This window comes from Maritimibacter alexandrii (assembly GCF_005871115.1).
GTDB lineage: Bacteria > Pseudomonadota > Alphaproteobacteria > Rhodobacterales > Rhodobacteraceae > Maritimibacter > Maritimibacter alkaliphilus.
In genome coordinates, this window is record NZ_SWKQ01000011.1 from 57,414 (window position 1) to 111,676 (window position 54,263).

At 64.8% G+C, this 54,263-nt stretch carries 57 protein-coding genes and 1 pseudogene (2 of these 58 cut by a window edge); 20 read left to right on the forward strand and 38 right to left on the reverse strand.

All coding sequences use genetic code 11. The features are described 5' to 3' along the window. The 4 genes in view from FCT00_RS08340 to FCT00_RS08355 are tightly spaced (at most 18 nt apart) and all read right to left on the reverse strand, a layout consistent with a single transcriptional unit that may run on beyond the window. On the reverse strand, positions 1-539 hold the 5' portion of the coding sequence (locus tag FCT00_RS08340; RefSeq protein WP_171042938.1) for an adenine phosphoribosyltransferase. It extends 1 nt beyond the left edge of the window; 539 of the gene's 540 nt are visible here — the first part of the coding sequence; the start codon lies at positions 537-539; only part of the stop codon is in view: it crosses the left edge, with 2 bases visible at positions 1-2. Continuing rightward, positions 536-865: a 5'-methylthioadenosine phosphorylase gene (locus tag FCT00_RS08345; RefSeq protein ID WP_138422637.1), complete on the reverse strand. Its 330-nt coding sequence runs from the start codon at positions 863-865 to the stop codon at positions 536-538. Before FCT00_RS08345 ends, FCT00_RS08340 begins: the two co-directional genes overlap by 4 nt. Positions 866-883: 18 nt before the next feature. Next, complete coding sequence (locus FCT00_RS08350; RefSeq protein WP_138422638.1) at positions 884-1,552, reverse strand: DUF2927 domain-containing protein; 669 nt, start codon at positions 1,550-1,552, stop codon at positions 884-886. After that, positions 1,549-2,418, reverse strand: a complete 870-nt coding sequence (locus FCT00_RS08355) for an S-methyl-5'-thioadenosine phosphorylase (RefSeq protein ID WP_138422639.1) — start codon at positions 2,416-2,418, stop codon at positions 1,549-1,551. The genes FCT00_RS08350 and FCT00_RS08355 overlap by 4 nt, the downstream gene beginning before the upstream one ends. 102 nt (positions 2,419-2,520) lie before the next feature. Here FCT00_RS08355 and FCT00_RS08360 point away from each other — a divergent pair, with 102 nt between their 5' ends. Continuing rightward, the gene (locus FCT00_RS08360) at positions 2,521-3,123 is read left to right on the forward strand and encodes a hypothetical protein (RefSeq protein ID WP_138422640.1); all 603 of its coding nucleotides are present in this window, start codon (positions 2,521-2,523) and stop codon (positions 3,121-3,123) included. A 92-nt stretch (positions 3,124-3,215) separates the two neighbouring features. Next, positions 3,216-4,844 carry a SulP family inorganic anion transporter gene (locus FCT00_RS08365; RefSeq protein ID WP_138422641.1) on the forward strand — a complete coding sequence of 543 codons (1,629 nt, stop codon included), beginning with the start codon at positions 3,216-3,218 and terminating at the stop codon, positions 4,842-4,844. A gap of 154 nt (positions 4,845-4,998) precedes the next feature. On the opposite strand, the gene FCT00_RS08370 is transcribed toward FCT00_RS08365, so the two are convergent. Together FCT00_RS08370 and FCT00_RS08375 are read right to left on the reverse strand one after the other, a co-directional pair. Continuing rightward, complete coding sequence (locus FCT00_RS08370) at positions 4,999-5,370, reverse strand: DUF4260 domain-containing protein (protein WP_138422642.1); 372 nt, start codon at positions 5,368-5,370, stop codon at positions 4,999-5,001. A gap of 91 nt (positions 5,371-5,461) precedes the next feature. Continuing rightward, positions 5,462-6,067: a flavin reductase family protein gene (locus FCT00_RS08375; RefSeq protein WP_138422643.1), complete on the reverse strand. Its 606-nt coding sequence runs from the start codon at positions 6,065-6,067 to the stop codon at positions 5,462-5,464. Between the two features lie 158 nt (positions 6,068-6,225). Here FCT00_RS08375 and FCT00_RS08380 point away from each other — a divergent pair, with 158 nt between their 5' ends. Continuing rightward, positions 6,226-6,717, forward strand: coding sequence for a GNAT family N-acetyltransferase (locus tag FCT00_RS08380; RefSeq protein WP_138423284.1), 492 nt, complete (start codon positions 6,226-6,228; stop codon positions 6,715-6,717). Positions 6,718-6,790: 73 nt separating this feature from the next. Here the strand turns inward: FCT00_RS08380 and ptsP are convergent, their stop codons facing one another. The 11 genes from ptsP to FCT00_RS08435 all read right to left on the reverse strand — a co-directional run bounded on the left by ptsP (position 6,791) and on the right by FCT00_RS08435 (position 20,518). Further along, positions 6,791-9,052, reverse strand: a complete 2,262-nt coding sequence (ptsP, locus tag FCT00_RS08385; protein WP_138422644.1) for a phosphoenolpyruvate--protein phosphotransferase — start codon at positions 9,050-9,052, stop codon at positions 6,791-6,793. 315 nt (positions 9,053-9,367) lie between these two features. Further along, entirely contained in the window at positions 9,368-10,603 is a 1,236-nt protein-coding gene (locus tag FCT00_RS08390; protein WP_008335015.1) for an aspartate kinase, read from the reverse strand. 69 nt (positions 10,604-10,672) lie between these two features. Then, positions 10,673-13,648, reverse strand: coding sequence for a calcium-binding protein (locus FCT00_RS08395; RefSeq protein WP_138422645.1), 2,976 nt, complete (start codon positions 13,646-13,648; stop codon positions 10,673-10,675). Between the two features lie 221 nt (positions 13,649-13,869). Further along, positions 13,870-14,691, reverse strand: a complete 822-nt coding sequence (locus FCT00_RS08400; RefSeq protein ID WP_138422646.1) for a glycosyltransferase — start codon at positions 14,689-14,691, stop codon at positions 13,870-13,872. A gap of 39 nt (positions 14,692-14,730) precedes the next feature. Then, positions 14,731-15,150, reverse strand: a complete 420-nt coding sequence (locus FCT00_RS08405) for a DUF1178 family protein (RefSeq protein WP_138422647.1) — start codon at positions 15,148-15,150, stop codon at positions 14,731-14,733. Between the two features lie 64 nt (positions 15,151-15,214). After that, positions 15,215-15,682: an NUDIX hydrolase gene (locus FCT00_RS08410; RefSeq protein WP_008335021.1), complete on the reverse strand. Its 468-nt coding sequence runs from the start codon at positions 15,680-15,682 to the stop codon at positions 15,215-15,217. Positions 15,683-15,751: 69 nt separating this feature from the next. Next, the gene (gene metG, locus FCT00_RS08415) at positions 15,752-17,470 is read right to left on the reverse strand and encodes a methionine--tRNA ligase (RefSeq protein WP_138422648.1); all 1,719 of its coding nucleotides are present in this window, start codon (positions 17,468-17,470) and stop codon (positions 15,752-15,754) included. Positions 17,471-17,530: 60 nt separating this feature from the next. Then, positions 17,531-18,427, reverse strand: coding sequence for a DMT family transporter (locus FCT00_RS08420; protein ID WP_138422649.1), 897 nt, complete (start codon positions 18,425-18,427; stop codon positions 17,531-17,533). Next, complete coding sequence (locus FCT00_RS08425) at positions 18,424-18,870, reverse strand: lipocalin/fatty-acid binding family protein (RefSeq protein ID WP_138422650.1); 447 nt, start codon at positions 18,868-18,870, stop codon at positions 18,424-18,426. The genes FCT00_RS08420 and FCT00_RS08425 overlap by 4 nt, the downstream gene beginning before the upstream one ends. A 21-nt stretch (positions 18,871-18,891) precedes the next feature. Continuing rightward, positions 18,892-19,428 (reverse strand): lipocalin family protein, encoded by a 537-nt coding sequence (locus FCT00_RS08430; protein WP_138422651.1) that lies wholly within the window; start codon positions 19,426-19,428, stop codon positions 18,892-18,894. 55 nt (positions 19,429-19,483) lie between these two features. Next, on the reverse strand, positions 19,484-20,518 hold the full coding sequence (locus FCT00_RS08435; protein WP_171042940.1) for an aldo/keto reductase: 1,035 nt from the start codon (positions 20,516-20,518) through the stop codon (positions 19,484-19,486). A 115-nt stretch (positions 20,519-20,633) separates the two neighbouring features. Between FCT00_RS08435 and FCT00_RS08440 the strand changes: the two genes are divergently transcribed. The 3 genes and pseudogenes from FCT00_RS08440 (at position 20,634) to FCT00_RS21820 (ending at position 23,706) form a co-directional block, all read left to right on the forward strand. Then, a complete protein-coding gene (locus tag FCT00_RS08440) occupies positions 20,634-21,248 on the forward strand; it encodes an ImuA family protein (protein ID WP_138422653.1) in 615 nt (204 codons plus the stop codon). Between the two features lie 1,095 nt (positions 21,249-22,343). Next, positions 22,344-22,556: pseudogene (locus FCT00_RS21815) on the forward strand (HAMP domain-containing protein); the annotation flags it as partial. A gap of 616 nt (positions 22,557-23,172) precedes the next feature. Further along, complete coding sequence (locus FCT00_RS21820) at positions 23,173-23,706, forward strand: methyl-accepting chemotaxis protein (protein ID WP_407943657.1); 534 nt, start codon at positions 23,173-23,175, stop codon at positions 23,704-23,706. Between the two features lie 61 nt (positions 23,707-23,767). On the opposite strand, the gene FCT00_RS08450 is transcribed toward FCT00_RS21820, so the two are convergent. From FCT00_RS08450 to FCT00_RS08485, 8 genes are all read right to left on the reverse strand, one after another. Further along, positions 23,768-25,954, reverse strand: a complete 2,187-nt coding sequence (locus FCT00_RS08450) for a 3-hydroxyacyl-CoA dehydrogenase NAD-binding domain-containing protein (protein ID WP_138422655.1) — start codon at positions 25,952-25,954, stop codon at positions 23,768-23,770. Between the two features lie 13 nt (positions 25,955-25,967). Beyond that, a complete protein-coding gene (locus FCT00_RS08455) occupies positions 25,968-27,179 on the reverse strand; it encodes an acetyl-CoA C-acetyltransferase (RefSeq protein WP_138422656.1) in 1,212 nt (403 codons plus the stop codon). Positions 27,180-27,204: 25 nt separating this feature from the next. After that, positions 27,205-27,840, reverse strand: a complete 636-nt coding sequence (locus FCT00_RS08460) for a glutathione S-transferase family protein (protein WP_138422657.1) — start codon at positions 27,838-27,840, stop codon at positions 27,205-27,207. 115 nt (positions 27,841-27,955) lie between these two features. Then, positions 27,956-28,462, reverse strand: a complete 507-nt coding sequence (locus FCT00_RS08465) for a hypothetical protein (protein WP_138422658.1) — start codon at positions 28,460-28,462, stop codon at positions 27,956-27,958. A 9-nt stretch (positions 28,463-28,471) separates the two neighbouring features. Then, positions 28,472-28,684 carry a hypothetical protein gene (locus tag FCT00_RS08470; protein ID WP_008335039.1) on the reverse strand — a complete coding sequence of 71 codons (213 nt, stop codon included), beginning with the start codon at positions 28,682-28,684 and terminating at the stop codon, positions 28,472-28,474. A 25-nt stretch (positions 28,685-28,709) separates the two neighbouring features. Continuing rightward, the gene (locus tag FCT00_RS08475) at positions 28,710-30,488 is read right to left on the reverse strand and encodes an acyl-CoA dehydrogenase C-terminal domain-containing protein (RefSeq protein WP_138422659.1); all 1,779 of its coding nucleotides are present in this window, start codon (positions 30,486-30,488) and stop codon (positions 28,710-28,712) included. 52 nt (positions 30,489-30,540) lie between these two features. Continuing rightward, positions 30,541-30,939 (reverse strand): MerR family transcriptional regulator, encoded by a 399-nt coding sequence (locus tag FCT00_RS08480; RefSeq protein WP_040885885.1) that lies wholly within the window; start codon positions 30,937-30,939, stop codon positions 30,541-30,543. A gap of 121 nt (positions 30,940-31,060) precedes the next feature. After that, the gene (locus FCT00_RS08485) at positions 31,061-31,453 is read right to left on the reverse strand and encodes a MerR family transcriptional regulator (protein ID WP_138422660.1); all 393 of its coding nucleotides are present in this window, start codon (positions 31,451-31,453) and stop codon (positions 31,061-31,063) included. Between the two features lie 186 nt (positions 31,454-31,639). Here FCT00_RS08485 and FCT00_RS08490 point away from each other — a divergent pair, with 186 nt between their 5' ends. The 3 genes from FCT00_RS08490 to FCT00_RS08500 are packed head-to-tail and all read left to right on the forward strand — an operon-like array spanning position 31,640 to position 33,907. Continuing rightward, on the forward strand, positions 31,640-32,098 hold the full coding sequence (locus FCT00_RS08490; protein WP_008335046.1) for a PaaI family thioesterase: 459 nt from the start codon (positions 31,640-31,642) through the stop codon (positions 32,096-32,098). Beyond that, positions 32,095-32,598: a PaaI family thioesterase gene (locus tag FCT00_RS08495; protein ID WP_008335048.1), complete on the forward strand. Its 504-nt coding sequence runs from the start codon at positions 32,095-32,097 to the stop codon at positions 32,596-32,598. Before FCT00_RS08490 ends, FCT00_RS08495 begins: the two co-directional genes overlap by 4 nt. Then, the gene (locus tag FCT00_RS08500; protein ID WP_138422661.1) at positions 32,591-33,907 is read left to right on the forward strand and encodes an MATE family efflux transporter; all 1,317 of its coding nucleotides are present in this window, start codon (positions 32,591-32,593) and stop codon (positions 33,905-33,907) included. Before FCT00_RS08495 ends, FCT00_RS08500 begins: the two co-directional genes overlap by 8 nt. A 92-nt stretch (positions 33,908-33,999) precedes the next feature. Here the strand turns inward: FCT00_RS08500 and arsC are convergent, their stop codons facing one another. Genes arsC through FCT00_RS08515 form a run of 3 tightly spaced genes read right to left on the reverse strand, consistent with a single transcriptional unit; the run spans position 34,000 to position 35,743 of the window. Continuing rightward, positions 34,000-34,347, reverse strand: a complete 348-nt coding sequence (gene arsC / locus FCT00_RS08505; RefSeq protein WP_138422662.1) for an arsenate reductase (glutaredoxin) — start codon at positions 34,345-34,347, stop codon at positions 34,000-34,002. After that, positions 34,344-35,408 (reverse strand): quinone-dependent dihydroorotate dehydrogenase, encoded by a 1,065-nt coding sequence (locus FCT00_RS08510; protein WP_138422663.1) that lies wholly within the window; start codon positions 35,406-35,408, stop codon positions 34,344-34,346. Before FCT00_RS08510 ends, arsC begins: the two co-directional genes overlap by 4 nt. After that, the gene (locus FCT00_RS08515) at positions 35,405-35,743 is read right to left on the reverse strand and encodes a DUF952 domain-containing protein (RefSeq protein ID WP_138422664.1); all 339 of its coding nucleotides are present in this window, start codon (positions 35,741-35,743) and stop codon (positions 35,405-35,407) included. Before FCT00_RS08515 ends, FCT00_RS08510 begins: the two co-directional genes overlap by 4 nt. 206 nt (positions 35,744-35,949) lie before the next feature. Here FCT00_RS08515 and FCT00_RS08520 point away from each other — a divergent pair, with 206 nt between their 5' ends. The 3 genes from FCT00_RS08520 (at position 35,950) to FCT00_RS08530 (ending at position 38,579) form a co-directional block, all read left to right on the forward strand. Continuing rightward, positions 35,950-37,518: a bifunctional metallophosphatase/5'-nucleotidase gene (locus tag FCT00_RS08520; protein ID WP_138422665.1), complete on the forward strand. Its 1,569-nt coding sequence runs from the start codon at positions 35,950-35,952 to the stop codon at positions 37,516-37,518. Positions 37,519-37,613: 95 nt separating this feature from the next. Next, a complete protein-coding gene (locus FCT00_RS08525) occupies positions 37,614-37,922 on the forward strand; it encodes a DnaJ family domain-containing protein (protein WP_008335063.1) in 309 nt (102 codons plus the stop codon). A gap of 15 nt (positions 37,923-37,937) precedes the next feature. Next, entirely contained in the window at positions 37,938-38,579 is a 642-nt protein-coding gene (locus tag FCT00_RS08530) for an SOS response-associated peptidase (protein WP_138422666.1), read from the forward strand. Positions 38,580-38,731: 152 nt separating this feature from the next. Here the strand turns inward: FCT00_RS08530 and FCT00_RS08535 are convergent, their stop codons facing one another. The 6 genes from FCT00_RS08535 to FCT00_RS08560 form a co-directional block, all read right to left on the reverse strand. After that, the gene (locus FCT00_RS08535) at positions 38,732-40,042 is read right to left on the reverse strand and encodes an NAD(P)/FAD-dependent oxidoreductase (protein WP_171042942.1); all 1,311 of its coding nucleotides are present in this window, start codon (positions 40,040-40,042) and stop codon (positions 38,732-38,734) included. Continuing rightward, positions 40,039-41,394, reverse strand: a complete 1,356-nt coding sequence (locus tag FCT00_RS08540) for a glutamine synthetase family protein (protein WP_138422668.1) — start codon at positions 41,392-41,394, stop codon at positions 40,039-40,041. The genes FCT00_RS08535 and FCT00_RS08540 overlap by 4 nt, the downstream gene beginning before the upstream one ends. After that, positions 41,394-42,203: an ABC transporter permease gene (locus FCT00_RS08545; RefSeq protein WP_008335070.1), complete on the reverse strand. Its 810-nt coding sequence runs from the start codon at positions 42,201-42,203 to the stop codon at positions 41,394-41,396. The genes FCT00_RS08540 and FCT00_RS08545 overlap by 1 nt, the downstream gene beginning before the upstream one ends. Continuing rightward, positions 42,200-43,090 carry an ABC transporter permease subunit gene (locus tag FCT00_RS08550; RefSeq protein WP_008335072.1) on the reverse strand — a complete coding sequence of 297 codons (891 nt, stop codon included), beginning with the start codon at positions 43,088-43,090 and terminating at the stop codon, positions 42,200-42,202. The genes FCT00_RS08545 and FCT00_RS08550 overlap by 4 nt, the downstream gene beginning before the upstream one ends. After that, positions 43,087-44,238, reverse strand: a complete 1,152-nt coding sequence (locus tag FCT00_RS08555; protein ID WP_138422669.1) for an ABC transporter ATP-binding protein — start codon at positions 44,236-44,238, stop codon at positions 43,087-43,089. The genes FCT00_RS08550 and FCT00_RS08555 overlap by 4 nt, the downstream gene beginning before the upstream one ends. Positions 44,239-44,301: 63 nt before the next feature. After that, the gene (locus FCT00_RS08560) at positions 44,302-45,387 is read right to left on the reverse strand and encodes a polyamine ABC transporter substrate-binding protein (RefSeq protein ID WP_138422670.1); all 1,086 of its coding nucleotides are present in this window, start codon (positions 45,385-45,387) and stop codon (positions 44,302-44,304) included. 141 nt (positions 45,388-45,528) lie between these two features. Here FCT00_RS08560 and FCT00_RS08565 point away from each other — a divergent pair, with 141 nt between their 5' ends. The 3 genes from FCT00_RS08565 (at position 45,529) to FCT00_RS08575 (ending at position 49,111) form a co-directional block, all read left to right on the forward strand. Continuing rightward, entirely contained in the window at positions 45,529-46,209 is a 681-nt protein-coding gene (locus FCT00_RS08565; RefSeq protein ID WP_171042943.1) for a GntR family transcriptional regulator, read from the forward strand. Positions 46,210-46,296: 87 nt separating this feature from the next. Next, on the forward strand, positions 46,297-47,694 hold the full coding sequence (locus FCT00_RS08570) for an aspartate aminotransferase family protein (protein ID WP_138422671.1): 1,398 nt from the start codon (positions 46,297-46,299) through the stop codon (positions 47,692-47,694). A 109-nt stretch (positions 47,695-47,803) separates the two neighbouring features. Next, positions 47,804-49,111, forward strand: a complete 1,308-nt coding sequence (locus tag FCT00_RS08575) for an NAD(P)/FAD-dependent oxidoreductase (RefSeq protein WP_138422672.1) — start codon at positions 47,804-47,806, stop codon at positions 49,109-49,111. A 15-nt stretch (positions 49,112-49,126) separates the two neighbouring features. On the opposite strand, the gene FCT00_RS08580 is transcribed toward FCT00_RS08575, so the two are convergent. Continuing rightward, on the reverse strand, positions 49,127-49,975 hold the full coding sequence (locus FCT00_RS08580) for a helix-turn-helix domain-containing protein (RefSeq protein ID WP_138422673.1): 849 nt from the start codon (positions 49,973-49,975) through the stop codon (positions 49,127-49,129). A gap of 89 nt (positions 49,976-50,064) precedes the next feature. Between FCT00_RS08580 and pobA the strand changes: the two genes are divergently transcribed. The 4 genes from pobA (at position 50,065) to FCT00_RS08600 (ending at position 52,622) form a co-directional block, all read left to right on the forward strand. Further along, positions 50,065-51,246 (forward strand): 4-hydroxybenzoate 3-monooxygenase, encoded by a 1,182-nt coding sequence (gene pobA, locus FCT00_RS08585; RefSeq protein ID WP_138422674.1) that lies wholly within the window; start codon positions 50,065-50,067, stop codon positions 51,244-51,246. 161 nt (positions 51,247-51,407) lie between these two features. Further along, the gene (locus FCT00_RS08590; RefSeq protein ID WP_008335089.1) at positions 51,408-51,815 is read left to right on the forward strand and encodes a universal stress protein; all 408 of its coding nucleotides are present in this window, start codon (positions 51,408-51,410) and stop codon (positions 51,813-51,815) included. A 92-nt stretch (positions 51,816-51,907) separates the two neighbouring features. Then, positions 51,908-52,252 (forward strand): TFIIB-type zinc ribbon-containing protein, encoded by a 345-nt coding sequence (locus tag FCT00_RS08595; protein ID WP_008335090.1) that lies wholly within the window; start codon positions 51,908-51,910, stop codon positions 52,250-52,252. Between the two features lie 52 nt (positions 52,253-52,304). Next, the gene (locus FCT00_RS08600; protein ID WP_008335093.1) at positions 52,305-52,622 is read left to right on the forward strand and encodes an antibiotic biosynthesis monooxygenase family protein; all 318 of its coding nucleotides are present in this window, start codon (positions 52,305-52,307) and stop codon (positions 52,620-52,622) included. 16 nt (positions 52,623-52,638) lie between these two features. On the opposite strand, the gene FCT00_RS08605 is transcribed toward FCT00_RS08600, so the two are convergent. Then, positions 52,639-53,409, reverse strand: coding sequence for a hypothetical protein (locus tag FCT00_RS08605; RefSeq protein ID WP_138422675.1), 771 nt, complete (start codon positions 53,407-53,409; stop codon positions 52,639-52,641). On the opposite strand from FCT00_RS08605, the gene FCT00_RS08610 reads away from it, so the two are divergent. Further along, positions 53,380-53,619, forward strand: coding sequence for a hypothetical protein (locus FCT00_RS08610; protein ID WP_138422676.1), 240 nt, complete (start codon positions 53,380-53,382; stop codon positions 53,617-53,619). The two genes, FCT00_RS08605 and FCT00_RS08610, sit on opposite strands and share 30 nt — an antisense overlap. 102 nt (positions 53,620-53,721) lie before the next feature. On the opposite strand, the gene FCT00_RS08615 is transcribed toward FCT00_RS08610, so the two are convergent. Both FCT00_RS08615 and FCT00_RS08620 read right to left on the reverse strand, forming a co-directional pair. After that, positions 53,722-54,201 carry a YdcF family protein gene (locus FCT00_RS08615; RefSeq protein WP_235888970.1) on the reverse strand — a complete coding sequence of 160 codons (480 nt, stop codon included), beginning with the start codon at positions 54,199-54,201 and terminating at the stop codon, positions 53,722-53,724. Then, a protein-coding gene (locus FCT00_RS08620) for a hypothetical protein (RefSeq protein ID WP_138422677.1) crosses the window boundary here: on the reverse strand, positions 54,198-54,263 show its 3' end. The gene runs 309 nt beyond the window's last position; only the last 66 of its 375 coding nucleotides appear in the window; its start codon lies off the right edge, out of view; the stop codon is at positions 54,198-54,200. The genes FCT00_RS08615 and FCT00_RS08620 overlap by 4 nt, the downstream gene beginning before the upstream one ends.

Here is a 54,263-nt window from a genome sequence, read left to right on the forward strand (position 1 = left end):
TACAAGCCCTCGAATTCGCACAGGATGTGCACGTCCATGCCCATCGCTTCGAGTTTCGCACGCCCGCCCAGTTCCGGCAGGTCGACGATAAAGGCGCAGCCGACGATCTCGCCCCCCAGTTTCTCGATCAGCTGGATGCCCGCCTGCGCGGTTCCGCCGGTCGCCAGCAGGTCGTCGACCAGCAGAACCTTTTCGCCGGGTTGGATCGCGTCGTCATGGATTTCCATGACCGCCTCTCCGTATTCGAGCTGATAGGCCTGCGACAGCGTCGCCCCCGGCAGCTTGCCCTTCTTGCGGATGGGCGTGAACCCCACCGACAACTGGTGCGCGATGGCGCCCCCGATGATAAACCCGCGTGCTTCCAGCCCCGCGACCTTGTCGATGCGCGTGCCGGCATAGGGGTTCAGCATCTGGTCGATGCACATCCGAAACCCGCGCGGGTCGGAAAAAAGCGTGGTCACATCGCGGAACATGATCCCCTCGTGCGGGAAATCGACGATGGTGCGGATGTAGTCCTTGACGGTCTTCATATGTCTCACTTCGTGTTTTCGATCATCGAACGGCTCACGATATAAAGCTGTGTGTCGCCGGGTGCACGCTGACATTCGCCCATCGTCGCGTCGAAAATGCCGCGCCCGCCGACATCTTCGACGATGTCGATGAATCGGGTCTCGCGCTCGAACGTGGCGTGCGACCAGAACCCCATGAGCCAGCCCGCGAGTTGTTCGAACTCGCTCCCCTCGGCCTGCGCGGCGATGGTCAGCACCTGTTCACAGGTCCATCGGCCCGCGCCCATGACGAACCCGTCGGCGGTGGCGGTGCCGGTGGTCAGCGTGGCGGCGAGGGCGAAGATCAGGCGTTTCATGGCGGTCCTCCCGAAGTGTCAGGGGCGCGCGTAATGGCGCTTCAGGGCCATGATGTCCTGTTCTCCCAGTTCCGTCGAGGCATTCGTATCCTGCGAAAACACCGAGGTTTCGTCGTAGTAGGGGTTTCGGATGTCCGTCATCAGCCCCATGGCCTGCGTCAGTTCTTCCAGCATCACGCTTTCATAGGCGCGGATCTGGAGCGTCGTGGAAAAGATGATCGCGACCTGACGGATGCGCCCCGTCTCGCGCTCGAACAGCACACGGGTCGACGCACCGCCAAGCGGCGAGCCGTCGACCCCTTCGATGCCGGTGCCTGCGATGGGGTCGCCGCGTTCGAGGTCGAAGAAGAAGACCTCGATTTCGGCATCCGCTCCGGCATCGACCTCGACCACCCGGAACCCCGCATCGGCCCCGTTGAGCGCCTGAATGGCCCGTTCCAGCGCGGCGGCGGCGCGCAGTTTCTTGCCGCCGAGATAGGCATCGTCGATCTGGCGAACGGCGATGCGGATCGGCCCGAGCCGGTCCCATTTCACCAGCGGCTTGCGGCATTCGCCGCCCGGATCGGCACCGCAGGAGACGGCGTTGTAGAAGTCGTCGTCGCTCATCGGCCCGTTCGCTTCCACGAATTCCTGTGCGAGCGCGAGACCCGGAAGGCAGGCCGCGAGCAGGGCGGCGGCAATCCTCACAACACGCGGCCGGCGACGGTCGAGAGTTTGGCGACCAGATCGGGGTCGCGTTTTTCGGGGGCCGTCATGATCGCGAAGTCCAGCGCCGTGTCGCACCCGTGCGGGCAGGTCTCCCGCGTCGCGCCCAGGAGCTTGGGCAGCTTTGCGATCAGGTTGCGGGCGTTCTCGGAATTCGCGCCGAGGGTGGCGATGATTTCGGAGATGTCGACCTCGCCGTGGTGCGGGTGCCAGCTGTCGTAATCGGTAATCATCGCGACCGAGGCATAGTCGATCTCGGCCTCGCGGGCGAGTTTGGCTTCGGGCATGTTGGTCATGCCGATGACGTCGCAGCCCCAGACCTCGCGGTAGAGTTTCGATTCGGCGAGTGTCGAGAATTGCGGCCCTTCCATGCACAGATAGGTGCCGCCCTTGTGGACGGTCACCCCCGCCTCCTGTGCCGCGGTCAGGCAGGCCCCGGCCAGCCGTTCGCAGATCGGATGGGCGAGGCTCACATGGGCCACGCATCCGGTGCCGAAGAAGCTTTTCTCGCGCGCCACGGTCCGGTCGATGAACTGGTCGAGGATCACGAAGTCGCCCGGTGCCATGTCCTCGCGGAACGACCCGCAGGCCGAGACCGAGACGATGTCGGTGACGCCCAGCGACTTCAGGGCGTGGATGTTGGCGCGATAGGGCACCGTGGTGGGGGAGTGGACGTGGCCGCGCCCATGCCGGGGCAGGAAGGCCATTTTCACACCGTCCAGAACGCCCGTCATGATCTGGTCCGACGGATCGCCCCAAGGCGTTTCGATCGTGACCCAATCCGCGCCTTCCAGCCCGTCGATTTCGTAAAGGCCCGATCCGCCGATCACGCCGATCATCGTGTCCATGACTGCCTCCTCATGTCACCGGCGAGTGAACCAGCCCGCCGGATCATAGACAAGCCGCAATCGGGGCAAGTTGCTGACCGAATCCGGGAATAGGCGCATCTCATGTTTAACTTCAGCACTTTACAATCCATCAATCCACCGCCCCCTCGTGACCTCGCACCCGCGCTCGTCACGCTCGGCACGTGGTCTTTCTTTGCAAATCTCGATCCCGCGCTGCTTGGGCGCGGGGTCCTTCCGATCTGGATCGCCATGGCGGCCGGATCGACCGTCTGGATCGCCGGGCGCGTGCCCGATTACTACAAACGCGCCCACGACCGGGCGCATCGGGTGACAATCCTCGGCCTCACGTCTCTGATCCTCGCGATAATCGTCGTCGCCGGGCTGTCGGCCGAGGCCTGGATCGTCCAGTCGGTCTGGATCGCAGGGTCGATCCTGTACGGCGTCATGTTTTCCTGCGCCGTCCTCATGGGGGAGCCGGACGACCACGCCATGCTCTGCCCGCGTTGGGCGGCGGCGCCCGAATTCATCGTGTCCGCCCTGTGGGTCATCGCCCTGCGCAACGCGATCTTCGCGCTGGCGGCCACCGTGCTGATGTCGCGGCTCACATTGACCGAATGGGTGGTGTTCGTGACCTTGGGCAAGATCGGTGCCTACTACGTCGGGGAATGGGTCACGGTGCGGCTTTTCTTCACCACGAAGGCCTGACCTGAACCGTTCGGAACAGTCGGGGGTGGCTTTTTCTGCGTCGCGGCGATAAAGCGACCCCCGCGAACACGATCCCCCGAACGAGGTGACCCTTGGCCCGAGCTCTTCTGGCACGCTTTGCCAATCGTATCGAGACGCCCGATCTGCGCCTCGCCCCGACAGAACCCCTGAGCATCTCGCGGCTGAGGATCGAGCTTCTGTCCGGTCTGACCGTCGCGCTGGCGCTGGTGCCCGAGGCGGTGGCCTTCGCCTTCGTCGCCGGGGTTCACCCGCTGGTGGGTCTGTACGCCGCCTTCCTCGTCGGTCTCATCACCGCGATCCTCGGCGGGCGGCCCGGCATGATTTCGGGCGCGACCGGCGCTTTGGCCGTGGTCATGGTTGCCTTGGTGGCCGATCACGGGGTCGAATACCTGTTCGCCGCCGTCGTGCTGATGGGGATCATTCAGGTTTTCGTCGGGCTGATGCGCTGGGGCAAGTTCATCCGACTTGTGCCGCATCCGGTGATGCTGGGCTTCGTCAACGGGCTCGCCATCGTTATTTTCCTCGCGCAACTGACGCAATTCAAGGTACCCGGCACGGTCGAGGCGGCGGGGCATGGCGCTGCGGGCGGGGAATGGCTGACCGGTCTGCCGCTTGTCGTGATGCTCGCACTCGTCGGTCTGACCATGGCGGTGATCTGGCTCATGCCGAAGATCACCAAGGTGGTGCCCGCCCCGCTGGCCGGGATCGCGGTGGTGGCCGCGGTCGTCATCCTTTTCGGCATCGACGTGCCGCGCGTGGGCGATATGGCCAACATCAAGGGCGGCTTCCCGCCGTTCCACATTCCGGCCGTGCCGCTCACCTGGGAGACGTTCCAGATCGTCGCGCCCTATGCGGTGATCCTTGCGGCCATCGGTCTGATCGAAAGCCTGCTGACCCTGAACCTCGTCGGTGAAATGACCGGCCAGCGCGGCGGTGCGAGCCAGGAATGCGTGGCGCAGGGCGCAGCCAACGTGGTCACCGGGTTCTTCGGCGGCATGGGCGGCTGCGCCATGATCGGCCAGTCAATGATTAACGTGAAGTCGGGCGGGCGCACGCGGATCGCGGGCATCGCCGCGGCGCTGTTTTTGTTGTCCTTCATCCTTTTCGCCTCGCCCCTGATCGAGCAAATCCCGCTCGCGGCCTTGGTGGGCGTCATGTTCATGGTCGTGATCGGCACCTTCGCGTGGAATTCGGTCCGCATCCTGACCCGCGTGCCGCGCATCGACGCCTTCGTCATCCTGCTCGTGACCGCCGTGACGGTCTGGCAGGACCTCGCGGTCGCCGTGGTCGTGGGCGTGATCGTCTCGGCGCTGGCCTATGCCTGGGGCAACGCGACGCGCATCCGGGCCAAGACCTATGTGACCCCCGAGGGGGCCAAGGTCTATCAGGTCAACGGCCCGCTGTTCTTCGGCTCGTCGGACGGGTTCGTGGAGCTTTTCGACATCGACAAAGACCCGTCGAAGGTCGTCGTGGACTTTGCCGACAGCCGGGTCGCCGACCAGTCGGCGTTGCAGGCGATCGAGGCGGTGGCGGCGAAATACGAGGCGGCGGGCAAGCAGATCCAGCTTCGCCACCTGTCGCGCGACTGTCACCGGCTGCTCACCCGCGCCGGGCACCTTATGGTCGATAGCGACGACGACCCGGATTACGAGGTGGCGGTCGATTACTCGGTGCGCACGGGGATTCTGGGCGGTCACTGAGGGTGCGCGCCTGGTGAAAAGTCCCGCTTGCGTGTTGGGTTGAGCGTGGATTTGTTTCGCGTTGTCAATTGGTTGCGCTGATTTGGTGCCTACCAGAATACTAGGATTCTAGTATTCCCGAACACGCCCTGCCCACGTCGCCCCAAGCGACCCCTCAGAACGACAGATGCGTGCTTCTGAACGCTGTCCGGTGCTTCAACCCGTAGCCGACCACGCGGTCCAGTCCGATGTGGCACAGCCAGATCGAACCGAAGGCGAGGGCCGGGGGCGTGCCGGTGGCCCAGCCGACCCCGATCAGGGCGGCAGGCAGCGTATAGGTGTGGGCGAGGTTGTAGCACCATGCACCGATCCGTGGTCCCGCGAGATACCCGAGGGCCGAAAGATCGGGGGCAAGAAGGAGGATGGTGAAGAGCCACCAACTCACCCCGGTCGAAGCGAACAGGGTGACGCCGAAGGCGAACAACGCCACACCTTCGAGGCGCAGCAGGGCGATTTGCGGGGTTTCGAGGGCAAGGCGGCGGGTCATTCTGGTCTCCTATCACTGGAGACACTCTGACCTATTCACTCGTGGGGCTGAATCCGCGAAAACCGGCGATACGATATTCAGAAATGAATACTTAATCGTCCGGGCGGGTCAGCTCGAACGCCTCGCGAATGACCGCGTAGTCGCGATACCCAAGCCGGGTGACCATGCCGAACCGCGTGATGTCGAACTTGCCGTCGACAAGGCAGTCGTCGCGGATATGCACCCCCACGACGCGCCCGATCACCATGTAATTGTCTTCGCCCTCCAGCGGCACAAGCTGGCTCAACTGACATTCGAGCGAGGCCGGGGCGAGCGCCACACGCGAACAGTCGATTTCGTTGCAGGCCGCCTTGGTGACCCTAGCATGGGGGAACTCGTCCTCGCCCGCCGCAAGACTCGCGGAGGACGCGTTCATTTCGTTGATCGCCTCGTATTCCACCACGTTCACGCAGAACACGCCGGTCTGGTCGATATTGCCGAGCGTGTCCTTGCCTCGCGCGCGGTCGGCCTTGCCGCTGGTCGAGGCGAACATGACCTGCGGCGGGGTATAGGCGACCGCATTGAAGAAGGAATAGGGGGCGAGGTTGTCGTAGCTGCGCGTCGAGCGCGTCGATATCCATCCGATCGGGCGGGGCGCGACAATCGCGTTGAAGGGATTGTGCGGCAGGCCGTGGCCGTCTTCGGGGCGGTAGAACATTGGAAAACCTCGCGAACGCTTGGCCCATTGCTATCGCGTGCCCGGATGGAATGGAATGCGCCGATCCGGTTTTCGCGCATGATTTCCGGCACCCGAGGGCTTCCAACCCCGCCCCGGATTGGGCTAAGGCGGGTGGAAGCCGGAGAAAGGAAAGCGCGCTGTTCACGCTGGCCCGAGAAACGCCCGCCGACTGGTGGGATGTCGAAGCCCTATACGACCTGTGTTTCGCACCGGGGCGCGAGGCGCTGTCGTCCTACCGCCTGCGCGACGACGTGGCCCCCGTCGATGGCCTGTCGTTGACCGCCCGCGACCCGGAGGGCATTCTGGGCGGCGCGATCCGGTTCTGGCCGGTCCATGTGGGGCGGCACGATGCGCTGCTTCTCGGCCCGGTCGCGGTCCACCCGACGCGACAAGGCGAAGGGCTGGGCGGGCTGCTTATCCAGCACAGCCTCGAACTCGCGCGCGATCAGGGCTGGTCGCGGGTCATGCTGGTGGGCGACGCGCCATATTACAGCCGGTTCGGTTTCGAGAAGCTCGAAGGGGTCGAAATGCCGCCGCCGACGAACCCGGAACGCGTGCTCGGGTATGACCTCGTCCCCAACGCGTGGGAGGGGATCGCGGGCCAGGTCACGCGCTGGTCCAAAGGCTGATTGTTCGAAAAAGCCGATTTTTCCGGCTTCATGCGACCCGCAACCGGCCCGAATGTCGGAAAAATCCTAGCGTTCAGTCTTCGCGACGAAACAGGTACTGCATCACCGGCTCGCGCACGGACTGCAATCCGGACCGCCGCGCGGTGTCCATGACCTCGCGCAATTCGCCCAGATCGGTGCGCCGGATCAGGTGCTTCACCGGGCCCACGGAGGCGGGCCGCATCGACAGGGTGCGCATCCCCAGTGCCGCGAAACAGACCGCTTCGACCGGCCGCCCGGCATCCTCGCCGCAGAAGGACAGGGGCGTTTCGGCCTCTTCACACCGCTGCACGATCATATCGACAAGGTTCAGGAACGACGTGTTGAGCGTGTCGTAACGCCGGCGCACACGTTCGTTTTCGCGGTCGGCGGCGAAGAAGAACTGCTTCAGGTCGTTGCCGCCGATCGAGATGAAATCGGCCTCCTCGAAGAATTGCCGGGGTGCGAAGGCAAGCGACGGAGTTTCAAGCATCGCGCCGACCTCGACGGTTTTCGGCATGACGTGGCCCAGCTTTTCCTCGCGTTCCAGCTGCGAATAGAACAAAGCGCGGGCTTCCGAGAACTCGTCGAACTGCGCGATGAACGGGAACATGACGGACAGGTTGCGCCCCGCCGCCGCCCGGATCAGCGCTTGCAACTGCATCCGCATCACGCCCGGGCGGTCCAGCCCCACGCGGATCGCGCGCCAGCCCAGGGCCGGGTTCGGCTCGTCCTGGGGCTTCATGTAGGGCAGCACCTTGTCCGACCCGATGTCGAGCGTGCGGAACACCACCCGTTTGCCACCCGCCGCATCCATCACGCGGGAATAAAGCGCCGCCAGTTCCTCGCGCTTCGGGACGTTCGTGCGGATCAGGAACTGCAACTCGGTGCGAAATAGCCCCACGCCCTCGGCCCCGGAACTTTCGAGCGAGGGCAGATCGGCCATGAGGCCCGCGTTCATCACCAGCGACACCGTCTTGCCGTCGTCACTGGTCGCGGGCATGTCGCGCAGACCGACATAGCGTTTCTGCTGTTCCGCCTGCATCGCGACTTTGTCGCGGAACGCGGCCCTCACGCTGTCTTCGGGGCGCAGATGGACGACGCCCTGATCGCCGTCGACGATGATCGCGTCCCCGTTCAGCGCCTCGGTCGTGATCCGTTCGGCGTTGACGATCAGCGGAATGGCAAGCGCGCGCGCGACGACGGCGGCGTGGCTCGCCACCGACCCGCCCTCGAGCACGATGCCCTTCAGGCTCCGCCCGTATTCCAGAAGCTCGCCGGGGCCGATGTTCTGGGCCACGAGGATCGGGTCTTCGGGCATCTCGGCTCCGGTGTCGCCGCCTTGCCCGGTCAGGATGCGCAGCAGGCGGTTCGACAGGTCGTCCAGATCGTGCAGACGTTCGCGCAGATAGGCGTCGGGCACCTGTGCCATCCGGGCGCGGGCCGAGCTTTGCTCTTTCTCCACAGCGGCTTCGGCGGACAGGCCGCGGTAGATGTCTTCCTCCATTCGCCGCATCCAGCCCTTGGAATTGGCGAACATGCGATAGGCTTCCAGCACCTGAATCTGGTCCTTGTCGGCGGTCTGGGCCGTCGCAAGCAATTCGTCGACGGAGACCCGCAGGTCGTCCACGGCGGCACGCAGACGCCGCGCTTCTTCATGCGGGTCGTCCGCGATCGGGTTGGTCACCACGACGCGCGGCTCGTGCAGCCAGACATGGCCTTCGGCGATGCCTTCTTGCCCCGAACCGCCCCGGAACATGGCAGGCCGCTGGTGCAGGGCCGCCAGCGCCGCGCCTTCCCCGACGAAGGCGCCAAGCTCGGTCATCTCGGCCAGCACCATGGCTACGACTTCCATGCCGTAGACCTCGTCCTCGGTGAACTTGCGCGCTTCCTTGGACTGGACGACGAGCACGCCGAGGGTTTCGCCAAGACGTTGCACCGGGACGCCGAGGAAGGACGAGAAGATCTCTTCCCCCGTCTCCGGCATGTAGCGAAAGCCCCGTTCCGAAGGCGCATCGGGGCTGTTGATGATCCGCTTGGTGCGCGCGACCCGGCCGACAAGGCCTTCGCCCATCCGCATCCGGGTCTTGTGCACCGACTCCGGTTTCAGACCTTCGGTCGCGCAAAGTTCGAGCGTGTCGGCATCGCGAAACAGGTAGATCGAGCAGACCTCGACTCCCATCGAGGTCGCGATGATCTCGGTGACATGGTCAAGCCTCTCCTGTCCCGCGCCGTCGGCCGCGAGCGCCTCCCGGAGCCTGCCGAGCAGCTTTCGCGACTCGGTCGGCTCTTCGGTCGCAGAGGTTTCCTTGTTCAACCGTATCCCCTGAAGCAATCGAGTGAGTTAAACCACACCGCCGCCCCTTCCGAAAAGCGTTTTCCTGACGTCATTGGTATGTGGTCGGGTTTGCCGTAAGGGCAGGCGCGTCTTGGCGCCGCTGCCGAAAGGCGCGGCATCGCCGTCATGGAAACGCGGATTTTCGCTTCTCTGTTTCCCGAAAACCTCGGGGGTGGGTCTCATTTGCCATGCAAATGAGACCAAGGGGGCTGGCCCCCTGATCGCCGTGCGCCGGACAACGTCCGGGGCGCGGCTTAGGAAAGCGCGGGCGCGCGGCGCGCCCGCTCCGTTCGGTCAGACCTTGTCGAGTTCGAAGGCGTCGTGGAGCGACTGGACCGCCAACTCCATGTATTTGCGGTCGATCAGGACCGAAATCTTGATTTCGGAGGTCGTGATAACCTTGATATTGATCGAATCCCGCGCCAACACCGAAAACATCTTGGCGGCGATGCCCGCGTGGCTGCGCATCCCGATCCCCACGACCGAAACCTTGGCGACGTCCGTGTCGGCCACCAGTTCGCGGAAGTTGATCGCGCCTGCGTCCTTCGCCTTGGCCAACGCGTCCTCGGCCCGCTTCACCTGATTGGTGGGGCAGGAAAAGGTCATGTCCGTGCGGCCCTCTTCCGAGATGTTCTGAACGATCATGTCCACGTTCACGCCCGCCTCGGACAGCGGCGTGAAGATCGCGCTTGCGATGCCGGGGCGGTCGGCCACCGAGATCAGGGTCATTTTCGCTTCATCGCGGCTATAGGCCACACCAGAGACGGCATTCTGTTCCACGATTTCCTCCTCGTCGCAGACCAGCGTGCCTGCATTGGGGTCATATTCTTCGAAAGACGACAAGACGCGCAGCTTGACCTTGTAGCGCATGGCAAGCTCGACCGAGCGGGTCTGGAGCACCTTGGCGCCAAGCGAGGCCAGTTCGAGCATTTCCTCGAAGGCGATCTTGTCGAGTTTGCGGGCCTTGTCCTCGATCCGGGGATCGGTGGTGTAGACGCCGTCCACGTCGGTATAGATGTCGCAGCGCTCGGCCCCGAACGCGGCGGCAAAGGCGACGGCTGTGGTGTCCGAGCCGCCCCGGCCCAGCGTGGTCACGCGGCCTTCGGGGCTGATGCCCTGAAAGCCCGCGACGACCGCGACCTTGAAGCCTTCACCGAATTTCTGGTTGATCGCGTCGGTCCCGATATCCTCGATCCGTGCGGCCGAGTGCGCGGAGGTGGTTTTGACCGGAACCTGCCAGCCTTGCCAAGACCGCGCGGGGATGTCCATTTCCTGCAAACGCAGCGCCATGAGGCCCGCTGTCACGATCTCGCCCGACGCCACGACGGCATCGTATTCGCGTGCGTCGTAAAGCGGCGAGGTCTCTTCGACCCAGCCGACGAGTTCGTTGGTCTTGCCGGACATGGCGGACACAACCACGATCACGTCGTAGCCGTTCGCGACTTCGCGCGCGACCCGTTTGGAGGCGCGCGCGATCCGGTCGAGGGTGGCGACGGAGGTGCCGCCGAATTTCATCACCAGAAGCGGCATTTGCGCCTGTCCCCGTGGTCTTTTTCAATCCCGCGCCTGATAAGCTCAGGCGCGGGATTGCGCAAGAGGTCAGGGGACCGCGATGGGCTCTTCCTGAATGGTGACGTTCGGGATGTCGGCGGCTGTCAGGCCCTGGAGCGTCAGGGCGACCGAGGCCGCCACGCCGCCACCCACGCTGCTGGTGGTCCAGAGCAAGTAGAGGCCGTCGGTGCCGCCATCGACGATGGAGTAGTTGCCCAGTTCCCCGGCCGGGACCATCACCACGTCGTCGGCGGTGTTGAAGTCGGTGACCACGCGGTCGTTCGTGCCGTCGGTGCCGACCTCGTTTCGCACGAAGATCGTGTCGTCCCCGTCGCCCAGCGTGATCTCGCCCACGCCCTCGACCGCGACGAAGTCGTTGCCGCTACCGGCGTTGACCGTGTCGTTGCCGGTGCCGGTCTCGATCGTGTCGTCGCCGCTGCCGCCGCTTATGTCGTCATCGCCAGCGCCGCCGTCCAGGGTATCGCCCATCGCTTCGCCGTTGATGATGTCGTCGCCGTCGCCACCGCGAATGATGTCGCCGCCGTCGTAGCCCAGCAGGGTGTCGTTGCCTGCGCCACCATCGATCACGTCGGAGCCGCTCCAGCCGTCGACGTAATCGTCGCCATCGCCCGCGTCGATCGTGTCGCCGCCGGTATCGCCGAAGATGGTGTCATTCCCGGCGCCGCCGGTCACGGTGTCGTCGCCTGCACCGGCATCGATGTCGTCTTCGCCGTCACCGCCGTCGATGGTGTCGTTGCCGCCGTTCCCTTCGATGATGTCGTTCCCGGCACCGCCACGCAGAATGTCGTCGTTGGTGCCGCCGAACATGGTGTCGTTGCCGTCGCCGCCGTCGGCCTCGTCCGCGCCGCCCATGCCGTCGATGGTGTCGTCGCCGCCACCGCCGTCGATCATGTCGTCACCCGGATTGCCGAGGATGTCGTCGTCGCCTTCGCCACCGAAGATGGTGTCGTTGCCGTTACCGCCCTGAAGGCTGGTGCCGCCGTCGCCCCCGGTGATGACGTCGTCGCCGTCGCCGCCTTCGATCAGGTCGGTCAGGATACCGCCAGCGATGGTGTCGTCGCCATCGCGGGCGATGATGGTGTTCGCGGTCGTATTGGCCGACAGGTCGTCGTCGTCATTGGTGCCGAAGATGTCCGGCCCCACGATGCTGTCCGCATCCGCATCGCTCAGACCCTTGAGCAGGATACGGGCATAGACCACGTCCGACCCCGAGGAGCTGTCGGTGATCGTCAGCAGAAGCCCGGCGTCCAGCCCGGTGGTGTTCACCGCGAGCGGCCCGTCGAGGCCCAAGTCGTTGGCGTTCAGCCCCTCGATCTGAAGGATGTCCTGCGTGACGTCGAAATCCTCGATCACCGCCACATTGGGCGTGGTGCCGTCCGCGAGGTAGTAATCCGGGTCGGAGTTGTCGACGATGAAGGTGTCCGCCCCCGCGCCGCCGCTGCCCGTGTCGCCGATATCCAGATAGATCGTGTCGTCACCGGCCCCGCCGTCGAGCGTGTCGATGCCCGCGCCACCGTCCAGAACGTCGTCGCCGTTCTCGCCGAGCAGCGTGTCGTTACCATCGCCACCGCGCAGGTCGTCGTCGCCGTCGTAGCCCAGAAGCAGGTCGTCTCCGTCGCCGCCGTCGAGCAAATCGTTGCCGGTCCAGCCATCGACCTCGTCGTCGCCGTCTCCGGCATAGACGGTATCGTCGCCCGCGCCGGCGTCCACGGTGTCGTTGCCGACGTCCGTGTTGATCGTGTCGTTGCCCGTGCCGGACACGACGTCGTCATCGCCGGCACCCGTCCAGATCGCGTTGTCGCCGTCGCCGCCGTCGATGGTGTCGTCGCCGTCGCCGCCACGGATCTGGTCGTCGCCGTCGCCCGCGGTGATCGTGTCGTCGCCCTTACCGCCGCGCAGGTCGTTGTCGCCGGACAGGTCGGTGATCGTGTCGTTGCCCGCGTCGCCCTGAACATAGTCGTTCCCGGCTTCGCCGTTCAGCGTGTCGTTGCCGTTGCCGCCCGAGATATCGTCGTCGCCGTCACCGCCGAGCGCCACGTCGTCGCCGTCGAAGCCGACGATCGTGTCCTGACCGGCGCCACCGTTCAGAGTGTCGTTGCCGATCCCGCCGTTCAGCGTGTCGTCGCCGTCGCCACCGTCGAGGTCGTCGTTCTCGGACCCGCCATAGAGCATGTCGTTCCCGGCATCGCCCGCAAGCGTGTCGGCCCCGCCGTTGCCGCGCAGAATGTCGTCGTCCGCGCCGCCCGAGATGTCGTCCGCGCCGGAGCCGCCGGTGATGTCGTCCTCGCCTGCGCCGCCCGTCAGGGTGTCGTCACCGAAGCCGCCGAAAAGCGCATCGTCGCCCGCGTCGCCCGAGACCTGATCGTTGCCGTTGCCGCCCTGAATCGTATCGTCGCCCAGGCCCCCGTCGATCGTGTCGACCCCGATGCCGCCGTCGATCGTGTCGTTGCCCGCGCCGCCGTCGATGGTGTCGTCCCCGGCGTCGCCCTGAAGCGTGTCGGTGCCGTCTTCGCCGAAGATACCGTCGTTGCCGCCGCCGCCGCTGACGAAGTCGTTGCCGCCGTTGCCGTGAAGTTCGTCGTCGTCGAAGCTGCCGTAGAGGGAGTCGTTGCCCGCGTTGCCTTCGATATAATCCTGACCGAAGCCGCCGTAGAGCTCGTCATTTCCTTCTTCGCCGAAGATCGTGTCGTCGCCCAATTGGCCGCTGACCGTGTCGTCACCCTGAAGCGCGTGGATTTCCTGTGCGCCGGCCCCGGCGTAGTAGAGGTCGATCTGGTCGGTGAGGTAGATCGCGCCGGTGTTGTCGACGGTCACGTTCGGGTCGTCCGGTCCGCCGTTCACGCCACCGCCGGTGCCCGTGCCGTTGTCGCCCGGGTCGATGGTGCCACCGCCGCCCTGATTGTCGTCACCATCGGAGCCGTCCATGCCGTCGTCGGGACCGCCGAAGTCGAAAAAGAATGCGAAACCCAGCAGCAGCGGGATCAACAGAAGCAGAAAGAACATGGCACGCCCCCCGACGTAAAAAATGCACGGGGCCCGAAGAAAGCGGCAGCCATCGGTCACCCCCAGTGCTGCGATACTAACTGAGGGTTTGGCGAGGTGGATACAAAATTCCGCAATTTCGCCGCGAAAAAGCCATTATTCCCAGCGCGTTAAGGTTAAATTGTTTCCCCTGAATGCGATTGTAGACGGAATGTCGGGCACAGTTTCCGCAGGTGAAACAGTTACTGCGCGGCGATTCCGGTGTCGCCGCCGGTCGCGGTGATTCCGGGGAAATGACGGGCCAGCCACGGGAAATAGGGGAACACGCCCGCGATGGATTTGTCGTCCAGAACGTCGTCGGATTTGTGGGCGCGACTGTCATTCAACCCATGCACGGCGCGCAGATAATAAGGGCGCATGTGCGTGACCATGTAGGACGGATGGCGCAGGCCGATGCGTTTGTGACTGGTCAGAAACGGATTGCGCTTGGTGGTGCCCGGCGCGATCAGGGCGAGGCCGAGGTTCGTGTAGGGCACGTAGCGCGGCGACAACCAGTCGATCTTGCCGTCCTCGATCCCCAGCGTGTAGCCGCGCGGGAAGGACAGGAAGGTATAGGGCCTCGGGTTCATCGGGTCGCGCAGGGCGAAGCTGCCGTAGTATTTCACGGCCGCCACGAAATCGGCCGAGACCGCATCGTCGTCGTCCAGCACCACCTGCGCCACGCGGTCGTCGCCATAGGCGCGCGCGACGGTGTTCTTGATGATGTGCCCCGCCGAGCCTTCGGGGCGGAACAGGATGCGGCATCTGTCCTTGCCGAGCGTGTCGAAACACAACTCGCGCAGCCGGGTCTGCCAGTCTTCGGGCATCAGGGTCGACGACAGGATCAGGTGTTCGAAGCCGCCGTCGGTCTGCCCGGCCAGTGAGGCGAGCGTGACCTCTTCGAAGTATTTCAGCCGGTGTTCCAGCCTGTCCGGGGCGAACAGAAGCGCGGGATCGGCGGCATGGTCGGACTTCCAGCCCGACTGGCCGAAGAACGAGAAGCGGGTTTCGAAAACGACCTTCATGCCCCTGATTCTAACAGGTTCGCGGCACTTGGCTACAGGCTAGTTCGCCTTGCGCGTCGGAAGGAACGGGAGCGGCGCGATAGGTATACCTTCCTCGAGCAACGAGACGGCATCCTTCGGGTTCGCCTCGCCGTAGATCATCCGGTTGGGCGTTTCGCCCTCGTGCATCTTGCGCGCCTCGGTCACGAAGGATTGGCCGACATAATCGCCCTCGGCCTCGACCTTGGCCTTGAGTTCGGCGATCTTGCGGTCCCGCTCGGCCTCGGGCGAGGTCTCGGCCGATTTCGCGGCCTCGGAGGTGGTCACGCGCGGCGCCATGAGCGATTTCTCGACCGTTGAGGTGCCGCAGTCCGGGCAGGTCACGTGCCCCTTGGCCGCGAGCGTGTCGAACGCGGCTGCATTCTGGAACCAGCTTTCGAAGACGTGCCCATCGGCACATTTCACGGCGTAGCGGATCATCGCATCAACCTGTCACAAACGGTCAGCGATTATGTAACCCTTTGCCGGAGCCGTGCAAGACGGGTCATAGCAATGTCGGGTCGAAGTTACGGATGATCTGGGCCAGTTCCGGTTCCTGCACCAGCTTGGCGGCCTTCTTGCGGCCCATCCACTTGCGCTGGCGTTGGGTGCGCTCGGGCCAGTTGCTCAGTTCTTTCTTCACTTCGACCGGAAAGACCGCGACCACGACCGGCATCCGGCGGCCGTTCTGGATCTTGGCGTAGGTGTAGAACCCGATGACCGCGTTGTGCGGGCGCGTTTTGACCCCGGCTTCCTCGAACGCCTCGATCCCGGCGGCTTCGGCGGGCGTGCACTGGTGCATCGGCCAGCCCTTCGGGATGATCCAGCGCCCGGTCCCGCGCGAGGTGATGAGCAGGACCTTCACCTTGCCGTTCACGATCCGATAGGGCAACGCGCCGAACTGCGAGCGAACGTCACGTTTGCCCGTGTTTCTAAGATGAAACGGCAATTGCTGTATCATCATTGCGGCCATCCTGCCCGGCACCTCCTGTTGTCAGGATGGTAACGCCGGGCAATGAAACGGCAATGACAATTCCGGGTGTCAGGCCCGCTGACCGGCGAATTTCTCCTGCCAGCCTTCGCGGTCTTCGTCGGTGATCTTGGTGAAAAGTACCTCCGGCACCGTGAAGGCATGACCCGCGGGCAGAACGGCAAGCGCGGCTTCGACGTCGTCGGGCCATTCGGTGTCGAGCGTATTCATCCCCGACAGCATCTTGGCGGCGGCGTCCGGCACGAAGGGGGCCGAGATCACGGCGTAGACGCGGATCAGGTTCAGCATGAGCCGGATGATTGCGCCCGCCTGATCGGGATCGGTCTTGAACACGGTCCAGGGAGCCGCGGTTTGCAGGTATTCGTTGCCCACGGCCCAGATCGCGCGAAGCTCCTGCGCGGCCTTGCGCACCTCCATCGCCTCCATCTGCTTTTCGTAGGACCGGATACGGGCGGTCAGATCGGCGATGAGCGCGCGTTCGGCTTCGCCCAGTTCGCCGCCCTCGGGGACGGCTTCTCCGAATTTCGAGGCGCAGAATTTCGTGACGCGGCTGACGAAGTTGCCCAGCACGTTGGCAAGGTCGGTGTTGATCGAGGACTGGAAGTTTTCCCACGTGAACTCAGCGTCGGAGTTTTCGGGCGCGTGGGACAGAAGCCACCAGCGCCAATAGTCGGCGGGCAGGATTTCGAGCGCCTGATCCATGAACACGCCACGGCCCTGCGAGGTCGAGAACTGGCCGCCGTCGTAGTTCAGGTAGTTGAACGACTTGATGTAGTCGACCAGCTTCCACGGCTCGCGCGACCCCATGATCGTCGCGGGGAAACCAAGGGTGTGGAAGGGCACGTTGTCCTTGCCCATGAATTGCACATAGCGAACATCGTCGGCACCTTTATCGGTGCGCCACCAGCGTTCCCAATCACTTTCCGAACGTCCGGTCGCATCGGCCCATTCCGCGGTCGCGGCGATGTATTCGATGGGGGCGTCGAACCAGACGTAGAAAACCTTGCCCTCCATGCCCGGCCAGTCCTCGGTGCCCTTCTTGACCGGGATGCCCCAGTCGAGGTCACGGGTGATGCCGCGATCCTGTAGCCCATCGCCGTCGTGAAGCCATTTCTTCGCGATCGAGGTGGTCAGCACCGGCCAGTCGGTTTTCTGGTCGATCCAGGCGTCGATCTCGTCCTTCATGGCGGATTGCTTGAGGAACAGGTGCTTGGTCTGGCGCACTTCCAGATCGGTGGAGCCGGAGATGGCCGAGCGCGGTTCGATCAGGTCGACGGGGTCGAGCTGCTTGGTGCAGTTCTCGCACTGGTCGCCGCGCGCCTTGTCGTAGCCGCAGTTCGGGCAGGTGCCCTCGATATAGCGGTCGGGGAGGAAGCGGCCATCGGCGTTGGAATAGACCTGCTCTTCGCTGACCTCTTCGATATAGCCGTTTTCGGCCAGTTTCCCGGCAAGGTGCTGGGTCAGCGCGTGATTGCGCTGCGAGGACGAGCGACCGTAGTGGTCGAACGACAGGCGGAACCCTTTGGCGAGTTCGGCCTGCACCTCATGCATCCGGGCGCAGTAATCCGCGACCGCTTCGCCGGTCTTGGCGGCCGCAAGCTCGGCAGGGGTGCCGTGTTCGTCGGTCGCGCAGATGAACATGACCTCATGACCGCGCGCGCGCATGTAGCGGGCATAAAGGTCCGCCGGAAGCTGGGAGCCGACGAGGTTCCCGAGGTGCTTGATGCCGTTGATATACGGCAGGGCCGAGGTGATGAGGACGCGCGCCATGTCATATCCTTGCGTGAGTTCGCGCAGGGTGTAACGCAAGCCGCGCTGGCGTGCCAGTGGTCAGGTGACGAGGACCAGAACCACGATGGACGCGAGAAGCAGCACCATGCCCACGACTTCGCGGCGGGTCGAGCGGTCCTTGAACAGAAACCACGACACCATGAGCGAAAAGACCAGTTCGATCTGGCCGAGCGCGCGGACATAGGCCGCGTTCTTAAGCGCGAAGGCCACGAACCAGCCCAATGACCCGAGCATCCCGGTCACTCCGACGAGCGAGGTGACACGCCAGCGTTTGGCCACGCGCGTCATCTCGCCGGGCTGGGCCACGCGAAGATAGGCGGCCATGGCGAGCGACTGGAACGTGGTCACGGCGGCGAGCGTGACGACCGCGCGGAAAAAGGCGCTGTCATTCGCGATTTCCAGCGTGGCCCCGCGATACCCGATGGCGGCGAGACCGAAGAGCGCGCCCGCGACAAGGCCCAGCCCGGAGGCGCGGTTGAACAGGGCGAGCCGCCCGCCGCCCGTTTTCCAGCTCAACAACATCACGCCCACCACCCCGATCAGGATCGCGCCAAGACCTGCGGGCGCGACGGGTTCCCCCAGCAGGACAAGCGAAAACAGGACGACGAGGATGGTTTCGGTTTTGGTGAAGGCGACCCCCACGGCAAAGTTGCGTTCGGCGAAAAGCTGAACGGTCGCCATGGTCGCGACGATCTGGCTGAGGCCGCCGATCACCACGAAGGTCCAGAAGCGGAGCGAGGTCGCAGGCAGGGGCTCACCCCGCAAGGCAAGCCAGACCGCTGTGACGGCCAGCGCGATGGGGGCGGCGAAGATGAACCGGGAAAACGTCGCGCCGCCGGAACTCAGCCCGGTGCCACGCAGGGACTTTTGCAGGGCGAAGCGGACGGTCTGAACGGCGGCGGCGGCCAGCGCCACCAGCACCCACGGCTCGATCACCTGAGCGATCCGAGGTCGTAGCCGTTCCACTCCATCACGTCGCGCGCGGCCTTGAGACGGTCGGGCGAAATGTCGGCGCCCTTGTTCAGGATCGCCCCGAAGCTGTGATCGGGGCGGCCCAGCACGACGGTGCGGTCATCCGCGTCGGCCCAGAGGACAAAGAGCGTGCCTGTCGCGCCCGCGAACTCCAGCCGACCGTTGCCCCGGTCGGTGAACGTCACGACGTTCTCGGCGCCGGGCAGGGCGGCGAAGAAGGTGGCCCCTTCGCGGTCATGGATCGACCATGTGCCACCGGGCGCCCGTCCGACGGCGGCCACTTCGACCCATTGGCCCATGAAGCGCGCCGCGTCGTAGCCCACGACCGACGTCATGCGCGGGCCTTCGGGCGCGGGCGTGCCGCAGGCGGAAAGGGCAAGAAGGGCTGCAAGAAAGAACGCTCTCATGCAGCCCTTGTAGGGGGCGGGTTACTGGGCGACCAGTTGAATTTTCGACGTATCGTAGCCGTTCTGGCGCAGCACGTCATAGGCGGTATCGAGCTGGCTTTGCCGGATCTGCGGCGTGCGCGACAGCACCCAGCCCGTGCTCCCGCTCGGCTCACCGACGACGGCGAGCGAGTAGTCGGGCGCGACGTAGAGCACCCAGTAGTCGCCGACCCCGATGCCGGGGATCATCTGGACGAAATCGACCTTCACCTTGCCGGGGCCAACCGGGGTCGCCTCGGCCTTGCGCGAGCGTGCCGGGCCGTCGGGCGTGCCCTGACGGCAGGTGTTGAGCACCTCGAACGTGTCGCCCTGAAGCGTGTATTCGGCGGTGACGCCCGCGCAATTGTTCTCGAACCAGTTGGGGAAGCGGGCGATTTCGTACCACTTGCCCATGTAGCGGTCGATATTCACGTTGACCGTCTGCATGGGCACGCTGGTGTCACGGTATTTCGCGGCCGTCGCGGGGGCGGCGAAGGCGACCGTGGTCGCCAGCGCCATGAGTGCTGTTGTGAAACGCATCTGTCTGTCTCCATTTGCTGCACATCTTACGACGCACAGGCGGAAACGGATGACTTCAGTAGGGCATCGGATGCGCTTTGTGCGCGGTCCCGATCTCGGCCAGAACCTCGTCCGACAGGGTCATGTCGGCTGCCCCCAAGGCGCGTTCCAGATGGTCCGGCTTGGTCGCGCCGAAAATCGCCGTGCCCATGAAGGGGCGCGAGGTGACGAAGGCCAGCGCCATCTGAACCGGGTCCAGCCCGTGTTTCTCGGCGATGCCCAGATAGGCGTCGATGGCGGGCCAGACCCGGTCCGTCGTGCGCCCGCCAAGGTTCGCGACATGCGACATGCGCGACCCTTCCGGCACGGTGGTTCCGCCCTCGTACTTGCCGGTGAGCAGCCCGGCGGCCAGCGGCGAATAGGCGATGCAACGCACGCCTTCATGCATGCACAACTCGGCGAGGTCGGTGTCGAACAGCCGGCACAGGAGCGAATATTCGTTCTGGATCGTGACCACCTCCGGCCCGCCCATCTCCCGCGCGATCTGGAGCCACTTGGCCGTGCCCCAGGCCGTGTCGTTGGAAACGCCGAAATGGCGGATCTTGCCCGCGTCACGCAGGTCGGTGAGCGTCTCCATCACGTCGCGCATCAGGTCGTCGGTTTCGACCGGGTCCTGTTCCCACGGCGCGTATTTCCAGTTCTGACGGAAATGGTAGGACCCGCGCTGCGGCCAATGCGTCTGGTAGATGTCGATGTAATCGGTCTGAAGGCGGCGCAGGCTGTCCTCGACCGTCTGGCGGATGATTTCGCCGTCATAGCCCTCTTCCCGGACGGTGGCCGAGGGGCCGGTGACCTTGGTGGCGAGCACCACGTCGTCGCGCCGCCCGGTGCGCGCGAACCAGTTGCCGATGATCCGCTCGGTGGTGCCGTAGTGATCCTTGGACAGCGGGTTGGTCGGATACATCTCGGCGGTGTCGATGAAGTTGATGCCGTGGTCCAGCGCCATGTCGATCTGCGCGTGGCCTTCGGCCTCGGTGTTCTGCGTGCCCCAGGTCATCGAGCCAAGGCAGAGTTCGCTGACGGTCAGCGCGCCGCCTGCGATGGTGTTCATTCTCACGGGATATGTCTCCTGTCCGGTTCGGCGTGAGTGTGCCGCGATGCAGCGGGAATGCAACCCGGAAGCGGAAAAGGCTTGAGAACATAAAGGGAACATTTATCATGGGATTATGCATCACAACGTCCTGCTCGACCGTCGCCCGCACCGTGCCACCCCCGGCCAGCCCTTTCTCGGGCGGCTGGAACTGGCGCAGGCGCGGGTGCATGAAATCTGCGGCCCGGCCCGTCACACGCTCGCGCTCCTGATCGCTGCGGGGATGCAGGGGCCGGTGATCTGGGTGCGACCGGGGTGGGAGGGGGCGCGGCTGCACGGCCCCGGCATGGCGCAGCTGATGGACCCGGGGCGGGTCGTTTTCGTCGATGCCGCGCGCCCCGTCGATCTGCTCTGGACGCTGGAGGAGGCGCTGCGCTCCGGCGCCGTGCCGCTGGTGGTGGGCGAACTGCCCGATCCGCCGGGGCTGACGCCGATGCGCCGGATGCAACTGGCCTGCGAGGCGGGGGCGGGGCAGGGAACGCGGCCGCTCGGGCTGATCCTCACCCCCGAAGGGGTGGCGCCGGGGGCCGAAAGCCGCTGGCGCATGGCCCCGGCCCACGGGGCGGACGAGGGCTGGCGGCTGGCCCGCGAACGCGACCGGCAGGAGCCGCCGCGAAGCTGGCAAGTCGGCGTAAAGGCAGGGGAATTCGTTCTGGGGGCCATGCCGGACCCCGAGCCGCGCCTGCATTAGGGGAATCGTAGGGCTCTGATTCTATGGTGCCGCGATCCGCAATGATTGGAGCGCGCCGTGATCGCCAGTATTCCGTCCCGATTTCGCGACATGAACCTCGTCGTCAAATTGCCGGCCTTCATGGTCGGCCTCGTCGCCGTGGCGATCATCGTCACCTCGGTCGCGGCCTATTTCATGGCCCGAAACGCCATGATGCGCGAGGTCGAGGGGCGTCTGACCGCCGTGTCACAGGCGCCGGCGGCCCGAATGTCGGACCTGCTCGCGACCATCGACGCCGATCTGAACGCGCTTACCCAGGACAAGACCGTGATCGAAGCGATGCGCGCATTCAGCGGTGCGTTCGCCCGCATGGACGCGCCCGATGCCGAGCTTCAGCGCAGCTACATCGAAGACAACCCCAACCCCACGGGCGAAAAACACCTGCTGGACAGCGCCGCCACGGGGTCGAGCTACGACGTGAAGCACGGGACGTATCATCCGGGCTTCCGCGCGCGCCTTGTCGCGATGGATTACTACGACATCTTCCTGATCGATCCGGACGGCAACATCGTCTACACGGTCTTCAAGGAACTGGACTACGCCACCAACCTTGTCACGGGGCCGTGGAAGGACAGCGACCTGGGCCGGGCGTTCCGCGACGCGCGCCGGCTGGCGCCGGGCGCGGAACCCATCTTCTACGACTTCGCGCCCTATGCGCCGTCGCACGGGGCGGCAGCCGCCTTTATCGCCGCGCCGGTCTTTGACGATCTGGGCACTTCGTTGGGTGTGCTGGCGATCCAGATGCCCGTCAGCCGCATCAATGCGGCGATGAACGCGGCGGTCAGCGCAAAGGGCTCCGTCGCGACCTATCTTGTGGGGCGCGACGGGCTGTTGCGGTCGGACCGGGTCGATACGCCCGAAAACGATATTCTCGCAACGCAGGCGGACAACCCGGCGGTGGCGGCTGCCCTTGCCGGGCAGAAGGGGCTCGAGGTGTACCGCGATGCGTCGGGCCGGACCGTCGAAGCCGCGTTCACCCCGCTGACCTTTCACGGAACGACCTGGGGCGTGGTGACCGAGCAGCCGCGATCGGACCTTGTGGGGCCGATCAACCGCATGGGTCTTGCCTTCGTCGTCATCGGCATCGTCGCGCTCGGCGCAGCGACCCTGATCGCGCTCGGCCTGTCGCGGTCCATCGCGGCCCCGATCCGTCTTGTCACGAACGCACTGTCCAGCATTGCCCAGCGGGATTATCAGGCCGAGATTCCACGCCTCGACCGTGGCGATGAAATCGGACGAATGGCCGACGGGCTGATCGTCATGCGCGACGCGCTCGAAGCGGCCGAGATCGAAGCGCGAGAAGCCGAGGAAGCGCGGCTCGCCAGTGCCGAACGCGACCGCCAGCGCGATCTGGAGGAAGCCGAACGCAAGCGCGTCTTGGCCGCCGAAGAGCATGCGCAACAGATGCAGTTCCAGAAAGAACGGGAAGCGGACGCGAAGCGCCAGCAGGCCGAGCGCGAGCGCCAGGCCGAAGAGCTTGCCGAGGTCGTGAAGAACCTTGCCCGTTCGCTCAAGGATATGTCCGACGGCGATCTGAACGTGTCCATCGATCAGTTCTTCGCCGAGGAATACAAACCGCTTCGCCTCGACTTCAACGATGCGGTCCGCGGTCTGAAGGAAATCGTGTCGGCGATTTCACTCAGCACCGAGACCATCAATGCCCATGTCGCCGAAATTTCGAACGCGTCGCGCGACCTTGCCAGGCGCACTGAAAGCTCCGCCGCGTCTATCGCCGAAACGTCGGAAACGATGCGGCAGATGCGCGGTCAGGTCGACGAGTCGACCCGTGAGATCGGCACCGTGCGCGATGAGGCGGTCGAGGCCGCGGAACAGTACCCGTTCGTCGATGAAAGCCGTCGAACATGCCGAAGCGGCGATGCTGGAAATGGAAAGCTCGTCGGACGAGATCGTGAAGATCATCGCGGTCATCGACGACATCGCGTTCCAGACCAACCTGCTCGCTCTCAATGCAGGAGTCGAAGCCGCGCGGGCGGGCGAGGCCGGGCGGGGCTTCGCCGTCGTCGCCTCGGAAGTGCGGGCGCTGGCCCAGCGGGCGACGGATTCCGCTGGGGAAATCAACCGCTTGATCTCGACCACCCGGGAACAGGTCAAGACCGGCGTCGGCCTTGTCCGGCAGAACGGCACCGAAATCGCGCAAATCGCGGACCGGGTCGACACCATCGCCCAGAAGATCGACGTTGTCGCGGAACGCGCCCGGGATCAGAAGAACGGGATCGACGAGGTCAATATCGCGATGGATCAACTCGACGGCGTGACGCAACAGAATGCCGCGATGTTCGAGGAAACGACCGCGGCGACGCAGGCGCTCGAGCGGTCGGTTGGCGAGCTTTGGCATCTCGTCGGACGCTTCCGGGGCTGGGACGGCGAAGGCAAGAGCGAAGCGCGCGACGTGGCGTGACGAAAGAAAAACGCCCGGCCAGAGGGCCGGGCGTTTGGTCTTCACGTCGTGAGCGGAACGATCAGGCGGCCTTCGCGGCCTTCGGTCCGAAGCGACCGTAGAAGGTTTCGCCCTTCTCGGCCATCTCACGCAGGATGTTGGGCGTCGCGAACCGCTCGCCATAGGCCCCGGTCAGGTGATCGCAGATCTCGACCGCCTTCGCCGCGCCGAGCATGTCGAGCCACGAGAACGGGCCGCCGGACCACGGCGCGAAGCCCCAGCCGAGGATGGCGCCCACATCGCCTTCGCGAATGTCTTCGAGCACGCCCTCTTCCAGCGCGCGAACGGCTTCGAGGACCTGGCTCATCATCAGGCGATGCTGCACTTCGGTCAGGTCCGGCTGGTCGTCCGAGGCGGGGAAGCGGTCCTTGACCACGTCCGAGAAGCCGGCGCGCTTGCCCTTTTCGTCGTAGTTGTAAAAGCCCGCGTTGGATTTCCGGCCCAGACGCCCCTCGTCATACATCCAGAACATGATCTCGTCGGTCGCATCGTCATAGGCATCGCCCATCGCGGCCTTGGTCGCCTTGGCGATCTTGACACCGAGGTCGATCGATGTCTCGTCCACCAGTTGCAGCGGCCCCACCGGGAAACCGAGCAGACGTGCGGCGTTGTCGATGAGCGGCATCTCGACGCCCTCCGCCACCATCCGCACACCTTCGTTGATGTAGGGGATGATGCAGCGGTTGGCGTAGAAGAACCGCGCATCGTTCACCACGATCGGCGTCTTGCGGATCTGGCGCACGTAGTCGAGCGCCTTGGCCACCGCCCGGTCACCCGTCTCGGCGCCCTTGATGATCTCGACCAGCAGCATCTTCTCGACCGGCGAGAAGAAGTGGATGCCGATGAACTGATCGGGGCGCGACGACGCCTTGGCCAGATCGGTGATCGGCAGGGTCGAGGTGTTGGTGGCGAAGATGCAGTCATCGGGAATGACGGCTTCCACGTTCTTGGTCACCTCGGCCTTGATGCCCGGATCTTCGAACACCGCTTCGATGATGAGATCGGCGTCGGACAGCGCGGCGTAGTCGGTCGTCGCGGTGATGCGACCCAGCACCTCGTCCTTCTTTTCGGGCGTGGTCTTTTTCTTTTTCACGCCCGCATCGAGGTAGGATTCGGTGTAGGCCTTGCCTTTGTCGGCGGCTTCCTGCTTCTGGTCGATCAGCACGACGTCGATGCCGGCCTGCGCCGAGACGAGCGCGATGCCCGCGCCCATCATGCCCGCGCCCAGCACGCCGACTTTGCGGACACGCTGGTCCGGCACGCCTTCGGGCCGCACGGCACCCTTTTCAAGGGCCTCTTTCGACAGGAAGAGCGAGCGGATCATGGCGCCCGACGAGGGGTTCATGATGACGTTGGTGAACCAGCGCGCCTCGATCTTCAGCGCGGTGTCGAAGGGCACCATGAGCCCCTCGTAGACCGCCGACAGCATCGCCTTGGGCGCCGGGAAAGCGCCCCAGGTGTTGCCCATGATCATGGCGTTGGCGCCCACGAAGGTCTGGAAGCCCGCCGGGTGATAGGGCGCGCCGCCGGGCACTTTGTAACCCTTGGCGTCCCACGGTTTGACCAGATCGGCGTCCGTGGCGGAGAGCACCCATTCCTTCGCGACGGCGACCGGATCGTCCGCCACCTCGTCGATGATGCCGGCCTTCACCGCGGCCTCGGGCGAAGACATCTTGGCCTGCAACAGGAACGGCGACGCCGCCATCACGCCCAGCTTGCGCGCGAGTCGCGTAGTGCCGCCCATGCCGGGGAAGATGCCGACCTGAATCTCGGGCAGGCCGATCTTGGCCTTGGGGTTGTTCGCCGCGAAAATGCGGTGCGTCGCCAAGGGCAGTTCCAGCCCGATGCCGAGTGCGGTGCCGGGAAGCGCCGCCGCCACGGGCTTACCGCCCTTTTTGGTCTTGGGGTCCATGCCCGCAAGCTCCAGCGTGCGCAGCATCTTGTGCCCGCGCATGGTGCCCTCGAACACGCCTTCGGCGCCGTTTTCCTTGAATTGGGCGAGGATGTTCAAATCCATGCCGCCCGCGAAGGTGTCCTTGCCGGAGGTGATGACGATGCCTTTGACGGAGTCGTCCGCCAGCGCGTCCTTCGTCAGCCCCTCAAGCTCTTCGATGCCCTGAAGCGTAAGCACGTTCATCGACTTGCCCGGCAGGTCCCAGGTGATGACAGCGACGCCATCGGCGCCCTTTTCCATCGTAAATTCAGCCATTTGTCAGATCTCCTTACACGCGCTCGATGATCGTCGCGGCACCCATGCCGGAGGCGACGCAGAGAGTGGCGAGGCCCGTGCCCTTGCCGGTGCGCTCAAGCTCGTCGAGCAGAGTGCCGATGATGATCGCGCCGGATGCGCCAAGCGGGTGGCCCATCGCGATCGCGCCGCCGTTCACGTTGACCTTGGAGTGGTCGACGTCGAAGGCCTGCATGAAGCGCAACACGACCGCCGAGAAGGCCTCGTTCACCTCGAACAGGTCGATGTCGGAAATCGACATGCCGCTGTCGGCAAGGATCTTTTCGGTCGCGGGCACGGGGCCAGTGAGCATGATGGTCGGATCGGTGCCGATCTTGGCGGTCGCCTTGATCCGGGCGCGGGGTTTCAGCCCGTGCCGCTCGCCGAACGCCTTGTTGCCGATCAGGATCGCGGCGGAGCCGTCGACGATGCCCGACGAGTTGCCCGCGTGGTGCACGTGGTTGATCTTTTCCAGATGCGGGTACTTGAGCCTGGCGACCTTGTCGAAGCCCGGCATCACCTCGCCCAGATCCTTGAACGCGGGCTTGAGGCCGCCAAGGGCCTGCATGTCGGTGCCGCGGCGGATGTATTCGTCGTGGTCGAGGATCGGCAGGCCGTTCACGTCGCGGATGGTCACGAGCGTCTTGGCGAACCGGCCATCGTCCACGGCTTCGGCCGCGCGTTTCTGGCTTTCGACGGCGAGCATGTCGACGTCGTCGCGCGAGAACCCGTATTCGGTCGCGATGATGTCGGCCGAGATGCCCTGCGGGACGAAGTAGCTGTCCATCGCCACCGTCGGATCGACCGCAACGGCGGCCCCGTCGGAGCCCATCGAAACGCGGCTCATCATCTCGATCCCACCCGCGATATAGGCGTCGCCACCGCCGCCGCGCACCTGATTGGCGGCGAGGTTGACGGCTTCCATACCGCTGGCGCAGAAGCGGTTGATCGACAGGCCCGGAATGCGCTCGTCGAGGTCGGAGGCGAGCACGGTGGTCCGCGCAAGGCAGCCGCCCTGCTCGAACGCCTGCGTGGCGTTGCCCCAGATCACGTCTTCGACCGCATGGCCGTCGAGGTTCGAGCGTTCCTTGATCGCGTTCAGCATCTGCTTGCCGAGCGACACGGCGGTCACTTCGTGCAGGCTGCCGTCGGCACGTCCCTTGCCGCGCGGCGAACGCACGCTGTCGTAAATATAGGCTTCAGACATAGGTCTCCCTTTCGTCCTTTCGGTCTCAGGCCCGGTCGGCTGGCGAGCCGGGCATCAGGTCGTAGGGGTGTTTCCACCCCGGCGTTTCGGAAATGCGGTCGAGCCAGGCCGAGATCGCGGGGTAGTCCGCACGCTCGAACCCGAAGGGCTCGGGGTAGTAGAGGTAGGCGCAGCAACTTATGTCGGCCATCGTCAGGCGGTCGCCCACCAGCCAGTCGCGGGTGGCGAGTTCCGCTTCGAGCACGCCGAGCGCGGCCTTGCAGCGGCCCTGCATGAAGGCGATGACATCCGCGTTGCGGTGTTTTTCCGGCAGGAAGTTCATCAGGAAGCGGGTGACGCCGAACTGGCTCGACCCCTTGTGGTTGTCCCAGAACTGCCAGCGCAGGATTTCGCGCCGCTCGGCGGGGTCGTCCGACCAGAACTTGCCGGTCTTTTCCACGATCCAGTCCTGAATGGCGCCCGACTGCGACAGCTTCATGTCGCCGTCGACCAGCACCGGCGCTTCGCCCATCGGGTTGATGTCCTTGTAGGCGTCCGAGCGGGCCTCGCCGTTGAAGAAATCGACGAAGACCGGCTCCCAGTCGATGCCTGCGAGTTCCATCGCCAGCGCGGCCTTGTAGGAATTGCCGCTTTCTCCGAAGCAGTAGAGCTTCACCGTCATGTCCGTTGTCCTCCCGTTCGTTCTCTTTCGCAGGGTCGGACCGGGGGGCCAGCCCCCCGGACCCCCCGAGGTTTTCTGAAACAGAGAAGGGGCGGGCCCTTCCGCAGCGCGCGGCCTAGTTCGGCAGGCGCACGTTCGAGAAAGCGGGGTAGACCGCCTTTACGATGTTGAGCTGCTGTTCCTGTTCGATGCGGATCAGATACCACTTGCCCTCTTCCTGAAGGGCGAGCGTGTAGCTGTTCATCGTCTGGCGGCCTTCCGGACCCTTCACGGTGGTGCGCGTCGGGATGAAGGCATAGTCCATGCCGCCCGAGGTGGTGCCGGTGGTCATCCGGTTCGTGTTCATGTTGAACCGCTCGACCGTCACGTCGCCCATGAACACCGACATCTGGCGCGCCATGGTTGCGGGCAGTTCGGCGGCCGGAATGCCGATCTGCTGGGCCATGTAGTTCAGCATCTTCGGCGGCATGGCGTTCAGCACGCCTTCGAAGTTCTTGCCGCGGAAATCGGCGTCAAAGCTTGCGATCGCGCTTTCGACGGCGGCTTTGTCGGAAGTGTCGAAGGCGACGGCCGACAAGGGTAGGGCGGTCGCGATGGCGGCGGCGGCGAGTATGCGTTTCATGGGTCCTCCTCAGCGTTTTCGGTCGTCCAGCTCGGCATTGAACAGCCTGAGCCGGTGGGCCAGCGCGTCGCTATCCGTCACGCTGTCGAAATGTTCGAACAGGAAGGACAGCGCCTCGCCCTCGTCGAGCCCAGCGTCGCGCGCGAAGCTCTTGAGTTTCCGATACCCGTCCTCGGTCATGGCGACCGGGAAGCGGCGGGTCAGTCGGAAGCGTTTGGGCATGTGGCTCTGTCCTCCCCAGGTTCGATCAGAACGCCTCGGCTGCCAGTTCCATGACCGGCTCGGCGCCGCTTTCGATGCGCGCGAGGTGCATCTTGGTCGCCGGCAGCTGGCGCTTCATGTAGTAACGGCCCGTGGCGAGCTTCGTTTCATAGAACGCCGCGTCATCGGTGCCCGCGTCAAGCGCCTCGTGCGAGGCTTTCGCCATGGTGGCCCACATGAAGCCCAGAACGACGTGACCGAACATGGTCATGAAGTCGTAGGAGCCGGCGAGCGCGTGGTTCGGGTTTTTCATGCCGTTCTGCATGAAGAACATGGCCGCGCCCTGAAGGTCTTTCGAGGCATCCTTGAGCGGGTCGAGGAAGTCGGCCTTGAGCGCCTCGTTGCCCTCGTTCTCCTTGATGAACGACTTGATCATCTCGAAGAAGCCCATGACATGCTTGCCGCCGTCTTGCGCGAGCTTGCGGCCCACGAGGTCGAGCGCCTGAATGCCGTTGGCGCCTTCGTAGATCATGGCGATGCGGCTGTCGCGGACGAACTGGGACATGCCCCATTCCTCGATATAGCCGTGGCCGCCGAAGACCTGCTGGGCCTGAACCGCGCTTTCCAGACCCTTGTCGGTGAGGAAGCCCTTGAGCACCGGGATGATGAGCGAGACAAGGCCCTCGGCCTCTTCGTCGCCGTTGCGCTGCGAGCGGTCGATGAGTTCGGCGGACCACAGGACGAACGCGCGGGCGCCTTCGATGAACGACTTCTGATCCAGAAGCGCGCGGCGGATGTCAGGGTGCACGATGATCGGGTCGGCGGGTTTGTCGGGCGCTTCGACGCCGGTCACCGCGCGGCCCTGAAGCCGGTCACGGGCGTATTCCAGCGCGTTCTGGTAGGCGGCGGTCGCCTGACCCAGACCCTGCACGCCGACGCCCAGACGGGCCTCGTTCATCATGGTGAACATGGCGCGCATCCCCTTGTGCTCGGTGCCGAGCAGGTAACCGGTCGCCTCGTCGTAGTTCATGACGCAGGTGGCATTGCCGTGGATGCCCATCTTCTCTTCCAGAGCGCCGACCGACACGCCGTTGCGTTCCCCGAGCGAGCCGTCTTCCTTCACGAGGAACTTGGGCACGATGAAGAGCGACACGCCCTTGATGCCGTCGGGGCCGCCGGGAATTTTCGCCAGCACGAGGTGGATGACGTTCTCGGACATATCGTGATCGCCGGCGGAGATGAAAATCTTCTGCCCGCTGATCTTGTATGTCCCGTCTTCCTGCGGCTCGGCCTTGGTGCGCATGAGGCCCAGATCGGTGCCGGAATGCGGCTCGGTCAGGTTCATGGTCCCGGTCCACTGGCAGGTCACCATGTTGGGGAGGTAGGTCTGCTTCTGCTCGTCCGTGCCGTGGGCATGGATCGCGGAGTAAGCACCGTGGGTCAGGCCCTGGTACATGTTGAACGCCATGTTCGACGCGGTGAGGAATTCACCGACCGCCGAGCCGATCACGTGGGGCAGGCCCTGACCGCCGTATTTCGGGTCGCAGTCGAGACCGGTCCAGCCACCGTCGCGCACCTGATCGAAGGCGTCCTTGAAGCCGGTGGGCGTGCGCACGACGCCGTTCTCGAGCTTGCAGCCTTCGAGATCGCCGACGCGGTTCAGCGGCGCCAGCACTTCGGACGAGATCTTGGCGGCCTCTTCCAGAATGGCCGAGGTGAAGCTCGGGTCCAGTTCGTCGTAGCCGGGAACGTCCTTGGTTTCGACCTTCATCACGTCGTGCAGAAGAAAGGCCATATCGCGGGTGTCGGGGGTGTAGCTGGGCATGTTCTCTCCCTTTATCGTCCTGTAAACGATGCCGTTTTTCGTGGAAGGGCGGTTATTCCGCCGCTTCGTCCTGTTCCATCGAGGCAAGCATGTTGCGGCCCCATTCCAGCTGGTCGGCCAATTCGCGAATGGCCTCGTCCAGCTCCGCGCGCTGGGCCTTGAGCTCGTTCAGATGCGTCTCGGCCAGCGTGATGGTGCGGGTGTATTGCGTCAGTTGCTGATCGCCCACGTCGTAGAGGTCGAGAAGCTGACGGATTTCTTCGAGCGGAAAGCCGAAACGCTTGCCACGAAGGATCAGCTTCAGCCGTGCACGATCGCGGCGGGTGAACAGGCGTTTCTGACCTTCGCGGATCGGCGACAGCAGTTCCTTCTGCTCATAAAACCGGAGCGTCCGGGCCGTCACGCCGAAATGGTCACACATCTCGCGAATGGTCATGAGATCGTCGGTCATGCCAAACTCCAAAAGTTGTTCGTGGACGTCACATAGGACGCCGCACATCGGAATTCAGCAAAAGATTACGTTTACGTCAACGTAACGTGGCGTAACAACGTGGTGAGGTCCGCCGGACCGCTTATTTCATGGCTCGCGCGACCTGATCGCGCATGTCCTGAAGCTCTTCGCGCGCGGTCTGAAGCTCGCGAATCTGCTCGTCCAGCACACCGAGCTGGCGGTCGGCCATCTCGACCCAGACCTTGTTCTGCGCCTCGGTGCCCTCTTCATCGTAGATCAAAAGGAACTGGCGGCATTCTTCCAGCGAGAAGCCCCAACGGCGGCCGCGGATGATAAGCGTCATGCGCGCGACTTCACGTGGGCTATACCAGCGCGTGCGCCCTTCTTTCTCGGGTTCGAGCAGTTCGATATATTCGTAATAGCGCAGCGTGCGCGGCGTCACGTCGAACTTCTCGCACATCTCCTTGAACGACAGGAGGTCGCCTTTCGCCTCGGGCGTGTCTTTCATCTTCATGGCCGTCGCTGGATTGTCCTCACTCTGACGCAGGGTAACGCCGGAATCGGGGAACGTCCAGTCATTTCGCTTTGCGGAATTGTATTTCATTTATGACGCATCCATCCGAGCCCATGCACGAAATTCCCCGCTCGGCCCTTGTAAGTGCGACCGCCTGCGCGAATAAACGAGAAAAACGGAGACACGATGGACCGCAAGAAAAAAGCCCAGCTTGTCCGCCATTTCACCGAGGCGATTCCCTATTCCAAGGCGTTGTCGATGTATCTCGAGGAACTGGGCGAGGGGGATGCCGTCATCTCGATGCCCTATGACGCGCGGTTCGTCGGTGATCCGACGACGGGTGTCATCCACGGCGGCGCGGTGTCGGCGCTGATGGATACGACGGGCGGGGCGGCGGTCATGAGCCACCCGGACGCCCCCCTCGTCACCGCGACACTCGACCTGAGGATCGACTACATGCGCGCGGCCACGCCGGGTCAGCGGATCGTGTGCCGGGCCGAGTGCTACCACGTGACGCGCTCGGTCGCCTTCATGCGCGCCGTGGCGCATGACGACGATGCCGACAACCCGATCGCGACCGCCACGGGCGCCTTCACGGCGGACGGCGGGAAACCGTCGGTCGCGACGCCGGGAGCGCCGACATGAAGCGCCCCGAACCGGTTCAAGTCGTCAAGGAACGGCGCGATGCGGCCCTGTCCGCGCTGGTGGAGCAGGTGCCCTACATCGGCTTTCTGGGGATTCACTTCGACCGGCGCGGCGACGAACTGACCGCCGTGCTGCCCTATACCGAAACCCTGATCGGCAATCCCGCCCTACCGGCGATCCACGGCGGCGTCACGGCATCGTTTCTGGAGGTGACCTCGATCATCGAACTGGGCTGGGCGCTTATGTGGGAGGAGATCGAGAGCGGCGAACGCACCATCGAAGACCTCACGCCGAGTTCCATGCCCCGTCTGCCCAAGACCATCGACTTCACCGTCGACTACCTCAGGTCGGGCCTGCCGCGCGACGCCTATGCCCGCGCGCGCATCAATCGATCGGGGCGTCGCTACGCCAGCGTCCATGTCGAGGCATGGCAAGACAATCGCTCGCGCCTGTTCGCGCAGGCCACCGGGCATTTCCTGATGCCCGCACGGGATGGTTGAGACAGCGCAGGCCATCACGCACCAGCGGGTTCTGAAAATCGCAGTGCCCGTGGTGGCGGCGAACGTCACGGTGCCGATCCTCGGCGCCGTCGACACGGGGGTCGTCGGGCAATTGGGCGAGGCCGCGCCGATCGGGGCCGTCGGGATCGGGGCGATCATCCTGACAGCGATCTACTGGGTCTTCGGTTTCCTCAGGATGGGGACGGCGGGGCTGGCAAGTCAGGCACTGGGGGCCGGCGACCGGGGAGAGCTCGCCGCGATCCTGACCCGCGTGCTGATGATCGGCTTCGCGGGCGGTGCTGCCGTCATCCTGTTGCAGATCCCGCTGTTCTGGGCGTCGTTCCAGTTCGCGCCCGCCTCGGATCAGGTCGAGGCGCTCGCCCGCGATTACATGGGCATCCGCGTCTGGTCGGCCCCTGCCATGATCGCGCTGTATGGCGTCATGGGCTGGCTCATCGCACAGGAGCGGACGGCGTCGGTGCTGGTGGTGCAACTGACCATGAACGGCATCAACATCGTGTTCGACCTGCTGTTCGTCCTCGGCTTCGACTGGGGCGTGCAGGGGGTGGCGGTGGCGACCCTGATCTCGGAATGGTCGGGTCTGGCGCTGGGGCTCTGGCTGTGCCGAGCCGCCTTTCGGGTGCCGGACTGGCGCGACTGGGCGCGGGTGCTGGACCGGGCGCGGCTCGTGAGCATGGCACGGGTCAACACCGACATCCTGATCCGGTCCCTGCTGCTCGAAGTGATGATCGTGAGTTTCATGTTCATGGGCGCGCGGTTCGGTGACGTGGCACTGGCGGCGAACCAGGTGCTACTCCAGTTCCTGCACGTGACGGCCTATGCGATGGATGGCTTCGCCTTCGGGGCCGAGGCGCTGGTCGGGCAGGCGCTGGGCGAACGCAATCGCGCGGCACTCAGACGGGCGGCCGTGGTGTCGTCGATCTGGGGGGCGGTGATCGTCGTGCTGCTGGCCGGGATGTTCCTCGTGGCCGGGGGCGTCGTCATCGACATCATGGCGACGGACGAAGGCGTGCGGCAGGCGGCGCGCGATTACCTGCCGTGGATGGTGCTGGCGCCGATCATCGGCTGGCTGCCGTGGATGATGGACGGCATTTTCATAGGCGCCACGCGGACGGCGGACATGCGCAACATGATGGTGGTGTCGCTGGCCGTCTACGGGCTCGCGGCGGTGCTGCTGGTCCCGGCCTTCGGCAACCATGGCCTGTGGGCCGCCTACATTATCTCATATGCCGCGCGCGGCGTGACGCTGGCGGCGCGGTATCCGGCGTTGGAAAGAAGTGCAGGCTGACGCCCGCGCAGGGTTTGCGCCGACCTGCCTGCGGCCGGTCGACGCGATGCGGGGCCAGCCCCGCACCCCGAGGTTTCTGGAAACAGAGAAGATCAGAGGATGTCGAGCACCTGTTCCGGCGGGCGGCCGAGCCGCGCCTTGCCGTTCGCGAAGACGATGGGGCGTTCGATGAGTTTCGGCGTGGCGGCCATGGCGGCGATCAGGCTGGCCTCGTCGCTGTCTTTCGACAGGCCTTGCGCCTTGAATTCCGGCTCCTTCGTGCGCATCGCCTGAAGCGCAGTGAGGCCGAGGGCGGCGAGGGCCGCGCGGATCTCGTCCTCGGACGGGGCGTCTTCGAGATATTTGCGCACCGTCGGCGCGATCCCACGTTCTTCGATCAGGGCCAGCGTTTCGCGCGACTTCGTGCAGCGCGGGTTGTGCCAGATGGTGACGTCGCTCATAGCCAGTTCTCCGTTTCCGTGCCGATAGCGGTCGAGATGTGGTCGTGTCCGTCGGCGGCGAGCATCCGGTCGAGCCCGCGCGCGATGTCGTCCACGAGGCTCAGGCCCTGATAGGCCAGCGCCGAGTAAAGCTGGATCGCATGGGCGCCGGCCTTGATCTTGGCATAGGCGTCTTCTGGCGACGAGATGCCGCCGACGCCGACAAGCGGCAGGTGGCCGCCGGTCAGCTTGGCGAGGCGGGCCAGCGTGCGCGTGGACTTTTCGAACAATGGGGCACCGGAAAGGCCGCCTTTTTCGTTCTGGCTTGCACTTTTCAGATCTTCGCGGTCGAGCGTGGTGTTGGTGGCGATGATCGCGTCGAGCTTCACCTCCTGCGCCACCTGCGCGATTTCCGCGACCTCGGCTTCGGTCAGATCGGGCGCGATCTTGAGGAAGACCGGGATGATCTTGTCCATCCCCTGCCGGGCGTCCATCACGCCCGACAGAAGCGCGCGGAGCGCCTCGGCCCCTTGCAGGTCGCGCAGCTTCTCGGTGTTGGGCGACGAGACGTTGACGGTGACGAAATCCACCACCGGGCCGCAGCGTTCGAGCACCTGCACGTAGTCGCCCGCGCGGTCGGCGCTGTCCTTGTTGGCGCCGAGGTTCAGGCCCACGGGGACGCGCGTCTTGCGGTTTCGCTTGGTCAGACGGGCAAAGGCCGCGTCCATCCCGTCGTTGTTGAAGCCGAAGCGGTTGATGACCGCGCGATCTTCGGACAGGCGGAACATGCGCGGTTTCGGATTTCCGGGCTGGGGGCGCGGCGTGATCGCGCCGACCTCGACGAACCCGAACCCGGCCTGCGTCAGGGCATCGACCACCTCGGCGTTCTTGTCGTAGCCCGCCGCGAGCCCCACGGGGTTGGCAAGGTCCAGCCCAGCGACGTGGCAGGCGATGCGGGGCGAGGTGAAGGTGCCGGGCAGGGGCACCACCCCCGCTTTCATCGCCGTCAGCGCCAGCCGATGCGCGCGCTCGGGGTCGACCCGGTGCAGGGCGAACAACCCGACCCGTTCGACGAGGTTCATCGCACGTCCGCCGGAAGTTCGTGGCCGGTCTCGCCGAGCGGATAGGGTTTGGCCCAGACCACGTCTGTCGCGTCCAGCTTGCGGTAAAGATGCGGGAACAGGGCCCCGCCGCGCGACGGCTCCCACCTGAGCGTGTCGCCGAGCGCCTCGGTGTTGAAGGCGACGATCATCAGCCCGTCCTCGTTCGCGAAATGCTTCGCCGCCGTCTCGGCCACCTGATCGGCGGTTGAGAAATGGATGTAGCCGTCGGTGACGTCGATCGGCGCACCGTCGGTTTCGCCGGCGTCCTGATAGGATTGCCATTCATCTGCGCGGAATATCTTGTAGATCAGCATGACCGTCCCTTGCCGCGCGGGCGAGGTCTGGTCAAGGGGGGCCGACGCGCGGAGGCTGGCCGATGCCTGCGACGAGGGCAGATGCGCCTTTTACACGGGCGTCATGCAGATTTGGCAAGTGAGACGGGCGCTTGCCTTTGACAGGGGGCGCGACTCGTCACAATCTGACCGGATAGTCAAAACATAACGATACAGGGAGACACCCCATGAAACGCGTCCTCGGCTCTGCCGCCGTGCTCGCTCTGTCCTCCGGCATGGCCTGGGCGGATTTCAACCTCACCATTCTGCACACCAACGACTTCCACGCCCGGTTCGAGCCGGTCAGCAAGTACGACTCTGGCTGTTCGGCGGAAGACAACGACGCGGGCGAATGCTTCGGCGGCTCGGCGCGGCTTGTCACGGCCATCGAAGAGGCCAAGGGCCGGGCCGAGAACTGGCTGCTCGTCGATGGTGGCGATCAGTTTCAGGGCACGCTGTTCTACACCTATTACAAGGGTGCGCTGGCGGCCGAGATGATGAACAAGATGGGCTATGACGGGATGACCGTCGGCAACCACGAGTTCGACGACGGCCCCGAAGTGCTGGCCGGGTTCATGGATGCGGTGAATTTCCCCGTGCTCATGTCCAACGCGGATGTGTCGGGCGAGGAATTGCTGGCCGACAAGCTGATGAAATCGACGGTGATCGAGAAGGGCGGCGAGAAGATCGGCCTGATCGGCCTGACCCCCATCGACACCGATGAGCTGTCGTCGCCGGGCAAGAACATCATCTTCACCGATCCGTCCGACGCGGTGCAGGGCGAAGTGGACCGGCTGACCGAAGAGGGCGTGAACAAGATCATCGTTCTCAGCCACTCGGGCTATGGCGTCGATCAGACGGTGGCCGAGAACACCACCGGCGTCGACGTGATCGTGGGCGGCCACACCAACACGCTGCTGGGCGACATGGACGGGGCGGCTGGCCCCTATCCAACCGTGGTGAACGGGGTTCAGATCGTATCGGCCTATGCCTATGGCAAGTTTCTGGGCGAACTCAACGTGACCTTCGATGACGAGGGCAACGTGACGGCGGCGTCCGGTGCGCCGCTGGTCATGGACGCGGCCGTGACCGAGGACGAGGCGACCAAGAGCCGGATCGCCGAAGCCGCCGCGCCGCTGGACGAGATCCGCAACAAGGTGGTTGCCGAAGCCTCGGCCGCCATCGACGGGTCGCGCGACACCTGCCGGGCGGGCGAATGCCAGATGGGCAACCTCGTCGCCGAAGCGATGCTCGACCGGGTCGCGGATCAGGGTGTGACCATCGCGATCACCAACGGCGGTGGCTTGCGCGCGTCCATCGACGCGGGCGAGGTGACGATGGGCGAGGTTCTGACGGTGCTGCCGTTCCAGAACACGCTGTCGACCTTCGAGACGACGGGGGCGAACATCGTCGCCGCGCTCGAGAACGGTGTGAGCCAGGTCGAAGAGGGCGCGGGCCGTTTCCCGCAGGTCGCGGGCCTTCAGTTCACCTGGGATCCGGAGGCCGAGCCGGGCAGCCGGATCGTCGACGTCTATGTCGCCTCCGGCATGGACTGGGAACCGATCGACCCGGAGGAGACATATCTCGCCGTGACGAACAACTACGTGCGCAACGGCGGGGACGGCTATTCGGTGTTCGAAGGGGCGGCCAATGCCTATGACTTCGGGCCGGACCTGGCCGACGTGACGGCGGAATACCTCGCCGCGATGGGGCCTTACGAGCCCTTCACCGACGGACGGATCAAGACCGCCGAATAAGGCGTGTGACGTGACGGGAGCCTCCGCCGGGTGACCGGCGGGGGCTTTCTTTTTGCGCGCCTGCGCCTATCTTTGTCAGCGAAAGGATCACGCGCATGGATCATCCCCTCATGGACCTCATCTCGGCCAAGATCGCCGAGGCCGAGAAGAACGGCGAGTTCGACAACCTGCCGGGCGCGGGCAAGCCGCTGCCGCCCGAGGACGACCCGGAAAACGCGCTCCTGCGCCGTGTGATGCAGGAGAACAACGCGGTGCCGCCCTTCATCGCGCTGGGCCGCGAGTTGGAAAAGCTGCGTGAGGAGTTGCGCCAGACCACGGATGCCGTGTCGCGCAAGGACATCATGAAAGAGATGTCGATGATGGAGGCGCGGATCGCCATCGCCCGCAAGGGCTGGACCGGCTGATCCATGTGCGGGCGCATGGCCAACACCTTGCCGCATGACGCGGTGGCCAAGCTTTTCGACGCCGTGCCGGCGAACGCGCTGCCGCAACTTCCCGATTACAACATCTGCCCGACGCAGGACGTGGCCGTGGTCACGCAGGAGGAGGGCCGGCGCTATCGCCCGATGCGCTGGGGCTTCGTGCCGGTCTGGTACAAGAAGCTGAACGACGGGCCGCTCCTGATCAACGCGCGGTCCGAAACGGTGGCCGAGAAGCCCGCGTTCCGAAAGGCGGTGCGGGAGCGGCGCTGTCTGGTGCCGGTTTCGGGCTTTTACGAATGGTTGCGCGAGGGCGACGAGAAACTGCCGCATTACTTTCACCGCGCCGATGGCGAACCGCTGGTCATGGCCGGGATCTGGCAGGAGTGGGGGGAGGACGGTCTGCCCACGCTCGCCGTGCTCACCACCGAGGCGAACGCGCTGATGGCGCCGATCCACAACCGTATTCCGGTGGTGATCGAGCAGGACGACTGGGGCAAGTGGCTGGGCGAAGAGGGGCACGGGGCCGCGACGCTCATGCAGGCGCCGGGCGAAGACGTGCTGACCTATCACCGGGTGGACAAGGCCGTGAATTCGAACCGCGCCTCGGGGCCCGCGCTGATCGAACCACTGGCCGCGTGACCTGACGGAGCGGGCTTGCGCCCGCGCTCTCAGATATGAGGGGTGAACCCCTCAAACACCCCGTTTATCGTTGAGGGGTGAACCCCTCAAACACCCCGTGCGAGAGGGCCAGCCCTCTCGCGCTCTCCCGAGGTTTCCCGAAACAGAGAAGATCAGAGCGCGTCGCGGATCGCGGCGAGCGGGTAGCCCAGGCGCAGGATGTTGCGGCGCAGGGGGGCGAGCGGGAAGGGGGTGAGCGGCGTGCGCATCGGTGCCGGGCGGATGTCGTCGCCCAGCATGAGGTGCGCGGCGGCGTGGCCGGACCATGTGCCCATCGCGACGCCGTTGCCGTGGTAGGCCATGGCGGCAAGGGCGCTGGGATCGCCGCCGATTTCGGTGACGTGGGGCATCAGATCGCGGGAATAGGCGAGGAGGCCGGACCATGTATGGGGAATGTCGACGTGACGCCATGCGGGGAACATGGCGTGGAAATGGGCGAGCAGGCGGCGGTTGGTGCGGGTCTCGGCGCGGGCTGTGGCGCGGATGCCGCCGCGCATTCCGAACAGAAAGCGCCCGTCGGACATCAGCCGGAAATAGTGGAGTAGACTGCGTGCGTCATAGGCCATGAGGTCCGAGGTCCAGCCCTGCGCCGCCAGTTCGGCTTGGGTGAGGGGGCGCGTGACGAGCACGTTGGACTGGATCGGCAGGACGGGGGCGCGCAGCGGGCCGAGCCGTTCCTGCGTGTAGCCGTTGGTCGCGACGAGGATACGATTGGCGGTGAGTGTTCCGGCGGGTGTGGTCAGGTGCCAGCGGTCCCCGGACTTGTCGAGGCTCTGGACCGGGCTTTGGCCGTAAATCCGTGCCCCCGCCGCGCGGGCGGCATGGGCGAGCCCGGTGACATAGGCCCCGGCGTCGAGGCCGAAGCCCTTACGCAGGTGAAGGCCCGCGTGAAAGCCGGGGCCGCCGAGACCGCGCGCGTCGAGGTCCGCTTTCGAGAGCACTTGGGCGGGCAGGCCCTGCGCCTCGCAGGCGCGGGCCTCGTCCGCGAACGTCTTGGCCGCGCGGGCGGAGTGGGCCAGCAGCACCTCGCCGTCCGAATGACGCTGGACGTCGAGGGCGTGCCGTTCGATCAGGGCCGAGACGTGGTCGATGGCCACGAGTTGCGTGTTGAGGAACGCCCGGGCGCCATCGGTCCCGAACCGTTTCGTCAGCATTGCGTCGGGCAGGGCCGTGCCGCCGATGCAGCAGAACCCGCCGTTGCGCCCCGACGCGCCCCAACCGGGCACCTGTGCTTCGAGGACCGTGACGCAAACGCCCGCCTCGGCCAGCGTGAGGGCGGCCGACAGGCCCGTGAAGCCCGCGCCGATGATCGCCACATCCGCCGCGCCCTCGCCCGAGAAACCCGGCCAGTCGCGGTCGATCCCCCATGCGCACTTCGCGCGTGGCGCTTCGGTATAGGCACGCGCTTCGTAAAGGTGGCTCACAGCCGCCCGAGATAGGTGCGGTATTCGATCTGGCTGATCGCGGTGGTGAGCTGAGAAATCTCGTCCCGGCGCACGGCGGCGTAGATGTCGCGGTAGCCCGGCAGGAACATCTCGTCCGCCACATCGCTTTCCGCGAAACATTCGACGGCGGTGTACCAGTCCGAGGTCAGCGGGTCCGAGAACTGCCCGTTCTGTTCGTCGAGCGGGGCGGGCAGCGGCAGGTCCGGGTGGTCGAGACCGTAGAGCATCCCGCCGAGCACGCCCGCGACGACGAGGTAAGGATTGGCATCCGCGCCCGCGATCCTGTGTTCGAGCCGCGCGCCGGGGCCTTCGACCTCGGGCAGGCGGACGGCGGCGGCGCGGTTGTCCATGCCCCAGTCGGGCGTGTGCGGCGCGAAGCTGCCGGGCTGGAAGCGGCGGTAGCTGTTCATATGCGGGGCGAAGATCGCCTGAAGGTCATCCATCGTGTCGAGCACGCCTGCGACCGCCTGTTTCAAGAGCGGCGAGGGGTCTTCGGTGCCCGCGTCGAAGATGTTCTTGCCTTCCGCGTCCACGACCGAGACGTGCACGTGCATCCCGTTGCCGGGGTAGTCGGCATAGGGTTTCGCCATGAAGGTGGCAGACATGCCATGCTTGCGCGCCACCCCGCGCACGAGGCGGCGGAAGTAGAGCGCGTCGTCGGCGGCGGCCATCACGTTGTCGGTGTGGTGGAAATTCACCTCGAACTGGCCGGGGCCGTATTCCGCGATGAGCGTGTCCGGGGTCATCCCCTGATCCCACGCCGCGTCGAGAATGTCGTCGAGGATCGCCTGCGTGCGGTCGAGCACGTCGAGGTCGAAATTCTGCGCGGTGGGCGAACGGTCCGGCGGGATCGGCGCGTCGTTCATGTCTTCGCGCGGCTTGTAGAGATAGAATTCAAGCTCGGTCGCGACCACGGGTGTCAGACCGCGCGCGGCATAGCGTTCCAGCACGTTTTCAAGCTGACGGCGCGGGGAATAGGGCGCGACCTCATCGTTCTCGTCATGCATTTCGCACAGCACCTGCGCCACGCTGCCGCCCGAGGCCGAGGCCCACGGGACCGGGCGCAGCGACCCGGGAACCGGGAAGAGGTGCCCGTCGGGGTCGCCGATGGCGATGCCGAGGCCGGTATCCTCGACCTCTTCGCCAAGGATGTTGGGCGCATAGGTCGACAGCGGCATCCGCACGCCGCCCTTGGCCAGCTTTTCCTCATCGTCGCCGGGCAGCCATTTGCCACGCAGGATCGCGTTGATGTCGCACATCATCAGTTCGACGCGTTCAGGGCGCCCGTGCTCGGCGCAGAAGGCCGCGTATTCGTCGAGGAAGTCTTTCATCACATCACTGCGTTTTCTTCGCGCTTGCGGCGGACCACCGCGCGTTTGGTCGAGATCGAGAAGGTGATCACGCCGATTGTTACGAACCCGATCAGGATCGAGGAGAGTGCGTTGATTTCCGGGCTGACGCCCAGACGCACGGCCGAGAAGATCTTGATCGGAAGGGTCGTGGAGGACGGACCCGAGGTGAACGAGGCGATCACGAGGTCGTCCAGAGACAGGGTGAAGCCAAGCAGCCAACCGGATACCACCGCCGGTGCGATGATCGGAAGCGTTACGCTGCGGAAGGCATCCCACGGCGTGCAGCCGAGGTCGAGCGCGGCCTCCTCCAGCGAGCGGTCGAAGCTGACGAGGCGGGAGGATACGACGACGGCCACGTAACACATGGCGAAGGTCGTGTGGGCGAGGATGATGGTGAGCATCCCCCGGTCGAGCCCGACGGCGATGAAGAGGAGCAGGAGCGACAGGCCCAAGATCACGTCGGGCATGACGAGCGGGGCATAGATCATGCCGGAGAACAGCGTCTTGCCGAAGAACTTGCCGCCGCGCACCAGCACGTAAGCGGCCGCCGTGCCGAGGATCGTGGCCAGCGTCGACGAAAACACCGCGACGCGCAGGGTGACCCATGCGGCGTCGAGGAAGGCCTCGTTGCGGAACAGCTCGCCGTACCATTTGGTCGAGAAGCCCGCCCAGACCGTCACCAGTTTGGATTCGTTGAACGAATAGACCACGAGGATGATCATGGGCATGTAGAGGAACGCGAAGCCGATGGTCAGGGAGGTCGCGTTGAACCAGCTCAGACGTCTCATCCCTCGGCCTCCCGCTGTTTCTCCTCGTTGCGCTGGAACAGCACGATGGGGATCACGAGGATGGCGAGCAGGATCACCGCCACCGCCGAGGCCACGGGCCAGTCGCGGTTCGAGAAGAACTCCTCCCACAGCACCTTGCCGATCATCAGGGTCTGCGAGCCGCCCAGAAGCGCCGGGATCACGAATTCGCCCATGACCGGGATGAAGACGAGGAAACAGCCCGCGATGATCCCGTTGCGCGACAGCGGGAAGGTGACGAGCCAGAATGCCTGAAACCGGGTGCAGCCAAGGTCTTCGGCCGCTTCCAGAAGCGAGCCGTCGAGCTTTTCCAGCGCCGAATACAGCGGGAGCACCATGAAGGGCAGGTAGGTATAGACGATGCCGATATAGACCGCGGTGGGCGTGTTCAGGATCGTGAGCGGTTCGTCGATCACCCGGATCAGCATCAGGAACTGGTTCAGCAGCCCCTCGTTGGCGAGGATCGCTTTCCACGAATAGACGCGGATCAGGAAGGACGACCAGAACGGCAGGATGACCAGCATCATCAGGGTCGGGCGCCATTCGTCGGGCGCGCGGGCCATGCCGTAGGCCAGCGGGTAGGCGACGCAGAGCGTGAGGAAGGTCGACAGGAGCGCGATGCGCAAGGACGACAGGTAGGCTTTCCAGTAAAGGTCGTCGGTCGTCAGGAACTTGAAATTGTCGAGGTCGAGTTGCGACAGGAAATCCTTGATCCCCGCCCATCCCTGACTGAGGTCGAGGTTCGGGGTATAGGGCGGGATCGCAAGGGCGATATCGGACAGGCTGATCTTTATGACGATCAGGAACGGCACCAGAAACAGCGCGATCAGCCACGAATAGGGCAGGAGGATGAGCGCGGCGCGTCTCATTCCGAAAGCACCACGCCCGCCGACGACCGAAAGCCCAGCCAGACCGTATCTTCCCACGTGTAGTCGCGGCGCGAGATGCGGCTGGCGTTGGTCATGGTCGCCTTGACCATCTGACCCCCCGGCAATTCCACGTGATAGGTCGACAGGTTGCCCAGATAGCCGATATCGATGATCTTGCCCTGCATCGCGTTGGCGCGGTCTTCGGGCGGGTCTTGTGTCACGACGATCTTTTCGGGGCGGATCGCAAAGGTGACTTTGGCCCCCTCGGCGATCTCATGTTCGCATTCCGTCACTTTGATCGGGTCCACGCCCTCGGCATAGGTGATTTCGTAAGCATGCTCACCTGTTTTGGCGGCCATGCCTTCGATCAGGTTCACGTCGCCGATGAAGTCGGCGACGTAGACCGAATTCGGGGTTTCATAGATCGCGGGCGGCGTATCAACTTGCTTGATGACGCCCGCGTCCATCACCGCCACGCGGGAGGCGACCGTCATCGCCTCTTCCTGATCGTGGGTCACGATGACGAAAGTGGTGCCGGTCTTTTCCTGAATGTCCATAAGCTCGAACTGCGTCTCTTCGCGCAGCTTCTTGTCGAGCGCACCCAAGGGTTCGTCGAGGAGCAGCAGCTTCGGCGCCTTGGCGAGCGAACGGGCCAGCGCCACGCGCTGCCGTTGACCGCCGGAAATCTGGTGCGGCTTGCGCTTGGCGAAGCGTTCGAGCCGCGTGAGGCGCAGCATCTCGTTCACGCGGTCCGGGATCTGCTCTTTCGGCATGTCCGAGCGTTTCAGGCCGAAGGCGATGTTGTCGTAAACGGACAAGTGAGGGAACAGCGCGTAACTTTGAAACATCATGTTCACGGCGCGCAGGTTCGGGGGCACGTTCGCCATGTCCTGACCGCCGATCTCGATCCTGCCTTCGGTCGGGTTCTCGAAGCCCGCCAGCATCCGCATCATCGTGGTCTTGCCGCAGCCCGAGGGACCGAGCAGCGCGAAGAATTCGCGCTCGTAGATGTCGAGTGTCAGGTCGTCGATCGCGGTGAAGTCGCCGAAGCGTTTCGTGACGTTCCTGAACCGGATCAGCGGCACGGCGTCCGGGTCGGTCCACGGCGCGAACACGGTCGTGTTCGGCTTGCTGTTAGGTTCGGCCATCTGTCCCCCGAGGCAGAAAGGAAAACCCCCCGCGCTCTTGGCGGCGCGGGGGGCAGGTCAGGTTCAGGTGCCCGACTTGATCTTGGTCCAGAGGCGCGTCACGACCCGCTGCACGTCCGCCGGATAGGGCGTCGTGGTGAACAGGTTGTCCAGCGTCTCTTCGCTCGGGTAGATCGCCGGATCGCCGATCACGTCTTCGAGCAGGAACTCCTGCGACGCCTTGTTGCCGTTGGCGTAGTAGACGTAGTTCGACGCGGCGGCCATGTTCTGCGCGTCCATGATGAAGTTCAGGAACTTGTGCGCGCCTTCCGGGTTCGGGGCGTCGACCGGAATGGCCATCTGGTCGAACCACATCTGGGCGCCTTCCTTCGGCACGACGTATTCGATCACGTTGCCATTGTCGGCTTCGGCGGCGCGGTCGCGGGCCTGAAGGATATCGCCCGACCAGCCGACCGCGACGCAGATGTCACCGTTGGCCAGCGCCTCGATGTACTCGGACGAATGGAACTTCTGGATGTAGGGCGCGATGCCCGAATAGACCTCTTCGACCTTGGCGATCACGTCGGGGTCGTGGCTGTCGGGGTCTTCACCGATGTAGTTCAGGGCCGCCGGGATCATTTCGGCGGGCGCGTCGAGGAAGTGGACGCCGCATTCGGCGAGCTTTTCCATGTTCGCGGGGTCAAAGACGAGCGCCCAGCTATCGGTCGGGGCGTCGTCGCCCAGAACCTCGGCCACCTTGCCGGTGTTGATGCCGATGCCGGTGGTGCCCCACATGTAGTTGATCGCGTATTCGCCACCGGGGTCGTACTTGTCGGTGCGGGTCGAAACCACGTCCCACATGTTCTCGATGTTGGGCAGTTGTGTCTTGTCGAGCTTCTGGAAGGCGCCGGCGCTGATCTGGCGCTGAAGGAAGGTGCCGGTCGGCACCACCACGTCATAGCCGGACCCGCCCGCGAGCATCTTGGTCTCGAGCACTTCGTTCGAGTCGAACACGTCGTAGATCAGGTCGATGCCCGTCTCTTCCTCGAACTTGGTCAGAAGCTCTTCGTCGATATAGTCCGACCAGTTGTAGACCCGCACCTCTTCGGCCATCGCGCTCCCTGCGATCAGCGCGAAGCTGGCGGTCATGGTCACCCATGTGGTTTTCATTTTCGTCTCCCTTGTTGGACTCTGGTCCGATTTTCGCGTTATTTGATCAAAAGTGACTGTTGTCGGCAAGCCGGTCAAGCGCAAGCCCTTCCGGTGATCGGGGTTGAGACTATCGGCCAAGCCGCCAAACGCAATGGCCAGATGCCTGGCGCCAGAGGAATTGATGTGAACGCTTCGACCGAGAAATTGCCCGACCACGAACGCGCTTACCGGGCGCTGCGCGACATGATCCTTCATGGCGAACTGGCGCCGGGGCAGGCGGTCACGATTCAGGGGCTGGTCGAAACGCTTGGTCTGGGCATGACCCCGGTGCGCGAGGCGATCCGGCGGCTTACGTCGCGGGGTGCGCTGGAGTTCAAGGGCAACCGCCGCGTGTCGGTGCCGGAGATGGACGCGGCCACCTATGACGAGCTTGCCTTCGTGCGCCTGTCGGTGGAGCCGGAACTGGCGCGCCGCGCCGTTGAAAATCTGGACGACACCGCGATCCGCGAGCTCGAGGCGCTGGATGCGCGGGTCGATGACGCCATCGAACGCGGAGACGTGCGCGATTACCTCGAGGCCAACCGGCTGTTCCATACGCGGCTGTATCAGGCATCGGGGGCGGACGTGCTGCTCCAGATATCCGAGATGCTCTGGCTGCGTTCCGGCCCGTCCTTGCGCGTCATGCTGGGGCGCGCGGGCACAGCCAACCTCCCCGACAAGCACCGCGAGGCGCTGGCGGCGATGCGGGCGGGCGATGCCGATGCCTGCGCCGAGGCGATCCGGGGCGACATCTTGCAGGGGATCAAGCAGGTGACCTCGACCCTCAGTGATGCCGGATGATGACGCGGCCTTCGCGTTGACAGTCCAAAATTTGATCATATTGTGAACGCGACTTTTCCGCCCCCCGTTCGCGAACCGGAGCACCCCATGAACAAAATCACGAATCACATGCCCACCGCCGAGCTTCAGGCGATCGACGCGGCGCACCACATGCACCCGTTCACGGCGAACGACGAACTGGCCGCCAAGGGCGCGCGCGTGATCACCCGCGCTTCGGGCGTCACGCTGACCGACAGCGAGGGCGAGCAGATCCTCGACGCCATGGCGGGGCTGTGGTGCGTGAACATCGGCTACGGGCGCGATGAACTGGCCGAAGTGGCGGCCCGGCAGATGAAAGAACTGCCCTATTACAACACCTTCTTCATGTCGACGCATGTGCCCGCCATCGCGCTGGCGCAGAAGCTGGCCGAGCTTGCGCCGGGCGATCTGAACCACGTCTTTTTCGCCTCGGGCGGGTCGGAGGCGAACGACACCAACATTCGTCTCGTGCGCCGCTACTGGGACCAGATGGGCAAACCAAACAAACACGTCATCATCAGCCGCAAGAACGCCTATCACGGCACCTCGGTCGGCTCCGGCAGCCTTGGCGGTATGGCCGGGATGCACGCGCAGGGCGGGATGCCGATCCCCGATATCGTCCACATCGGCCAGCCCTACTGGTATCTCGAAGGCGGCGACATGAGCCCGGACGAGTTCGGCCTGATGCGCGCCCGTGAGCTGGAAGCGAAAATCGAGGAACTGGGCGAGGATCGCGTCGCGGCCTTTATCGCCGAACCGATCCAAGGCGCGGGCGGCGTGATCATCCCGCCCGAGACCTACTGGCCCGAGATCAAGCGCATCTGCGCCAAGTACGACATCCTGCTGATCGCGGATGAGGTCATCACCGGCTTCGGGCGCACCGGCGAATGGTTCGGCTCGCAGTATTACGACATTCAGCCCGACATCATGACGATCGCCAAGGGCCTGTCGTCGGGCTACGCGCCCATCGGCGGATCGCTGGTGTCCGACAAGGTGGCTAAGGTGATCGACTCGGCCGAATTCGCGCACGGCTACACCTATTCCGGCCACCCGGTCGCCGCGGCCGTGGCGCTCGAAAACCTGCGGATCATGGAAGAAGAGAAGATCGTCGACCACGTGAAGAACGAGGCCGCGCCGTATCTGGCCGAGAAATGGCATTCGCTTGCCGACCACCCCTTCGTGGGGGAGACGACCATCGTGGGCATGATGGCCTCGCTCGCGCTGACCGCCGACAAGTCGGTGAGGAAGCCGTTCAAAGCCCCTGCCGGAACCGTCGGTTACAAGACGCGGGAACGCTGCTTTGCCAACAACCTGATCATGCGCCATGTCGGCGACCGGATGATCGTGGCCCCGCCGCTGGTGATGACGAAATCGGACATCGACACGCTTTACGAGCGGGCCGTGAAGTCGCTCGACGAGGCCTACAAGAACGTCAAGGACGCGGGCCTGATGGAAACTGCCGACTGACACGAGCCAGACGGATCGCCGCATGCGGCGATCCGGATCGCGCCCGACCCGCCCCCAGGGCGGGCGCGAACGCCCACCCTTGGGCCGGGCGCAATCCGGAGGGCGTTTTTTGACCCGTCTCGACATTCTCACCGCCAATGACCGACCGGGCGAATACCCGGCGTCTTACTACGCGGCTAGCACACCCCCGCTGGACCCGATGCCGCCCGCAGAGGGCGACATCCGTGCGGACGTCTGCATCATCGGTGGCGGGTTCACCGGGTTGTCCGCGGCGCTCCACATGGCCCAAGCCGGGCTCAGGGTCGTGGTGCTGGAGGCGCAGCGCGTGGGGTTCGGCGCGTCTGGCCGCAACGGCGGGCAGGTGAACACCGGGCAGCGGCAGGATCAGGACGTGCTGGAGGAGATGGTCGGCCATGAGCGCGCCCGCGCGCTGTGGGATCTGGCCTGCGAGGCGGTCGACCTGACCAAAAGCTATGCGGCGCGTTACGCCCCGGATGCGGGCTTCGCGCCGGGGGTGATCCACGCCGACCACCGAGTGCGTTACGTGGCCGAGAGCCATGCCTATGTGCGCAAGCTGAACGAGGACTACGGCTACGACGCCATCCGCGCGCTCGACCGGGACGAGCTGCGTGCGCTTTGCGCTTCGGATGCCTATTACGGCGGCTCCATCGACATGAACGCGGGCCATTTGCACCCGCTCGCTTACGCGCTGGGCCTTGCCCGTGCGGCGCGGGATGCAGGCGCGGTGCTCTATGAGCGAAGCCGCGTCATGCGCGTGAGCGAGGGCGATCCGGCTGTGGTGGAGACCGACACCGCCCGTGTCACCGCCGACCATGTGCTCTGGGCGACCAACGGTTACATGGGCCGGGCTGAGCCGCGTGTGGCGGACAAGGTCATGCCGATCAACAATTTCATCGTCGCGACCGAACCCTTAGGCGATCTCGCGGACGACTTGCTGCCGGGGAACCACGCGGTCGCGGACAGCAAGTTCGTCATCAACTATTTCCGGCTGTCACAGGACAAACGGATGCTGTTCGGCGGCGGCGAAAGCTACGGCTACCGCTTCCCCGACAATATCGCGGCCAAGGCGGGCAAGCCGATGCGCGAGATCTTCCCGCAACTCGCTGACGCCCGGATCGACTATGCCTGGGGTGGGACGCTGGGGATCACGATGAACCGGATGCCGCATTTCGCGCGGCTCGCGCCCAACATCTATTCCGCGACGGGCTATTCCGGGCAGGGCGTCGCCATCGCGACGCTGGCGGGCAAGCTGGTGGCCGAGATGGTCGCGGGTCAGGCGGGGCGGTTCGACCTGATGGCCGAGGTGCCGACCCGGCGGTTTCCGGGTGGGGCGGCTTTGCGCACGCCTCTGCTCGTGGCTGCGATGCTCTGGTTCTCGCTCCGCGACAGGCTTTAGCGGAGAATTTGCCGATCAGCCCCGCGCCTCGATCTGGCTCCGGAACGCGCGGGGCGACAGTCCGGTGGCGCGGGAAAAGACCCGGCTGAAATGCGAGGGGTCTTGGTAGCCCAACGCATAGGCGACTTCCGACACCGACAGGTTGGAATAGGCGAGGTTGCGGCGCGCCTCGCGGATGATGCGATCCGTGACCACGCCGGAAGCGGGGCGGCCCGTGGCCTGCCGCATCACCCGGCTCAGATGCGTGGGCGTGACGGCGAGACGGTCGGCATAGTCGGACACCGCCAGATGCTCGGTGAAATGGGCTTCCACCAGCGCCTCGAACCGGCGCTGGAGTGTTGTGTCCGACGACAGCGCGGCGGGCGCGTCGCCCGCTATGGCGCGCGCCACCAGACCGGCGAGCAAAGCGATCCGCGCGCGCAACACATGGGCGCGCCCGAAATCGCGCGTTTCGTATTCGTCGAAGATCGCCGTGATCGTGTCGCGGATGTCCAAGTTTCCCGGCACCTGCGCCGGGTTCGACAGGACAGGGCGCAGGCCCTCACCTTCGGCCAGCCATTCGTCCAGAACCTCGCTCGCCACCGTGACGACCCAGCCCTCGGTGCCCGGTTCGAAGCTGTAGGAATGCACGCAGCCGGTGGGCACGTTCACCACCGTATTGTCAGATAGGTCCACCTCCGCGTCATCGAAACGGCCCCGCGCGGCGCCGCGATGCAGCATGAGAAACTGGTGAAGCCGCCCGTGCCGATGCGGCGTCAATTCCCAATCATGCAAGGCCGAACGCACCTCGATCGTCTCGCAATGGACGACATCGGGAAGGTCCGAAAGCTCTCCGAACAGGTTGAAGTTGTCAATGCGGCTCATGTTCGATCCGTACCTGTTTCGGACGGGTCGGTCCATTCAAAACGCCGCAGCGCGCGGGCATCTATCGCACAGATACGAGGAGGAAACGCATGACCACCATCAAAACGAAAGTCGGCATCATCGGCGGCGGCCCGTCCGGGCTGCTCCTGAGCCAGCTTCTGGACCTCAAGGGCATCGACAGCGTCGTGCTGGAACGCAAGTCGCGCGAATATGTGCTGAGCCGCATCCGCGCGGGCGTGCTGGAGCAGGGGTTCACCGATCTCATGCGCGAAGCGGGCGTGGGCGAGCGGATGGACCGTGAGGGCGAGATTCATGACGGTGTCGTCATTTCGGACAACGGCGTCGAACATCGGATCGACCTCAAGGGTCTGACCGGCGGCGACACGGTGATGGTCTACGGCCAGACCGAGGTGACGCGCGATCTGTATGATGCCCGCGAAGCCCGCGGCGGCAAGGTCATCCACGACGCGGACAACGTGCAGCCGCACGACCTGACCACCGACGCGCCTTATCTGACCTACGAGAAGGACGGGGAAACGCACCGGGTGGACTGCGATTTCATCGTGGGCGCCGACGGCTTCCACGGCGTCAGCCGCAAGTCGATCCCGGCCGATCAGATCCGCGAATACGAAAAGGTCTATCCCTTCGGCTGGCTCGGCATCCTGTCGGAAACCAAGCCGGTGAACGACGAGCTGATCTATGCGCGATCAGACCGGGGCTTTGCGCTCTGTTCGCTGCGCAGTCAGGTTCTCAGCCGCTACTACGTGCAGGTGCCGCTGGACGACAAGGTCGAGGATTGGTCGGACGAGCGGTTCTGGGACGAGCTCAAGGCCCGACTGCCCGAGGATGTGGCGGCGCGGCTGGAGACCGGCCCGTCGATCGAGAAATCCATCGCGCCGCTCCGGTCCTTCGTGTGTGAGCCGATGCGCTATGGCAACTTGTTCCTCGCAGGTGACGCGGCGCATATCGTGCCGCCGACCGGGGCCAAGGGGCTGAACTCGGCCGCGAGCGACATCTACTACCTCTATCACGCCATGATCGCCTATTACGACGAAGGCGACGCTTCGGGGCTGGACAGCTATTCCGAAACCGCGCTGCGCCGGGTGTGGAAGGCTCAGCGGTTCAGCTGGTGGATGACCTCGATGCTGCACCAGTTCCCGTATCACCCGGAGTTCGAGCAGAAGATGCAAGAAACCGAGCTGGACTATTTCCTCGGCTCGGAAGCGGCCCGGATCACGCTGGCCGAAAACTACGTCGGCCTGCCGTTCTAACGCGCCGCGCCACGCACGCGGATCAGCGCCCCCGGCATCGTCCGGGGGCGTTTTCGTTTGGGGGAGAGGGGACCATGCGCTAGCGTTTTTCTTGACCTATGTCATGGCGACGCACGTCTGAGCGCAGGTATCAGAAGATAACCGCAACAGGAGACCCAGTCATGTACAAGAACATCCTTGTGCCCATCACCTTCGACGAAACGCGCGACAGCAAGACCGCGCTCGAAATCGCCCACGCGATCTCGGAAGACGGCGCCAAGATCACCGCGCTGCATGTGGTCGAGGAAATTCCGTCCTATGTCGCGCAGTATCTGCCCGAGGGTCAGATGGCCCATAACGTGCAGGACATCGAAGCCACGCTGGCCGAGAAGATCAAGGACGAGGTCGGGGTCGACGTGGTGGTGATCGAGGGTCACGCAGGCCACACGATCGTCGACTATGCCGCCAAGAACGGCGTGGATTGCATCGTCGTGGCCTCACACCGGCCGGGCTTTCAGGATTATTTCCTGGGCAGCACCGCTGCGCGCGTCGTACGCCACGCGCCATGCTCGGTCCACGTGGTGCGCTGAGGGGGCTCTGAGCACCACGGGAGGAGAGGCGGGTCGCTTGCGGCCCGCCTTTTTCGTCCCCACATGCAGCACTCCAGCGAAGGAGGAGCCGCATGATCTGCCCGAACTGTGCCCGCGAGATGGAGCATGTGAACCGTCACGGCGTGACGCTCGACAGATGCGAGGTCTGCGGTGGCATCTGGCTCGATCGCGGCGAGTTGGAGACGTTGATCGAAGCGGTCCGCCCGCCCGTGGTCCTGCCCGACCCGGACCCGCGGCCCGAGCCGCGCCCGGTCAAGACCAAGGCCCCCAAGCCCACGCGCCAGCCGCAGGCATCGACGCGCGACCAGCGCCGCCCGGAAAAGCCCGAGCGGAAGAAATCGAAGGGCAGGCGATACCGGAAAAAGTATTCGACCACCGACAAGGTGAAATACTTGCTCAAGGAAATCCTCGACTGAGTTTGACGGGTGTCCGGTCGGTGCTAGGCTTGCCTCAGCCAAGGAGGATTTCATGCCCACCATCGCCATGTCGCAGGATCGCCAGACCGTCCTGACCACGTTCGAAACGACGCCCGGCACGTGTCAGGACCTCGTCGACCTGCTGACCGACGCCTACGAGTCGTTCATCTCGAAACAGCCGGGTTTCATCGCGGCGGGCCTGCATGTGAACGACGCGCAGACCCGGATCGCGAATTATTCGCAGTGGGAAAAGCGCGAGGATTTTCAGGCGATGCTGCGCACGGACGAGATGCGCAAGCGCAACCGCGTCATCAACGACCTGTGCCGCAGCTTCGAGCCGGTGATGTATGACGTGGCGGCGGTGTTCTGACCGGAAAGACCCGGACCTAGCCCGCGCGGCGTTTCGGGGCGGTGCGCCGACCCGTTCGCAGGGCCGGGCGGTCGACGACGCGGCGGTGCCGGTCCATCGTGGTCTGAACCGACGTGCGAAGCGGCTGCCCCTGTGCGGTCTGCGGCGGCGTTCCGCGCGGTGCCGTCAGGCGGCGGATCGCCCGGAAGGTCCGCGTCATCCATGTGTCGAGCGTGCCGGAGCCGGGACGGGGCCCGGGGCGGCCGGGCCGCGCGCGCAGGCCGAAGAAGGCCCCGAGACGATGAAGCCTCATGTGGCCCTGTCTGGTCTCGCGGCGGCGCTCCAGCACGGCCTTCAGGATCCATGAGATCGAGAAGGCCCAGACCCCAAGGCTTTCGTCCCAGTAGACGATGTTGTTGTTCTGGATGAACTGCGCCAGCCAGCCGTCACCGCCGTTCTTGATGTTGGACAGGATCATGACGCCCCAGCCCGTGCACCAGATGATCGCGCCGGAGACGAGGTAGAACCGTTTTTCCCATCTCTCGCCCGCGTCGGGCGCGTAGACGAAGAAACAGGTGAAAGACATCATCAGGTAAAGCAGGACCGCCGACAGATAGTGAAAGGCGGGCGATACATCCAACCCGAGCGCGTGCTGGGTGAAGGTGGTGACCGTGTCGCTTTCATTCGGGAAGAAGGCGACGCCGATCGCGGCCAGTCCCGCGACGATGGCGATCAGGTCGGGCGAAATCCAACGCCCCCGGTAACGCTTGATCCCGCGATGCACGGCAAGGAAGGTACCGATAGCCACCAGACCCCCGACCAAAAGGTCACGTTGAGTCGTGTGGAAAAAGTCGGATATTGTCGGCTGAACGCGACCGTCAGCGATCAATCCGGCTGCGGCGAGCAGCAGGGGCAGCAGGACACCGAGAAGCCCGAACGCGATCCGAAGTCGGAAAAAGGCGCGGGCGTCGTCCTGAACGTGTATTCGAGGCCATATGTTGGTCATGTCGGTCAATGAGTGGCAGCACTGCCAGTGTATCCTGACCCTGTGTCCGATCAAGGCTTGCAGGCGAAGGACCGGGTAAGGATTCCCTTACCGGTTGTAGTGTTTTCGACAGGTTCAGGACAAAATGTCGCCCGGAATTGGCCGTATTCCGTACCAGATCAGCGCCAGCACCTCACGTAAAGCAGCCCGGATGATTCGCCAAGGATTTGCGCCGCTTAGCGATGTCGACTCGCCGGATGCGGCTAGTCCGAGCCGGCGAGCCGTCAGGACGGATCGTGGCAAATGGAAGGCATCCGAGACGACGACAACCGTTTCGCCGGCTTGCAACATGCGGCGGGCCTCGACGAGGTTCTCGAAGGTGGTGGTCGACCGCGTATCGCGCAGGACGAGGTCTGCCGGCACCTCCATCTCGGCGAGGATACCTGCCGCTACGTCAGCCTCGGCCGGAGGGATGTCACCGACACCGCCCGTGACGATGATCTGCTGCACCTGACCGTCGAGAAGCAGACGCCCCGCGCGTTCCGTGCGCCGTCTCAGCGCGGGCGAGGCCACGCCGCCGGGCCAGACCGCCGCCCCCATGACGATCGCCGTCACTCGGGGTAGAGCTGGGCGCACTGAGACCGGGCGAGGTTGGCTTTTTCCTGAAGCGCGGGAAG

Excerpts from the sequence above, each read along its gene's own strand:
- FCT00_RS08405 (WP_138422647.1), bottom strand. The coding sequence starts at position 15,150 with ATGATCCGCTACGCCGTGAAATGTGCCGATGGGCACGTCTTCGAAAGC.
- FCT00_RS08435 (WP_171042940.1), bottom strand. The coding sequence starts at position 20,518 with ATGAACACCATCGCAGGCGGCGCGCTGACCGTCAGCGAACTCTGCCTT.
- FCT00_RS08590 (WP_008335089.1), top strand. The coding sequence starts at position 51,408 with ATGTACAAGAACATCCTTGTGCCCATCACCTTCGACGAAACGCGCGAC.
- FCT00_RS08515 (WP_138422664.1), bottom strand. The coding sequence starts at position 35,743 with ATGCTGATCTACAAGATATTCCGCGCAGATGAATGGCAATCCTATCAG.
- arsC (WP_138422662.1), bottom strand. The coding sequence starts at position 34,347 with ATGAGCGACGTCACCATCTGGCACAACCCGCGCTGCACGAAGTCGCGC.
- FCT00_RS08490 (WP_008335046.1), top strand. The coding sequence starts at position 31,640 with ATGGACCGCAAGAAAAAAGCCCAGCTTGTCCGCCATTTCACCGAGGCG.
- FCT00_RS08400 (WP_138422646.1), bottom strand. The coding sequence starts at position 14,691 with ATGAAGGTCGTTTTCGAAACCCGCTTCTCGTTCTTCGGCCAGTCGGGC.
- FCT00_RS08580 (WP_138422673.1), bottom strand. The coding sequence starts at position 49,975 with ATGAGCCGCATTGACAACTTCAACCTGTTCGGAGAGCTTTCGGACCTT.
- FCT00_RS08510 (WP_138422663.1), bottom strand. The coding sequence starts at position 35,408 with ATGAACCTCGTCGAACGGGTCGGGTTGTTCGCCCTGCACCGGGTCGAC.
- FCT00_RS08595 (WP_008335090.1), top strand. The coding sequence starts at position 51,908 with ATGATCTGCCCGAACTGTGCCCGCGAGATGGAGCATGTGAACCGTCAC.
- FCT00_RS08440 (WP_138422653.1), top strand. The coding sequence starts at position 20,634 with ATGCATCACAACGTCCTGCTCGACCGTCGCCCGCACCGTGCCACCCCC.
- FCT00_RS08355 (WP_138422639.1), bottom strand. The coding sequence starts at position 2,418 with ATGGACACGATGATCGGCGTGATCGGCGGATCGGGCCTTTACGAAATC.
- pobA (WP_138422674.1), top strand. The coding sequence starts at position 50,065 with ATGACCACCATCAAAACGAAAGTCGGCATCATCGGCGGCGGCCCGTCC.
- FCT00_RS08530 (WP_138422666.1), top strand. The coding sequence starts at position 37,938 with ATGGCCAACACCTTGCCGCATGACGCGGTGGCCAAGCTTTTCGACGCC.
- FCT00_RS08370 (WP_138422642.1), bottom strand. The coding sequence starts at position 5,370 with ATGACCCGCCGCCTTGCCCTCGAAACCCCGCAAATCGCCCTGCTGCGC.
- FCT00_RS08430 (WP_138422651.1), bottom strand. The coding sequence starts at position 19,428 with ATGCGTTTCACAACAGCACTCATGGCGCTGGCGACCACGGTCGCCTTC.
- FCT00_RS08450 (WP_138422655.1), bottom strand. The coding sequence starts at position 25,954 with ATGGCTGAATTTACGATGGAAAAGGGCGCCGATGGCGTCGCTGTCATC.
- FCT00_RS08545 (WP_008335070.1), bottom strand. The coding sequence starts at position 42,203 with ATGAGACGTCTGAGCTGGTTCAACGCGACCTCCCTGACCATCGGCTTC.
- FCT00_RS08425 (WP_138422650.1), bottom strand. The coding sequence starts at position 18,870 with ATGAGAGCGTTCTTTCTTGCAGCCCTTCTTGCCCTTTCCGCCTGCGGC.
- FCT00_RS08475 (WP_138422659.1), bottom strand. The coding sequence starts at position 30,488 with ATGCCCAGCTACACCCCCGACACCCGCGATATGGCCTTTCTTCTGCAC.
- FCT00_RS08345 (WP_138422637.1), bottom strand. The coding sequence starts at position 865 with ATGAAACGCCTGATCTTCGCCCTCGCCGCCACGCTGACCACCGGCACC.
- FCT00_RS08395 (WP_138422645.1), bottom strand. The coding sequence starts at position 13,648 with ATGTTCTTTCTGCTTCTGTTGATCCCGCTGCTGCTGGGTTTCGCATTC.
- FCT00_RS08520 (WP_138422665.1), top strand. The coding sequence starts at position 35,950 with ATGAAACGCGTCCTCGGCTCTGCCGCCGTGCTCGCTCTGTCCTCCGGC.
- FCT00_RS08560 (WP_138422670.1), bottom strand. The coding sequence starts at position 45,387 with ATGAAAACCACATGGGTGACCATGACCGCCAGCTTCGCGCTGATCGCA.
- FCT00_RS08360 (WP_138422640.1), top strand. The coding sequence starts at position 2,521 with ATGTTTAACTTCAGCACTTTACAATCCATCAATCCACCGCCCCCTCGT.
- FCT00_RS08375 (WP_138422643.1), bottom strand. The coding sequence starts at position 6,067 with ATGTTCTACCGCCCCGAAGACGGCCACGGCCTGCCGCACAATCCCTTC.
- FCT00_RS08500 (WP_138422661.1), top strand. The coding sequence starts at position 32,591 with ATGGTTGAGACAGCGCAGGCCATCACGCACCAGCGGGTTCTGAAAATC.
- FCT00_RS08410 (WP_008335021.1), bottom strand. The coding sequence starts at position 15,682 with ATGGCCGCAATGATGATACAGCAATTGCCGTTTCATCTTAGAAACACG.
- FCT00_RS08480 (WP_040885885.1), bottom strand. The coding sequence starts at position 30,939 with ATGACCGACGATCTCATGACCATTCGCGAGATGTGTGACCATTTCGGC.
- FCT00_RS08465 (WP_138422658.1), bottom strand. The coding sequence starts at position 28,462 with ATGAAACGCATACTCGCCGCCGCCGCCATCGCGACCGCCCTACCCTTG.
- FCT00_RS08555 (WP_138422669.1), bottom strand. The coding sequence starts at position 44,238 with ATGGCCGAACCTAACAGCAAGCCGAACACGACCGTGTTCGCGCCGTGG.
- FCT00_RS08470 (WP_008335039.1), bottom strand. The coding sequence starts at position 28,684 with ATGCCCAAACGCTTCCGACTGACCCGCCGCTTCCCGGTCGCCATGACC.
- FCT00_RS08570 (WP_138422671.1), top strand. The coding sequence starts at position 46,297 with ATGAACAAAATCACGAATCACATGCCCACCGCCGAGCTTCAGGCGATC.
- FCT00_RS08525 (WP_008335063.1), top strand. The coding sequence starts at position 37,614 with ATGGATCATCCCCTCATGGACCTCATCTCGGCCAAGATCGCCGAGGCC.
- FCT00_RS08390 (WP_008335015.1), bottom strand. The coding sequence starts at position 10,603 with ATGCCGCTTCTGGTGATGAAATTCGGCGGCACCTCCGTCGCCACCCTC.
- metG (WP_138422648.1), bottom strand. The coding sequence starts at position 17,470 with ATGGCGCGCGTCCTCATCACCTCGGCCCTGCCGTATATCAACGGCATC.
- FCT00_RS08485 (WP_138422660.1), bottom strand. The coding sequence starts at position 31,453 with ATGAAGATGAAAGACACGCCCGAGGCGAAAGGCGACCTCCTGTCGTTC.
- FCT00_RS21820 (WP_407943657.1), top strand. The coding sequence starts at position 23,173 with ATGGAAAGCTCGTCGGACGAGATCGTGAAGATCATCGCGGTCATCGAC.
- FCT00_RS08455 (WP_138422656.1), bottom strand. The coding sequence starts at position 27,179 with ATGTCTGAAGCCTATATTTACGACAGCGTGCGTTCGCCGCGCGGCAAG.
- FCT00_RS08550 (WP_008335072.1), bottom strand. The coding sequence starts at position 43,090 with ATGAGACGCGCCGCGCTCATCCTCCTGCCCTATTCGTGGCTGATCGCG.
- FCT00_RS08495 (WP_008335048.1), top strand. The coding sequence starts at position 32,095 with ATGAAGCGCCCCGAACCGGTTCAAGTCGTCAAGGAACGGCGCGATGCG.
- FCT00_RS08610 (WP_138422676.1), top strand. The coding sequence starts at position 53,380 with ATGCACGGCAAGGAAGGTACCGATAGCCACCAGACCCCCGACCAAAAG.
- FCT00_RS08460 (WP_138422657.1), bottom strand. The coding sequence starts at position 27,840 with ATGACGGTGAAGCTCTACTGCTTCGGAGAAAGCGGCAATTCCTACAAG.
- FCT00_RS08600 (WP_008335093.1), top strand. The coding sequence starts at position 52,305 with ATGCCCACCATCGCCATGTCGCAGGATCGCCAGACCGTCCTGACCACG.
- FCT00_RS08565 (WP_171042943.1), top strand. The coding sequence starts at position 45,529 with ATGCCTGGCGCCAGAGGAATTGATGTGAACGCTTCGACCGAGAAATTG.
- FCT00_RS08540 (WP_138422668.1), bottom strand. The coding sequence starts at position 41,394 with ATGAAAGACTTCCTCGACGAATACGCGGCCTTCTGCGCCGAGCACGGG.